At 56.7% G+C, this 57,671-nt stretch carries 50 protein-coding genes and 1 other RNA gene (1 of these 51 only partly in view); 41 read left to right on the top strand and 10 right to left on the bottom strand.

Going from position 1 to position 57,671, the window contains the following annotated elements:
* Together bioA and BN1118_RS19845 are read left to right on the top strand one after the other, a co-directional pair.
* Positions 1-994, top strand: partial view of an adenosylmethionine--8-amino-7-oxononanoate transaminase gene (bioA, locus tag BN1118_RS19850; RefSeq protein ID WP_043140942.1) — the 3' portion only. 281 nt of this gene lie to the left of the window's left edge; the window shows 994 of its 1,275 coding nt (coding positions 282-1,275); the start codon falls outside the window, past its left edge; its stop codon occupies positions 992-994.
* A 135-nt stretch (positions 995-1,129) separates the two neighbouring features.
* Positions 1,130-1,945 carry a HAMP domain-containing protein gene (locus tag BN1118_RS19845; protein WP_043557634.1) on the top strand — a complete coding sequence of 272 codons (816 nt, stop codon included), beginning with the start codon at positions 1,130-1,132 and terminating at the stop codon, positions 1,943-1,945.
* On the opposite strand, the gene BN1118_RS19840 is transcribed toward BN1118_RS19845, so the two are convergent.
* Positions 1,942-2,286, bottom strand: a complete 345-nt coding sequence (locus BN1118_RS19840; protein WP_043557633.1) for a hypothetical protein — start codon at positions 2,284-2,286, stop codon at positions 1,942-1,944. The two genes, BN1118_RS19845 and BN1118_RS19840, sit on opposite strands and share 4 nt — an antisense overlap.
* A 188-nt stretch (positions 2,287-2,474) precedes the next feature.
* Here BN1118_RS19840 and asnS point away from each other — a divergent pair, with 188 nt between their 5' ends.
* The 3 genes from asnS (at position 2,475) to BN1118_RS19825 (ending at position 6,426) form a co-directional block, all read left to right on the top strand.
* Positions 2,475-3,875, top strand: a complete 1,401-nt coding sequence (asnS, locus tag BN1118_RS19835; RefSeq protein WP_043557632.1) for an asparagine--tRNA ligase — start codon at positions 2,475-2,477, stop codon at positions 3,873-3,875.
* 377 nt (positions 3,876-4,252) lie between these two features.
* Positions 4,253-5,596 (top strand): anaerobic C4-dicarboxylate transporter, encoded by a 1,344-nt coding sequence (locus tag BN1118_RS19830; protein ID WP_043140950.1) that lies wholly within the window; start codon positions 4,253-4,255, stop codon positions 5,594-5,596.
* A gap of 158 nt (positions 5,597-5,754) precedes the next feature.
* Positions 5,755-6,426 (top strand): Dph6-related ATP pyrophosphatase, encoded by a 672-nt coding sequence (locus BN1118_RS19825; protein WP_043557631.1) that lies wholly within the window; start codon positions 5,755-5,757, stop codon positions 6,424-6,426.
* Positions 6,427-6,541: 115 nt separating this feature from the next.
* Here BN1118_RS19825 and BN1118_RS19820 read toward each other — a convergent pair whose 3' ends face one another.
* Both BN1118_RS19820 and dcuC read right to left on the bottom strand, forming a co-directional pair.
* Positions 6,542-7,681 carry a M20 family metallopeptidase gene (locus BN1118_RS19820; RefSeq protein WP_043557630.1) on the bottom strand — a complete coding sequence of 380 codons (1,140 nt, stop codon included), beginning with the start codon at positions 7,679-7,681 and terminating at the stop codon, positions 6,542-6,544.
* A 106-nt stretch (positions 7,682-7,787) separates the two neighbouring features.
* Positions 7,788-9,164 carry a C4-dicarboxylate transporter DcuC gene (gene dcuC, locus BN1118_RS19815; RefSeq protein WP_043557629.1) on the bottom strand — a complete coding sequence of 459 codons (1,377 nt, stop codon included), beginning with the start codon at positions 9,162-9,164 and terminating at the stop codon, positions 7,788-7,790.
* Positions 9,165-9,447: 283 nt separating this feature from the next.
* On the opposite strand from dcuC, the gene BN1118_RS19810 reads away from it, so the two are divergent.
* The 9 genes from BN1118_RS19810 to BN1118_RS19775 all read left to right on the top strand — a co-directional run bounded on the left by BN1118_RS19810 (position 9,448) and on the right by BN1118_RS19775 (position 18,094).
* On the top strand, positions 9,448-9,762 hold the full coding sequence (locus BN1118_RS19810; RefSeq protein WP_043140964.1) for a hypothetical protein: 315 nt from the start codon (positions 9,448-9,450) through the stop codon (positions 9,760-9,762).
* A gap of 315 nt (positions 9,763-10,077) precedes the next feature.
* The gene (locus tag BN1118_RS19805) at positions 10,078-10,989 is read left to right on the top strand and encodes a LysR family transcriptional regulator (RefSeq protein WP_043140966.1); all 912 of its coding nucleotides are present in this window, start codon (positions 10,078-10,080) and stop codon (positions 10,987-10,989) included.
* A 214-nt stretch (positions 10,990-11,203) separates the two neighbouring features.
* On the top strand, positions 11,204-11,554 hold the full coding sequence (locus BN1118_RS19800; protein WP_043140968.1) for an ArsC family reductase: 351 nt from the start codon (positions 11,204-11,206) through the stop codon (positions 11,552-11,554).
* 22 nt (positions 11,555-11,576) lie between these two features.
* Positions 11,577-12,704: a succinyl-diaminopimelate desuccinylase gene (gene dapE, locus BN1118_RS19795; protein ID WP_043140970.1), complete on the top strand. Its 1,128-nt coding sequence runs from the start codon at positions 11,577-11,579 to the stop codon at positions 12,702-12,704.
* 61 nt (positions 12,705-12,765) lie between these two features.
* On the top strand, positions 12,766-13,455 hold the full coding sequence (locus BN1118_RS19790; protein WP_043140997.1) for a M15 family metallopeptidase: 690 nt from the start codon (positions 12,766-12,768) through the stop codon (positions 13,453-13,455).
* A gap of 100 nt (positions 13,456-13,555) precedes the next feature.
* Positions 13,556-13,702, top strand: a complete 147-nt coding sequence (locus BN1118_RS21975) for a hypothetical protein (protein WP_098984538.1) — start codon at positions 13,556-13,558, stop codon at positions 13,700-13,702.
* A 279-nt stretch (positions 13,703-13,981) separates the two neighbouring features.
* A complete protein-coding gene (locus BN1118_RS19785) occupies positions 13,982-15,709 on the top strand; it encodes a potassium/proton antiporter (protein ID WP_043140972.1) in 1,728 nt (575 codons plus the stop codon).
* Between the two features lie 42 nt (positions 15,710-15,751).
* Entirely contained in the window at positions 15,752-16,855 is a 1,104-nt protein-coding gene (locus BN1118_RS19780; RefSeq protein ID WP_043557628.1) for a beta-N-acetylglucosaminidase domain-containing protein, read from the top strand.
* 30 nt (positions 16,856-16,885) lie between these two features.
* Positions 16,886-18,094: a cation:proton antiporter gene (locus tag BN1118_RS19775; protein ID WP_043557627.1), complete on the top strand. Its 1,209-nt coding sequence runs from the start codon at positions 16,886-16,888 to the stop codon at positions 18,092-18,094.
* A gap of 271 nt (positions 18,095-18,365) precedes the next feature.
* Here BN1118_RS19775 and BN1118_RS19770 read toward each other — a convergent pair whose 3' ends face one another.
* Entirely contained in the window at positions 18,366-19,157 is a 792-nt protein-coding gene (locus BN1118_RS19770) for a DUF1460 domain-containing protein (RefSeq protein WP_043557626.1), read from the bottom strand.
* A 257-nt stretch (positions 19,158-19,414) separates the two neighbouring features.
* Complete coding sequence (locus BN1118_RS19765; protein WP_043557625.1) at positions 19,415-20,047, bottom strand: LysE family translocator; 633 nt, start codon at positions 20,045-20,047, stop codon at positions 19,415-19,417.
* 164 nt (positions 20,048-20,211) lie between these two features.
* Between BN1118_RS19765 and BN1118_RS19760 the strand changes: the two genes are divergently transcribed.
* From BN1118_RS19760 to BN1118_RS19750, 3 genes are all read left to right on the top strand, one after another.
* On the top strand, positions 20,212-21,834 hold the full coding sequence (locus BN1118_RS19760; protein ID WP_043557624.1) for a methyl-accepting chemotaxis protein: 1,623 nt from the start codon (positions 20,212-20,214) through the stop codon (positions 21,832-21,834).
* A gap of 178 nt (positions 21,835-22,012) precedes the next feature.
* The gene (locus BN1118_RS19755; RefSeq protein ID WP_043140986.1) at positions 22,013-22,543 is read left to right on the top strand and encodes a DUF1523 family protein; all 531 of its coding nucleotides are present in this window, start codon (positions 22,013-22,015) and stop codon (positions 22,541-22,543) included.
* Entirely contained in the window at positions 22,540-22,836 is a 297-nt protein-coding gene (locus BN1118_RS19750; protein ID WP_043557623.1) for a winged helix-turn-helix domain-containing protein, read from the top strand. Before BN1118_RS19755 ends, BN1118_RS19750 begins: the two co-directional genes overlap by 4 nt.
* Positions 22,837-23,005: 169 nt before the next feature.
* Here the strand turns inward: BN1118_RS19750 and BN1118_RS19745 are convergent, their stop codons facing one another.
* Entirely contained in the window at positions 23,006-23,476 is a 471-nt protein-coding gene (locus BN1118_RS19745) for a hypothetical protein (protein WP_043557622.1), read from the bottom strand.
* 33 nt (positions 23,477-23,509) lie between these two features.
* Positions 23,510-24,445, bottom strand: coding sequence for a pyrimidine-specific ribonucleoside hydrolase RihA (gene rihA / locus BN1118_RS19740; protein ID WP_043557621.1), 936 nt, complete (start codon positions 24,443-24,445; stop codon positions 23,510-23,512).
* 189 nt (positions 24,446-24,634) lie between these two features.
* Here rihA and BN1118_RS19735 point away from each other — a divergent pair, with 189 nt between their 5' ends.
* On the top strand, positions 24,635-25,363 hold the full coding sequence (locus BN1118_RS19735) for an RluA family pseudouridine synthase (protein ID WP_205619618.1): 729 nt from the start codon (positions 24,635-24,637) through the stop codon (positions 25,361-25,363).
* Between the two features lie 149 nt (positions 25,364-25,512).
* Here BN1118_RS19735 and udp read toward each other — a convergent pair whose 3' ends face one another.
* Positions 25,513-26,268, bottom strand: coding sequence for a uridine phosphorylase (gene udp / locus BN1118_RS19730; RefSeq protein ID WP_042080287.1), 756 nt, complete (start codon positions 26,266-26,268; stop codon positions 25,513-25,515).
* 392 nt (positions 26,269-26,660) lie between these two features.
* Between udp and yiaY the strand changes: the two genes are divergently transcribed.
* The 3 genes from yiaY (at position 26,661) to BN1118_RS19715 (ending at position 29,082) form a co-directional block, all read left to right on the top strand.
* Positions 26,661-27,812 carry an L-threonine dehydrogenase gene (gene yiaY, locus BN1118_RS19725; RefSeq protein ID WP_043557620.1) on the top strand — a complete coding sequence of 384 codons (1,152 nt, stop codon included), beginning with the start codon at positions 26,661-26,663 and terminating at the stop codon, positions 27,810-27,812.
* Positions 27,813-27,947: 135 nt separating this feature from the next.
* Complete coding sequence (locus BN1118_RS19720) at positions 27,948-28,286, top strand: outer membrane protein assembly factor BamE (protein ID WP_043557619.1); 339 nt, start codon at positions 27,948-27,950, stop codon at positions 28,284-28,286.
* Between the two features lie 160 nt (positions 28,287-28,446).
* The gene (locus BN1118_RS19715; protein WP_043138238.1) at positions 28,447-29,082 is read left to right on the top strand and encodes an NAD(P)H-binding protein; all 636 of its coding nucleotides are present in this window, start codon (positions 28,447-28,449) and stop codon (positions 29,080-29,082) included.
* A gap of 94 nt (positions 29,083-29,176) precedes the next feature.
* Here the strand turns inward: BN1118_RS19715 and BN1118_RS19710 are convergent, their stop codons facing one another.
* Positions 29,177-29,536, bottom strand: coding sequence for an RnfH family protein (locus BN1118_RS19710; protein ID WP_043138241.1), 360 nt, complete (start codon positions 29,534-29,536; stop codon positions 29,177-29,179).
* Positions 29,529-29,963, bottom strand: a complete 435-nt coding sequence (locus BN1118_RS19705) for an SRPBCC family protein (RefSeq protein WP_042873080.1) — start codon at positions 29,961-29,963, stop codon at positions 29,529-29,531. Before BN1118_RS19705 ends, BN1118_RS19710 begins: the two co-directional genes overlap by 8 nt.
* Before the next feature lie 157 nt (positions 29,964-30,120).
* Between BN1118_RS19705 and smpB the strand changes: the two genes are divergently transcribed.
* The 20 genes from smpB to brxL all read left to right on the top strand — a co-directional run bounded on the left by smpB (position 30,121) and on the right by brxL (position 57,267).
* Positions 30,121-30,609, top strand: coding sequence for an SsrA-binding protein SmpB (gene smpB, locus BN1118_RS19700; protein WP_042036966.1), 489 nt, complete (start codon positions 30,121-30,123; stop codon positions 30,607-30,609).
* A 122-nt stretch (positions 30,610-30,731) separates the two neighbouring features.
* Positions 30,732-31,091: a transfer-messenger RNA gene (gene ssrA, locus BN1118_RS21440) on the top strand.
* Between the two features lie 178 nt (positions 31,092-31,269).
* Positions 31,270-32,556, top strand: a complete 1,287-nt coding sequence (locus tag BN1118_RS19695) for an integrase domain-containing protein (protein ID WP_043557618.1) — start codon at positions 31,270-31,272, stop codon at positions 32,554-32,556.
* Between the two features lie 165 nt (positions 32,557-32,721).
* Entirely contained in the window at positions 32,722-33,060 is a 339-nt protein-coding gene (locus tag BN1118_RS19690) for a hypothetical protein (RefSeq protein WP_043557617.1), read from the top strand.
* Between the two features lie 216 nt (positions 33,061-33,276).
* Positions 33,277-33,453 (top strand): hypothetical protein, encoded by a 177-nt coding sequence (locus BN1118_RS21970; RefSeq protein ID WP_156995165.1) that lies wholly within the window; start codon positions 33,277-33,279, stop codon positions 33,451-33,453.
* Between the two features lie 144 nt (positions 33,454-33,597).
* Positions 33,598-34,521, top strand: coding sequence for a hypothetical protein (locus tag BN1118_RS21965; protein WP_156995163.1), 924 nt, complete (start codon positions 33,598-33,600; stop codon positions 34,519-34,521).
* Positions 34,522-34,694: 173 nt separating this feature from the next.
* Positions 34,695-34,949, top strand: a complete 255-nt coding sequence (locus BN1118_RS19685) for a helix-turn-helix transcriptional regulator (protein WP_156995161.1) — start codon at positions 34,695-34,697, stop codon at positions 34,947-34,949.
* Positions 34,950-34,957: 8 nt separating this feature from the next.
* On the top strand, positions 34,958-35,608 hold the full coding sequence (locus BN1118_RS21960) for a hypothetical protein (RefSeq protein WP_156995159.1): 651 nt from the start codon (positions 34,958-34,960) through the stop codon (positions 35,606-35,608).
* On the top strand, positions 35,608-37,866 hold the full coding sequence (locus BN1118_RS19675) for a DUF927 domain-containing protein (protein WP_052449218.1): 2,259 nt from the start codon (positions 35,608-35,610) through the stop codon (positions 37,864-37,866). Before BN1118_RS21960 ends, BN1118_RS19675 begins: the two co-directional genes overlap by 1 nt.
* Before the next feature lie 676 nt (positions 37,867-38,542).
* Complete coding sequence (locus tag BN1118_RS19670) at positions 38,543-39,700, top strand: hypothetical protein (RefSeq protein WP_043557615.1); 1,158 nt, start codon at positions 38,543-38,545, stop codon at positions 39,698-39,700.
* A gap of 910 nt (positions 39,701-40,610) precedes the next feature.
* Positions 40,611-40,829, top strand: a complete 219-nt coding sequence (locus tag BN1118_RS19665) for a helix-turn-helix domain-containing protein (RefSeq protein WP_043557614.1) — start codon at positions 40,611-40,613, stop codon at positions 40,827-40,829.
* Positions 40,822-41,433, top strand: coding sequence for a DUF1819 family protein (locus BN1118_RS19660; RefSeq protein ID WP_043557613.1), 612 nt, complete (start codon positions 40,822-40,824; stop codon positions 41,431-41,433). The genes BN1118_RS19665 and BN1118_RS19660 overlap by 8 nt, the downstream gene beginning before the upstream one ends.
* The gene (locus BN1118_RS19655; RefSeq protein ID WP_244463650.1) at positions 41,433-42,044 is read left to right on the top strand and encodes a DUF1788 domain-containing protein; all 612 of its coding nucleotides are present in this window, start codon (positions 41,433-41,435) and stop codon (positions 42,042-42,044) included. Before BN1118_RS19660 ends, BN1118_RS19655 begins: the two co-directional genes overlap by 1 nt.
* A gap of 14 nt (positions 42,045-42,058) precedes the next feature.
* Entirely contained in the window at positions 42,059-45,607 is a 3,549-nt protein-coding gene (gene brxC / locus BN1118_RS19650) for a BREX system P-loop protein BrxC (RefSeq protein ID WP_043557612.1), read from the top strand.
* Positions 45,604-46,719: an AAA family ATPase gene (locus BN1118_RS19645; protein ID WP_043557611.1), complete on the top strand. Its 1,116-nt coding sequence runs from the start codon at positions 45,604-45,606 to the stop codon at positions 46,717-46,719. The genes brxC and BN1118_RS19645 overlap by 4 nt, the downstream gene beginning before the upstream one ends.
* Positions 46,716-47,255 (top strand): hypothetical protein, encoded by a 540-nt coding sequence (locus BN1118_RS19640; RefSeq protein WP_043557610.1) that lies wholly within the window; start codon positions 46,716-46,718, stop codon positions 47,253-47,255. The genes BN1118_RS19645 and BN1118_RS19640 overlap by 4 nt, the downstream gene beginning before the upstream one ends.
* A gap of 4 nt (positions 47,256-47,259) precedes the next feature.
* Positions 47,260-50,754, top strand: a complete 3,495-nt coding sequence (gene pglX, locus BN1118_RS19635; RefSeq protein ID WP_043557643.1) for a BREX-1 system adenine-specific DNA-methyltransferase PglX — start codon at positions 47,260-47,262, stop codon at positions 50,752-50,754.
* A 2-nt stretch (positions 50,755-50,756) separates the two neighbouring features.
* Positions 50,757-52,640, top strand: a complete 1,884-nt coding sequence (locus tag BN1118_RS19630) for a DUF262 domain-containing protein (RefSeq protein ID WP_043557609.1) — start codon at positions 50,757-50,759, stop codon at positions 52,638-52,640.
* Positions 52,637-55,150, top strand: coding sequence for a BREX-1 system phosphatase PglZ type A (gene pglZ / locus BN1118_RS19625; RefSeq protein ID WP_043557608.1), 2,514 nt, complete (start codon positions 52,637-52,639; stop codon positions 55,148-55,150). The genes BN1118_RS19630 and pglZ overlap by 4 nt, the downstream gene beginning before the upstream one ends.
* 29 nt (positions 55,151-55,179) lie before the next feature.
* Complete coding sequence (gene brxL, locus BN1118_RS19620) at positions 55,180-57,267, top strand: BREX system Lon protease-like protein BrxL (RefSeq protein WP_043557607.1); 2,088 nt, start codon at positions 55,180-55,182, stop codon at positions 57,265-57,267.
* Positions 57,268-57,671: the final 404 nt, after the last annotated feature.

The raw sequence follows: 57,671 nt of genomic DNA, 5'->3' as shown, positions 1-57,671 counted from the left end.
GGAGATCACCCCGGCCGGCCTGGACAGAGTCTTCCTTGCCGATTCCGGCTCGGTGGCGGTGGAGGTGGCGCTCAAGATGGCCCAGCAGTACTGGCACGCCAGGGGCACCCCCAGAGCCAAGTTCCTCACCCTGCGCGGCGGTTATCACGGCGACACCTTCGGCGCCATGAGCGTCTGCGACCCGGATGGCGGCATGCACGAGCTCTATAAAGGCTTCCTGCCGGAGCACCATTTCGCCCCGGCACCGAGCTGCCGCTTCCACGCCGAGTGGGACGAGCAGAGCGTGGTGGAGCTGGCCACGCTCATGGCTGACCACCACCAGGAGATCGCGGCCATCATACTCGAGCCCATAGTGCAGGGGGCCGGCGGCATGCGCTTCTACCATCCCCGCTACCTGCAGTGGGTGCGCGCCCTGTGCGACGAGTTCGGCGTGCTCTTGATTGCCGACGAGATCGCCACCGGCTTTGGTCGCACCGGCCAGCTGTTTGCCTGTGACTGGGCGGGGATCAGCCCCGACATCATGTGTCTGGGCAAGGCGCTCACCGGCGGCTACCTGACGCTCTCGGCGACCCTGACTACCGAGCAGGTTGCCCGCACCATCTGCGACGGCAAGGCCGGCGTCTTTATGCACGGCCCCACCTTCATGGGCAACCCATTGGCATGTGCGGTCGCCAACGCCTCCATCGATCTGCTGCTGGCCTCCCCGTGGCAGGAACGGGTGCAGGCCATCGAACACCAGCTGCGTACCGAGCTGGTGGAACTGACCCTCAACCCGGCGGTGGCCGATGTGCGGGTGCTCGGCGCCATCGGCGTGGTGGAGATGAAGGAACGGGTGGACGTGGCGCGCATCCAGCGCAAGTTCGTATCGCTTGGGGCCTGGATCCGGCCGTTTGGCAAGCTTGTCTACCTGATGCCTCCCTTCGTCATCACCTCCGAGGAGCTGAGGGTATTGACTGGCGCCATCAATGAGGCCATCGCCAGCGGCGAATTCTGAGCCTGAATGAACAGGCCCTGCATGAGAATGCAGGGCCTTTTGACTCTTTTTCATCAGAATGTGAGCGAGGCACCAGACCCGGACCGCCGGGGCGAGTAGACTGCGCGGGTTTTACCCAACAGACGTACCTTTCCCATGCGCCTCTCCATTGCTGCCAAAATCAACTTCTTCCTGCTGTTCATCTTCTCCATGGTGCTGGTCTTCTCCGCTGCCTATCAGGCGGTGCGCGAGCGCGACCTCATCCTGACCCTGATCAAGGAGCAGAGTCGCGAGCAGACAGAGGCCTATTTCGACGGTCTCAACATGCTGATGCTGACCGGCAAGATGGATGCCCGCGACACCCTGCGCAGCAAGTTTCTCGATCACGCCCACGTGGAGGATGCCCGCATAGTGCGCGGCGAGTCGGTGAGCAAGCAGTACGGGATCGGCCACGAGAGCGAGCAGCCCAAAGACAGATTCGACGAGCTGGCGCTGGCGGGCAAAGGCAGCCTGGAGGTGGTGCACGACGGCATGCACAGCAAGCTGGTGGTAACCCGGCCGCTGCTGGCCAAGAAGGATTTTCGCGGCACCGACTGCACCAGCTGCCATCAGGTGGCGGAAAATACCGTGCTGGGGGCGGTGCGCTTTGACTACTCCCTCGATACCCTCTTTACCCGGGTCGAGCAAAACATTCTCACCTCGGCGCTGAGCCTCACCGTCATCTTCGGGCTGGGTCTGCTGCTGACCCTCTGGGTCATCCGCACCTGGATAGTGCGCCCCCTCAACCAGCTGACCCGCTCCATGGAAGAGGCCACCGATCTGCACGACTTCGGTCATCGACTGGAAGGGGATGAAGGGGACGAGATAGGTCGGGTCGCGCTGGCCTACAACCAGATGCTCGACAGCGTGGAGCGCCAGCTGGGCAAGCGCCCCGCACCTCGCCCGGAGAGGGACGAGAAAAAGCAAGATTAGCCCCTGTAGTAGAACAGCAGGCTGGCGATGAGGATCAGCAACAAGATGGCCAGATGCACCAGGCCGACATCCTCCCGACGACGGCAACGTTGCCGCTCGAACAGCAAGACCACCAGGGTCAGCACAGAGCAACCCCAAAGCCCGTGCACCAGCCAGGGAGTCAGCACGGGATCCCAGCTCTGGCGCACCTTGACCCCGCCATAGACCAGAAAACCGTAGGCCGTCTGTGGCCGCGCGAAGTGATAGAGGGAGAGCAAGGCGATGAAGCCGCCCCAGCAGAGGATCACCAAGCCCTGCAGCACCCGGGTCAGCCGGTCAGGTCCATGTCGCCGCTCTTTCATGCCCATCCCTCACCCAAGTGGCCCGGTCATGAAGTGATCCGGACACAAAACCCCTCCAGAGTCCGACATTTTTGCTTGTTTATCAAACCCGCGCGGGTAAGATTGACGGCTTAGTCTGCCATGATGGGTCTATCAATGCCCGGGCAAGACCCATAGCGCTGCAAGAACAAGCTGGAGACAATATTTCGATGACGCACGCATCCGTAGTAGATGTGCTGACCGGTAAATATGCGGTTGGCACCACCCAGACAGTCAAAGGGTGGATCCGGACTCGCCGTGATTCCAAGGCGGGGATCTCATTTTTGGCCGTATCCGATGGCTCCTGTTTCCATCCGGTACAGGCGGTTGTCCCCAATACCCTGGCCAATTATGAGAATGAAGTGCTGCGTCTGACCACAGCTTGCTCCGTGGAAGTCACCGGTGTGGTTGCCGCCTCCCAGGGCAACGGTCAGGCTTTCGAACTGCAAGCCACCGACGTCAAGGTCGTAGGCTGGGTCGAAGATCCGGACACCTACCCCATGGCCGCCAAGCGCCACAGCATAGAGTACCTGCGTGAACAGGCCCACCTGCGTCCGCGTACCAACATAGTCGGTGCCGTGACCCGGGTGCGCAACTGCCTGGCCCAGGCCATCCACCGCTTCTTCCATGAAGAGGGTTACCTGTGGATTGCGGCTCCGCTCATCACCGCCTCTGACACCGAAGGTGCCGGCGAGATGTTCCGCGTCTCCACCCTGGATCTGGAAAACCTGCCGCGCACCGACGCCGGCAAGGTCGATTACGACAAGGACTTCTTCGGCAAGGAGACCTTCCTGACCGTGTCCGGTCAGCTCAACGTCGAAACCTACGCCTGTGCCCTCTCCAAGGTCTACACCTTCGGGCCCACCTTCCGCGCCGAAAACTCCAACACCAGCCGCCATCTGGCCGAGTTCTGGATGGTTGAGCCGGAAATTGCCTTCGCCAACCTGGACGATAACGCCGCCCTGGCCGAAGCCATGCTCAAATACGTCTTCAACGCCGTGCTGAGTGAGCGCCGCGACGATCTGGAGTTCTTTGCCCAGCACGTCGACAAGGATGCCATCGGTCGTCTGGAACGCTTCGTCTCCTCCGACTTCGCCCAGATCGACTACACAGATGCCATCGAAGTGCTGAAAAACTGTGGCAAGACCTTCGAGTTCCCTGTCTCCTGGGGCATCGACTTGTCCTCCGAGCACGAGCGCTATCTGGCCGAGGAGCACTTCAAGTCTCCTGTGGTGGTGAAGAACTACCCGAAAGACATCAAGGCCTTCTACATGCGTCTCAACGATGACGGCAAAACCGTTGCCGCCATGGACGTACTGGCCCCGGGGATCGGCGAGATCATCGGCGGTGCCCAGCGTGAAGAGCGCCTCGAAGTACTCGATCAGCGCATGGCCGAGATGGGTCTGAACAAGGAAGATTACTGGTGGTATCGCGATCTGCGCCGCTTCGGCACAGTCCCGCACGCCGGTTTCGGCCTCGGTTTCGAGCGTCTGGTGGTCTATGTGACCGGTATGGGCAACGTCCGCGACGTCATCCCCTTCCCGCGTACCCCGCGTACCGCCGAGTTCTGATTACTACCACTTGCCGACAAAGCCGACCCCGGGGTCGGCTTTTTGTTATTCGGGCAGCGCCATTCCGCCCTGCAGACCACCACAATTAATCACCCACTCCACTCCCCCACAGCCCACCTGCCACTCCCCTCACCCCCTGCAGCACATAGAGCCCCGTACGGTGCCGTTTATTGGCACAACAAATAACAATGATGTTAATACGTGGTTTTTATGCAGTTAAATCAAAAAGCGATGAGTTATTGAAGTACCTCAAATTTTTACCCCTTTTAGGAGGGCACAATACCCACTAACCCTTTAGGGCTAAATAAAAAACAGACAATCCCGGTCCATGAACCCAACACAACACTGACATGGATTAAATCACGCGAGGTAATGGAATGATCTTGATGGAATTTTTTGTGGTGCTCGGCTGCTTGCTGCTGGGTACCCGGTTTGGGGGCATGGGACTGGGTCTCATCAGCGGCATAGGTCTGTTCCTGCTGACCTTCGTGTTCGGCCTGACCCCGGGTGAACCGCCGGTACAGGTGATGCTGACCATACTCGCCGTGATCGGCTGCGCCGCCACCCTGCAGACTGCGGGCGGCCTCAACCTGATGATGCAGATTGCCGAGCGCCTGCTGCGCCGCCACCCCCAATACATCACAATCCTGGCACCGCTCACTACCTGGACCCTCACCTTCCTGTGCGGCACCGGCCACGTGGTCTACACCATGTTCCCCATCATCGCCGACATAGCGCTGCAGAAGAACATCCGCCCGGAGCGCCCCATGGCGGTGGCGTCCGTTGCCTCCCAGATGGCGATCTGTGCCTCCCCGGTCTCGGTGGCCGTGGTCTCCATGGTCTCCATCCTGGCGGCCGGTCATGGCATAGGTCAGGCTTACGGCCTGCTCGACATCCTGATGATCGCCATCCCCTCCTCCCTGACCGGCGTGATCATGGCGGCCCTGTGGAGCCTGCGCCGCGGCAAGGATCTGGACCAAGACGAGGAGTTCCAGGCCAAGATCAAGGATCCGGAACAGCGCACCTTCGTCTATGGCGGTGGTGAAACCCTGCTCAACACCAAGTTCCCGAAAGAGGCCTACTGGTCGACCTGGATCTTCTTCGCCGCCATCGCCGCCGTGGTCTTGCTCGGTGCCAACGAAGGGCTGCGCCCCGTGTTCACCATCAAGGACAAGACGGGCCCGCTCTCCATGAACCTGGTGATCCAGATGATGATGCTGATCGCCGGCGCCATCATTCTGATGCGCTGCAAGGTCAAGCCGGGCGAGATCTCCAACGGCCCCGTGTTCAAGGCCGGCATGGTCGCCATCTTCTCCGTGTTCGGGGTTGCATGGATGAGTGAGACCTTCTTCCAGGCTCACATGCCGCTGCTGAAAGAAACCCTGGCTCACGTGGTACAGGCCCAGCCCTGGACCTACGCCCTGGTGCTCTTCCTTATCTCCAAGCTGGTGAACAGCCAGGCCGCCGCCCTCACCGCCATCGCCCCCATGGGTCTGGCGCTGGGGGTGGAACCGAAACTGCTGATCGCCTTCCTGCCGGCGAGCTATGGCTACTTCGTGCTGCCGACCTACCCGAGCGATCTGGCCTGTATCGGTTTCGACCGCTCCGGCACCACCCGCATCGGCAAGTTCATCATCAACCACAGCTTCATCATTCCGGGGCTGATCGGGGTCAGCAGCTCCTGCGCCCTGGGGTATGTGCTGACCACCATTCTGCTCTAATCGCAGCGGCGTTTATCACGCTCTTGCCAGGCAGGCCCCCGCACGGGGGCCTGCTCTTTTCTCCCCGGTCAATTCCTGCCACGATTTCCCGCTGCGGCTTTACCTGCGCCCCCGCCACTGGGTAGCATGCCCCCTCGTTCACCATAGGAATCTTCCCCATGTCTCGCGTCATCCTACTCTGGAGCGGTGGCAAGGATGCCATGCTGGCCCTCTGCCATGCCCGCGATGCGGGCCATCAGGTGGTGGCACTGGCCACCTTTGCACCGCCAGAGCCCCGGTTTCTGGCTCACCCCTTGCCGCTGGTGCGCAGTCAGGCGGCGGCCCTCGGGCTGCCTCATCTGCTGGTCACCATAGAAGCGCCGTTCGAGCAGAGCTACGAAACCGCGCTGAGCCGCTTGCAGCAGGAGTGGGCGCTCGATGGGGTAGTGACCGGCGATATCGACAGCGTGGGGGGCGCACCAAACTGGATCCGCGAGCGCAGCCAGCCGCTCGGGCTCGTCGTCCACACCCCGCTCTGGCAGCAATCTCGCCAAACCTTGCTGGCGGATATGCTGGCGCGCGGCATAGTCGCTCACCTCTCCTGCGTCGATACCCGGATGCTGGCTCCCGAGTGGGCCGGGCGCTCGCTCAATGCAGCCACCCTCGCCGAGTTGCAACAGCTGGCCGAGCGCCAGGGATTTGATGCCTGCGGCGAGCAGGGGGAGTACCACACAATGGTGACCGATGGCCCCGGCTTTGCCGCTCCCTTATACCTCGATGGCTGGCAGGTGGCACGGCAGGATCATCTGGCCTATCTGGCGGAAGAGGGCGCGAGCCATCTAGTCAGTTAGGCATTAGTCAGTTAGGCGCTAGCCATCTAATCAGTTAGGGCTGCGCCAGACCATCCAATTTCCATAAAAAACAGGAGGCCTGAGCCTCCCGTTTGCACTGCTTTTATTCGATATGTCAGCGTGCCAGCTTGCCCAGTACCCGCTGCAACAGGCGGATGCGCGACTCTATGCTCTCCAGCAGCAGGAATTCCGCCTCCGAGTGGAAGCCGCCACCCATGGGGCCGAAGCCATCCAGCGACGGCACCCCGGCCGCGGCGGTGAAGTTCGCATCCGAGCCGCCACCTGCCTCCAGCCAGTTGAAGGGGATCCCCTCCTCCAGGCCTGCCGCTTCCACCAGCGCCATCAGCGCTTCGGTATCGCCACTCGGGCGCATCGCCGGTTTGAAGGCCTGGCGATCCACCTCGACCCGGCAGCCAGCGAGGAAGGGATTGTTGGCCATGAAGCCGAGCCGCTCATGCACAGCCGCCGCCTCTTCGTTGCGCCAGAAGCGCAAGTCCACGATCGCCTCGGCAAAGTCCGGCACCACGTTGACGCCAGTGCCGCCCTGCACCACCCCCACGTTCATTGTGGTGCCCGTCTCAAGATTGACCTGATCGTTGATGGCCAGCACCCAATGAGCCAGCTCTGTGATGGCCGAGATCCCCTCGCTCAGCGCCGAACCGGCGTGGGAGGCCTTGCCGTGGAAGCGGATGCGGTACTTGGCATTGCCCTTGCGGGCGCTGATGAGATCCCCGTTGGGGCGAGCCGCCTCGGCCACCAGCACGCAACCGCTCTGCTTGGCCTTCTCCACCAGCCAATCTTTGGACCAGGGGGAGCCCACCTCCTCATCGCAGTTGCAGCAGACCAGCACCTTGAGTTTGGCCAGTTGCGCCGGATCCATCTCTTTCAGGGCATACCAGATAGAGAGCAGGCCGCTCTTCATGTCCGACACGCCGGGGCCAAAGGCCTGATTGCCTTCGATGGAGAGCGGACGCTTGGCCGCCGTCCCCTCGGGGAAGACGGTATCCATGTGGCCGCACAGCATCACGTCGTAGTGATCGGCGCCCGGCGCATTGGTTGCCTCGAGGCAGGGGCCGCACTCAGGAGCGAACTGGTGGCGGGTCACCTGCCAGCCGATCGCCTGATACTTTTCGGTCATGATGTCGGCCACCCGAGCCACCCCGGCCGGGGTGCGGGTGCCGCAATCGAGATTGATGAGCGGGGCCAAGTCGGCCAGATAGCTATCGAGGGAAAACGGGCTCTTTACATCTGTCATCATCTTCTCCATGCAAGCCTTGCCACTCGCGGCCAAGGCCTGTCAGCAACAGGATGAGGGCGGGCAGCCGCGCTGCCCGCCCCGTCATTACATACACAGCAGACCATCACATAAACAGCAGATAGTTGAGCCCCAGCGCCGTCACCAGGGCGCCCGCCATGGGCACGCTGGTGCGCTTGACCACCACGAAGGGCGACACCCTGGCGATCCCCGCGCAGGCGATCAGCACGGCCGCTATGGGGGATATGGTGCGACCAATGCTGGAGGCGAGCTGCATCGGCAGCAGCATGGTCACCGCGGGCACCCCGAACTTGGCCGCCACCGCCGGCGCCAGGGTCGAGAAGCTGAGGAAAGCCGCGTTACCCGAGCCCATGATGACAGCCGCCACCATGATCAGCGCCACTATCACCAGCGTCATCAGCGCGCTGCCAATGCCGGCATTGCTGGCCGAGTGCAGCAGGGTGTCGATGGCACCTATGGCCTTGAGGGATTCGGCGAACAGCTCGGCGCAGACGATCAGCGCCACGACCGGGCCGAACACCTTGCCCATGCCATCGAGGAAGCTCGACAGTCCGGCCATGGCGGTGCGCAGCGAGCGGCTGCGCAGCAGCTCGCACAGCATGCCGATAAAGACCGACAGCAGCATAGCCACCTCCACGCTGACGCTGATGGTGGTCACCAGCAACTTGGAGAAGGTCATCATCAGCACGAAGGGAATGATGGGCAGCAGGGCATACCAGATCGGCGCCTGCACGGCCTCAGTGCCCTGCTCGTCCAGCTCGGCGTGCTCGCCGCGATGCTGGGCCGGATCCCAGCCATCCTGGCGATCGCAGTGACGCTGCCAGAAGAAGTGCAACACCATGGTTACCAGCAGCATGGGGGCCACCAGCCAGATCTGGTAGTCAACGAAGTAGCTGGTCGGGTCCATGCCGGATTGACCGGCGGAGAAGATGGCATTGGTCTGGGTCGGGCCAATTTCAAACGCCTGGGAGGTGGCGATGACGCCACAGGCGGAGGCCGGGCTGATGCCGAGGTTGCGCATCACAGGATACATGGTGACCATCAACAGCAGGCCAAGGCCGGTGGCGGAGGTGACGAACAGGGAGACGAATACCGCCACCAGATAGCAGATTGAAAGCATCAGGTAGCTGGACTGGATGCCCGCCACCGGCTTGACCGCCACCCGCACCAGCGCCTGGGAGGCACCGATATGGGACATGTAGGTGGCAAAGCCCGCCACCGCCATTATGGTGAGGCCGAGCCCGGCCGCGCGGTAGGAGAAGATCCCCTTGAACACCTCGAACAGGTCGAACAGGGCGAAGCCGGTGCTCTTGTCCGCGGGCAGAATGGGGTGCAGCCCCAACCAGTAGGCCACCGCAAAAATGGCCATGCCCGCCAGCGCCAGCACCGCCTGCGGGTTGTAATCCTTGATGATGCCGTAGACCACGGCGATCAGTACGAGCAAGACAAATAAGAGTTCCAATATTCGCTCCTGATAAATTTATCGAGGAGCGGAATCTAGTGGTCGGGCCTCGCTTTCCCCTTGATCCCTGTCAATAAAGGTGGCTTCGCCTCCCTTTGGCGGAATAAAGTGCTACATACTTAACAAAAAACGGCCGTTTAAACTAAAGGCAAACCTTTAGAATCCCTTTGCCATCCGTTCTGGCGGATAACCTCAGGCTTTTTTGCTTTGGATCAACGTCAGGGGCCAGTGAACTGGCCAAGATGCGCATCAATACAGCGACCATTTCGCGCCGGAGAGAGTTATGACAAACCAAGCAACCGCGGGTATGACCACCAGCGACTACCAGCTATGGGACATCCTCGTCGAGTCTGCAAAGGAACGCACCACCATTCGTTACTCCAAACTGGCCAGGCAGGCCGGGCTGGAGAATAGCCAGGATGAGCTGCGCACCCTGCTGCAACGCATCCGCATGTACTGCACCGAGCACCAGCTGCCGATCCTCTCCACCATAGTGGTGGACGATGTGGGCAAATATACCGGCCTCTCCTCCAGCCTGCCGGACGCCCCCTGGGAGCGTGCCAGGGTGTTTGACTACCAGTGGCCGGTAGCGCCCTGAGTCATAGCCTCATCACAACAACGCGCCCGGTGGCGCGTTTTGTACTTCTTCGGGCCAGCTCACCTGAACCGCAGGCAAAAAAAACCCGCCTCGAAGGCGGGTACTAAGCAAGCAACGCTCTGGATGACCAGAGTAAAGAGTTCAGGCTGTCGAATCTTGCCACCCCCGGCACCACGCGAAAGAGGTAACAGGACAACATGGGTTTGTATAAATCGCTGATTTATTCAAGCTTCATGCTGACCATCGACGGGGAATGAGACTAAAGTGAAGGCCCTGCTTAAGGAAATGATTTATTAGTATTCCATTATGCACAGAATGAATTTACGAGGCGTAGACCTCAACCTGCTGGTGGTGCTCAAGGCGCTGCTGGAGGAACGCAACACCACCAAGGCCGCCGAGCGGCTCGCCATGAGCCAGCCGGCCGTCAGTCGTGCCCTGGCTCGCCTGCGGCTGCTCTATGACGATCCCTTGCTGATCCGCACGCCCCAGGGCATGGAACCCACCGCCAGGGCACAGGCGCTGCTGCTGCCGCTGCGGGAGATACTGCACGACATAGAACAGACCTTCAGCCAGCCGGAGCAGCTCGATCCGGGCAAGTTCGAGGGCGTCCTGCGCATCGGTGCCCACACCTATGTGGAGTACGTGATGATGCCGAGCCTGCTGGCGCGCCTGCAGCAGCAGGCGCCCAACCTGCGCATCCACATGGTGCCCCTCAATGCGGACTACGAGCGTCAGCTCGACGAGGGGGTGATCAGCATGGTGATCAGCAAGCAGGACGAGGTGCCCGGCCGTTTTCGTCGCATCCCGCTGTTTGAAGACAAACTGATCTGCACCGCCCACCGCAGCCACCCGTTCCAGGGCCAGGTGCTCTGCATCGAATCCTTCGCCAAGGCCCAGCACCTGCTGGTCGCCCCCCGTGGCAGCGAAGGGGGCATAGTCGACGACTTGCTGGCCGCCCACGGTATGACCCGGCATACCCCCTTGATAGTGCAAAGCTTTCTGGCTGCGCCCTTCATCCTGCCCTACGCGCCCCTGCTGCTGACCTCCCCCGCCAGGGTGTTGCGACCGCTGATGCCGCTGCTGGATCTGGTGGAGTACGAAACCCGCTTCGCCCTGCCGACCTTTGAAGTCAGCCTGATCCGCCATCGCCGCGACGACAACCACGCCATGCTCAACTGGTTCGAGTCCGAGCTGCACCTCTGGTGCCAATCCCAGCGCGAGCTTTGATCCCGCCGGCGCTCCAGGCGCCGGGCTCTTTTCTCCCCCGCCCCTTCCTGTTGCCCGTTCGCCTTTGGAAAATCACCCAAGGTGCGGCTCCGCCGTTGCCATGGGATAGTCACAATGCCAGAATCGGGCCTTTGCTTGATGTCGCGTTCAGATCTCAAGTTGCCGATTTCACGTTTCAGCTCCAAGGGCCCGCGCCCGCAGACAAGGACTCCCCATGGCCACCACCCTCTATGGCATCAAAAACTGCGACACCATCAAGAAAGCCCGCAAGTGGCTGGATGAGGCCGGCATCGACTACCGTTTTCACGACCATCGCGCCGATGGGCTGGATCCCGCTGCGCTGGACAGCTGGCTGGCAAAGCTTGGCTGGGAAGCCTTGCTCAACAGCCGTGGTACCACCTTCCGTGCCCTGCCGGATGAGGCCAAACAGGGGCTCGACACCGCAAAGGCCCGCGCCCTGCTGCTGGAACACCCGGCCATGATCAAGCGCCCCTTGCTCGAGCGGGACGGCGAGCTGACCCTGGGCTTTAAAGCCGATCACTACCAATCCCTCTTCTCTCGTTAAACTTTTCTGTTAAGGAACGCCGATGTCGGATGTCATCGCACTGGCCAAGGATCTGATCCGCCGCCCCTCAGTCACCCCGCTCGATGAAGGGTGCCAGACCCTGATGGCGGAGCGCCTCGCACGCCTGGGTTTCGTCATCGAACCCATGGTGTTTGAAGACACCACCAACCTCTGGGCCCGCCGTGGTAGCGAAGGCCCCCTGTTCTGCTTCGCCGGCCACACAGACGTGGTGCCCGCCGGGCCGCTGGACAAGTGGCACACGCCGCCGTTCGAGCCGACCATACAGGATGGCGTGCTCTACGGTCGCGGCGCCGCCGACATGAAGGGGTCGCTGGCATCCATGGTGGTGGCCACCGAGCGTTTCGTCGCGGCCAATCCGGACCACAAGGGGTCCATCGCCTTTCTCATCACCTCGGATGAGGAGGGACCCTTCATCAATGGCACCACCCGGGTGATAGATACCCTGGAGGCGCGCCACGAGAAGATCCGCTGGTGCATCGTCGGCGAGCCCTCCTCCACCGCCGTGGTGGGAGACGTGGTGAAGAACGGCCGACGCGGCTCCATCACCGGCGATCTGCTGGTGCGCGGGGTGCAGGGCCACGTCGCCTATCCCCATCTGGCGGACAACCCCATCCACAAGGCGGCGCCGGCGCTGACCGAGCTGGCGGCGACGGTATGGGATCAGGGCAATGCCTACTTCCCGCCCACCAGCTTCCAGATTGCCAACATTCAGGGGGGCACTGGCGCCTCCAACGTCATTCCCGGCGAGCTGCAGGTTCAGTTCAACTTCCGTTTCAGCACCCAGCTGACCGACATGGATATTCGCGAGCGGGTCGAGGCGCTGCTGGACAGACATGGGCTGGATTACCAGCTCGACTGGACCCTCTCCGGCCAGCCCTTCCTGACCGACACCGGCGATCTGCTCGATGCCGCCGTCGCGGCCATCGAACAGGTCAATGGCCAGCAACCGGCCCTGCTCACCACCGGCGGCACCTCCGACGGGCGCTTTATCGCCCCCACCGGCGCCGAGGTGATCGAGCTGGGCCCGGTCAACGCCACCATCCACAAGGTGAACGAGTGCGTGAAGGCGGACGATCTGGATCTGCTGGCGGACATGTACCAGGGCATACTGGATCGGTTGCTGGCATGACGCCTATCCAGTGCAGGCTTGCGGGTATTCCACTCAACAACACACAGGATTCGGGATGGGCATGACACAGGATCAACTGTTGGGGCGAGACGAGCACCACCTCATCCTGGTGGGGCGCGGGCCCCATCGTCTGACCGCAGCCACGGCGGCGGCCTTCAACGACATGCAGGTGGCCGCCGCCCATGAGGGGCACAACCTGCAGGCGGCCTCCAGCTGGCGCGGGTTCGACCGTCAGCTCGCCATCTGGAATGGCAAGTGGCGTGGCGAGCGGCCCCTGCTGGATGCCAACAACCAGCCGCTGGATGCCCTGCAACTGAGCGACACAGAGCGGCTGCACGCCATCCTGCGCTGGAGCGCCCTGCCCGGCACCAGTCGTCATCACTGGGGGACGGATCTGGACATCTATGATCCCGACTGCCTGCCTGCAGGCACCAAGCTGGCGCTGGAGCCCTGGGAGTATGAGGAGGGAGGCTGGTTTGCCGATCTGGGCGCCTGGCTTGAGGATCACATGAACGACTTCGGCTTCTTCCTGCCTTATGCCAAACCGGCGGGGGCCGAGAACGGGGTCGCCTACGAACCCTGGCATATCAGCTTCGCGCTGGAGTCCCGCGAACAGCGGCTGGATCCGGATGCGCTGGCGCTTTGCCTGCAACAGGCGGATATTGAAGGCAAGTCGACCATACTGGCCCAGCTTGACGAGATCCTGGCCCGTTATGTCACCCTCTGTCCCGACGCGAGGAATCACTCATGAAGACGGGGCATATTGCAGGAAAATTGACCATGCTGACCCGGCTCGACGAGCTCCTGGTCAGTTATGACGTCACCCTCTGTCTCGATGAAAGGAAAAGCTCATGAGTCTGTGGTTATGGATAGGCCTGCCGCTGTTGTTCCTGCTCGGCCTGTTTCTCAATGCCATCAAGGACATGAAACAGCTTGAGAAACAGCTGCCCAACTACAAGGACAAGATCCGGGAAGTCAAGGACGACGAGGACGACTGACCGCCCTCCCAGCCCGCCAGGGGCGCCACTGTGGCGCCCCTGCTGCTTGTGGGGAGCATGGCCGGCAGGCCGCCCTCAGGCCGTGTCGATTGTGTGAACCGATTCACATTAAGCGGCCCTTTTCTTCACTTGCCCCCCGCTGTTTTCGGCGTAAATGCTCCCGCCACCCGCGCACCGAAAATGTAAAAAACTGCAAATTAATGCACAATTAAGCCACACGGCGCCCAACAAACTGCATATAATGTGCCTGATTTGCATTTTGACAGAAGGAGTTCGCCATTGGATGCCGTCACCATCAACAGTTTCTTTTTAATCGCGGCCTTGTTGGTGGGAGCCAGTGTCCTGTTAAGCGCGCTCTCCTCTCGTCTCGGCATCCCCATTCTGGTGATCTTCCTCGCCGTCGGCATGCTGGCCGGGGAAGATGGCCCGGGCGGCATTCACTTCGCTGACTACTCGGTCGCCTATCTGGTGGGCAACCTGGCGCTCGCCATCATATTGCTCGATGGCGGCATGCGCACCCGGGTCTCCTCGTTTCGGGTGGCGCTCTGGCCGGCACTCTCGCTGGCGACCGTGGGGGTAGCCATCACCACGGGCCTGACCGGCCTCATCGCCGCCTGGCTGTTCGATCTCAGCCTGATGCAGGGCATGCTGATCGGCGCCATCGTCGGCTCCACCGACGCTGCGGCCGTCTTCTCCCTGCTCGGCGGGCGCAGCCTGAACGAGCGGGTCAGCGCCACCCTGGAGATAGAGTCGGGCAGCAACGACCCCATGGCGGTGTTTCTCACCGTGACCCTGATTGAGATCCTCGCCACCCAGCAGCAAGGGCTGGACTGGGGCTTCCTGCTGTTGCAGCTCGGCAAGCAGTTTGGCCTGGGCGCCGGCATAGGTCTTGGCGGCGGCTGGCTGCTGTGGCGCCTCATCAACAGCGCCAGGCTGGCCCCCGGCCTCTATCCGCTGCTCACCGTCAGCGGCGGCCTGCTGATTTTCGCCCTCACCACGGCGGTAGGTGGCAGCGGCATCCTCGCCATCTATCTCACCGGCCTCCTGCTCGGCAACCTCTCCCTGCGCAGCCGCAGCACCACCTTGTCGGTGCTGGATGGCCTGACCTGGCTCAGCCAGATCGGCATGTTCCTGGTGCTGGGACTGCTGGCCACCCCGAGCAACCTGCTGCCCATCGCCCTGCCGGCGCTGGCGCTGGCCATGTGGATGATACTGTTCGCCCGCCCCGTCTCGGTCTGGATTGGCCTGCTGCCGTTCAAGAACTTCGCCCCCCGCGAGCGCTGGTTCATCTCCTGGGTAGGCCTGCGCGGCGCCGTGCCCATCATACTGGCGGTCTTCCCCATGATGGCGGGGCTACCCAACGCCCAGCTCTACTTCAATGTGGCCTTCTTCGTGGTGCTGGTCTCCCTCATATTGCAGGGCAGTTCGCTGCCGCTGGCCTCAAAGCTGGCGCGGGTGGAGGTGCCGGCACCGCCGTCGCCCATCAACCGCTCCGGGCTCGAGATAGATTTGGACAGCCAGTGGGAGACCTTCGTCTATCGCCTCAGCGCCGAAAAGTGGTGCATAGGCTCGCCCCTGCGGGATCTGCGCATGCCCAAAGGGACCCGCATCTGCGCCCTGTTCCGGGATCAGGAGCTGCTGCATCCCTCGGGCAGTACCTGCCTGCAATCCGATGACATCCTCTGCGTCATCGGCCACGAACGGGATCTTCCCGCCCTCGGCCAGCTGTTCAGCCAGGCACCGGAGCAGGATCTGGGCCCCCGCTTCTTCGGCGACTTTCTGCTGGAAGCCGCCGCCAATCTGGTGGATCTGGCCCCGCTCTACGGGCTGGATGTGAGCGAGATGGCGGATCAGACACTTGGCCATTTTATTGCCAACCAGTTGGGCGATAATCTGGTGGTAGGCGACCATTTTGAATGGCAGGGCCTGATCTGGACCGTGGCCGAAATGGAAGAGGGTGAACCCCGCAAGATAGGGGTGCGCTTTCAGGAAGAAGACCCGGTCTGACGCCGCTCGTCCGACCCGTCCTCAGCGAGAAGGGAGTTATCTATGCCTTACCAAACCCTGTTGTCTGGCCTGCAACCCCCTTCGCCCCAGCTGGGATTGATAGAGGGATTCTTCGGCAAGGGCTGGAGCTGGGAAGCCCGCGCCCGCTACGCCCAGTGGCTGCCCCGCCACGGTTACGGCTTCTACATCTATGCCCCGAAAGAAGATGGCTATCTGCGCAAGCACTGGACCCAGCCCTGGCCTGCGGCCCAGCTCGAGGCCCTGCGTCAGCTGGCCCGTCAGTGCCGTGAAAACGGCCTCGCCTTCGGCATAGGCCTGAGCCCCATGGGCGCCCATCACGACTATGCCCGCAAGCGCCCGGCCCTGCTGGAGAAGGTGCGGCTCATCGACGAGGCGCTCCAGCCCGATATACTGGCGGTGCTGTTTGACGACATGAAGGGGGATACCCCGGATCTCGCCCACTGGCAGCTCACCATGGCCCACGACATAGCGGCCCACACCCGCGCCAGCCGCTTGCTGTTCTGTCCCAGCTACTACTCGACGGATCCCGTGCTGGAGAAGGTGTTCGGCGCCATGCCGCCCCACTATCTGACCGATCTGGGCCAGGGGCTGGATCGGCGCATCGACATCTTCTGGACCGGCCCCAAAGTCTGCTCCGGCGAGTACCCGGCCCCGCACCTCAGGCAAGTCACCGACTGGCTGCACCGCAAACCCTTCCTGTGGGACAACTACCCGGTCAACGACGGCAGCAAGGCCAGCAGCTTCCTGCACCTGCGCGCCTTCGAGAACCGCCCCGCCGAGCTGGCAGAACTGGTGGCGGGCCACGCGGTCAACCCCATGAAGCAGGCTGCACTCTCCGTGTTGCCACTGGCCACCCTGCCCATGAGCTACAAGCTCGGCAAGCAGTACGATCCGGACAAGGCGCTGCACGCCTCCCTCAACGCCACCTGCGGCCCGCAGATCTCCGCCATGATCCAGGCCGACCTGCCGCTGTTTCAGGACATAGGGCTGGCCCAGCTCACCCCGGAGCAGATCATCCACCTCAAGACCCGTTACCTGCCGTTCCAGGATCAGGCCTGCGTGCACGAAATCATGCGCTGGCTGGCCGGTGAATATGTGTTCGATCCAGATTGCCTGACTGACTGACGCGGCCCTCCGGGGCCTTGAGGAGATTGCATGGACGCATCCCTGATTTACCAGAACCTGGCGGTGCTCGCCGCCTTCCTGCTGATCTACAGCCTGATCGCGGGCCGATTCGAATCAAAGCTGGTCAACGGCCCGCTGCTGTTTCTGCTGATGGGCTGGCTGCTGGGATCCGGCGGACTGGGTCTGCTCTCCCTCTCCATCAACAGCGACGGCATCAAGCTGCTGGCGGAGCTGACCCTGGTCATAGTGCTGTTCAGCGATGCGGCCAACACCAACTGGCAGGTGCTGGCGGCCCACCGCGCCCTGCCCATGCGGCTGCTGCTCATCGGCCTGCCGCTGACCCTGATCGGCGGCACCCTGTTCGGCCTCTGGCTCTACCCCGACTTGCCGCTGCTGGAGATGGCCATCCTCTCCACCATACTCGCCCCCACAGATGCGGCGCTCGGCAAGGCGGTGGTCAGCAACCCGGCGGTGCCCGCCCCCATACGGGAGGGGCTCAACCAGGAGAGCGGCCTCAACGACGGCATCTGCGTGCCCGTGCTCTTGCTGCTGCTCGCCCTCATAGCCCCCACAGAACAACACGCCGGTACCGGCATGCTGGCGGTCACCTTGCTGCTGGAAGAGATAGGCATAGGTCTGCTGGTGGCCCTGGTGCTCGCCGGCCTCACCATCCGTCTGATCAAGACCTCCTATCTCAATGGCTGGCAGTTGCCACTCTGGCGTCAGCTCACCATGCCGGGGCTGGCCCTGCTCTGTTTCGCGCTGGCCCAGACTCTGGGGGGCAGCGGCTTCATCGCCGCCTTCGTGGGTGGCCTCTTGATCGGCCGCCGGCTGGGGGAGCACAAGCACGCCTACATGGACAGCTGCGAGGGGTATGGGGATCTGCTCTCAGTGGTGATCTGGATGGTGTTCGGCGCCACCCTGATGCCCATGCTGCCGGAGCTGCTGCACTGGCAATACTGGCTCTATGCCGCCGCCAGCCTCACCCTGCTGCGCATGCTGCCGGTCTGGCTAAGCCTGCTGGGCACGGACCTCAAGCCCGAGCTCAAGCTCTTTATCGGCTGGTTCGGACCAAGGGGGCTGGCCAGCATAGTGTTCGCCGTCATGGTGCTGCAGCACGAGCCCGCCCTGTTGGGACAAAAGCCCATCATAGCCACAGTGCTCTGCACCATCATCCTCAGCGTCATACTGCACGGCATCAGCGCCAACCCCTGGGTCAGGCGCTTCAAAGCCACATAACTCCCCGGGCCCGGCACCACGGCGAGACCGGCGCCATCGGGCCGAGCAGCAGTGCAGGGTGCAGGGTGCAGGGTGCAGGGTGCAGGGTGCAGGGTGCAGCAGAATACGATGGCTCGCTTGAATCGCCCGCCCCCACAACATAAAAACCCCCGGCACTGGCCGGGGGTTTTTATGTTGTTGTCACAGCAGGAAGAGAGCCGGCTCACCAAGCCCGTATGTTCACACCCGTCGTTGCCAACAGGTTAAAACGCCACCCTCATACCCGGCCCTATCACGACTGGCCATTGTCATCCGTGGCCCGGTAAACCAGGATGCCCGGCTTGCTCTTCACATATTCGAGGAAGGGCGAATCCACCACCTTCATATTCGTCGAGACAGACGAGGCATTGCGCAGGACGGGGCCATTCTCACCGCGAATGAAGATGCCGGTATGGGTCACATCCAGACCGGCAATATTGGTATAGATGCCGATATAATCGCCATCCTCCAGCAGACTCAAGGTATCTTCATCCACGCGATCACCCGGAATATAGCTGATGTCGCGGTTCTTCACTCCCAACCCGGGAATATAGTGGCCACCATCCTCTTTCTGATTCAGTATTTTGGGGGCCGTCACGACATAATTTCCCACCAGATGGGTCACGTCGCTGACCTTATTGCCACCATGTACCCAGTCAGAAAAAAAGTGCTTTCTAGTCAGATAGTTGACTTCACCATTTACGTAACGAGTGTACATGACGTTCTCAATGAAATTATGCACACTCGTTGAGTGCCGCAGTGACTCAACGTAATCCAGATAGGTGAAGCAATCCAGCTCACCAAAATCCACCACCAGTTTCTCTTGTGTATCACTCGATCCCACCAGCCGATTGGCAACATAGGGATTCTCCAGAAACAGGCGGGAGAAATCCTTTATTGACTGGCCTGGGGTGCCGCCCTGATGCTGAGCAAACATGTCAATGAGTTGCTGTTCCTCTATATTGTAAAAATCCAGGTTTTTTCCATTGTCGGCCGCTGCCACACCCGAAAAAGTGAGTAACGCGGCGCCTATTAACATCATCATCCATTACCATCCTTGACCAAAAATATAAAACTTGGATTGCCCGGATCATCATCACATGTAAAGCACATGCATCTAATGCCATTCGAGACTGATGAAATAGTCGCCGATTGAAAACAAAAAAAATGTAAGCAAATGTACCTGCTCCCCACCTGACAGGACCCTTGCCCACCAAATGACACAGCCCCGGCACTGCCGGGGCTGCTTTATTTCCGTCTGGGCGGTGTCTGCGGCTCGGTCTCTACAAGAGGGGCCTCATATCAACCCAGTGCCAGCCAGACACCGACACCAAACATCAGGGAGCCGGCGATCCGGTTCATCAGGGTGACGTTGCCGCTCTTGGCAAGGAAGTGGCGCAGGGTGCGGCCACCGCTGGCGTAGAGCAGCAGGCAGGAGAACTCTATGACCAGGATCAGCGCCACCAGGGCGCTGATCTGGGGGGCCATCGGCTTGGCCGCATTGATGAAGGGGGGCAGCAGGGAGACCATGAAGGCCCAGCCCTTGGGGTTGGCAATGGCGGTGACGAAACCCTGCATGGCCAGCCCCAGGGGGCGCGTCTCCTGCCCGGCCGAGAGATCCGCCGGTATGGCCATCTTGCCTTTGGCCTGCCACATCTGGATGCCGAGCCAGATGAGGTAGGCGCCACCCACGTATTTGAAGGCGGAGAAGAGCGCCGGATAGTTGAGCATGACGGCCGCCACCCCGATCACCGACAGCACTGAGACCAGCCCCACCCCGATGAGCTCCCCCCACATCATGTGCAAGGTGCGACGCACCCCCAGGCTCATGCCGAGGGTCATCGCCAGGGTCATGCACATGCCGGGGGTGACGGAGACAAAGAAAAACGTGGGAATAAACAGCGCCAGAATAGCGGGATCAATCCAGTCGGACACGCGACACCTCCATGGTAACAATCTTGTGATCTTGCCTATCACACTCTTTTCACACAAGAAAAACCTTTTCGTTCAGCACGATTTCAGCCATAAAAACCCTGTGACAACCTTTGTCGCGTCTGTGTAAGATGCCGCCTCACTCCTCTTTTGGGTTAGGACCTTTCATGTCATTGAATAACCTGTCTATCCGTTTTCAAGTTCTCATACCGCTTCTGCTCGCCAGCCTGTTGATGATCCTCATGGCCGGGATCAGCAAGCAGGAGATAGACGGCGCCATTGCGGACATGAACCAGACCACAGCCAGCGTGACTCGCCACAAGGACGACATCGCCACCCTGATCCACGCCACCTACCGGATGCGTACCAACGCCATCTATGGCCTCTACGATCAGCAGCGCTTCGCCCAGTTGCCGAGCGTTCTGACGGCGGCCGAGCAGGAGATAGGGGCCATACTGGCCCGACTGGCGATCGCCGGCGCCGAGCAGGACAACAGCCAGGTGACCGCCGCCCTGCAGGCCTATCTCGGCCACACCCGCAACAACATGCTGCCGCTGCTGGCCCAGAAATATCAGGGGGCTGGCGATCCCGCCGCCTACGAGCAGTCCCGGCTGCGCTTTCGCGAGCTGGGTGAACAGCTGATCAAGCAGATAGATACCATGTCGGCCCACGTCAACCAGCTGATCCAGGCCGAAATCGCCGAGGAGGAGGCGCACTACCACGCCACCCTGCTGCGTACCCTGCTGTTGATGAGCGCTACCCTGATCGCGGCCCTGCTCGGCGGCTGGTGGTTGTCCGGCCGGATAGTGCGTCCCATAGGCCAGCTGCAGGAGGTGATGCGCGCCGTCGCCCAGGGCCGTTTCAACGTTCGGGCCGCCGCCGAGGGCGACAACGAGCTGAGCCAGCTGGCCAGGGACATCAACCAGACCCTGACTCAGCTGGGCAGCACACTGCATACCCTGACCGGCATCAGCGGCAACGTGGCCTCCGCCGCCACCGAGCTGGCCGCCGTCATGACCCAGTCAGAGGCCAATGCCCAGCAGCAGCGCAGCGAAACCGAACAGGTGGCCTCCGCCGTGACCGAGCTGGCCAGCACGGCCGACAACGTCAATCACAACGCGGCCCTGGCCGACGAACTGGCGCGGGATGCCAACGACAGGGTCGAGCAGGGCTTGGCACTGTTTGCCGAGAGCATCCAGGCCAACAGCCGCATGGCGGGCAGTCTGGAGAACGCCGCCGCCGTGGTGGCACGGCTCAAGTCCCAGTCCGAGCAGATCGGCAAGGTGATCGAGGTCATTCAGAGCATCTCGGAGCAGACCAATCTGCTGGCGCTGAATGCCGCCATCGAGGCCGCTCGCGCCGGTGAAACTGGCCGTGGCTTTGCGGTGGTGGCCGACGAGGTACGCCTGCTGGCGGCCCGTACCCAGGACTCCACCAAGGAGATCCAGGCCATCATAGAGCAGTTGCAGAGCCAGTCCCTGTCAGCCAACAGCGGCATGCAGGAGACCCTCTCCATACTGGCGCACAACCAGCAGCTTTCCGGCGAGGTACAGGCGCTGCTCGGCGGCATCACGGAGGCGGTCAACCAGATCAACGGCGCCAATGCCCAGGTCGCCACCGCCGCCGAGGAGCAGTCCTGCGTCACCGCCGACATCAATCGCAACATCACCAACATCCACGAGATAGTGAACCAGAGTGCGGCCGGCATCAGCCAGAGCGCCGCCGCCAGTCACGAACTGTCACAGCTCGCCGAACAGCAGCGCAAGCAGCTGACCCAGTTCCAGTTGTAATGGCTGAGTTATCACGTCAAACGAAGGCTCCGCTCGCGGGGCCTTAGTGTTAATGGCGCTGCCGACTTGTTATTGTTTTAAACGGTCTTTTTTATGAAGTGGCTTCATTAGGGGCTGGGCTACCCCACCAAATGTGAGTATGGTAGAGGCACGTCACTCCCCCTCACATGAGATCACCATGAAGCTGAAATTCAAGAAACCGGCCTTCATCGGCCTGGGCCTCATCGCCCTCGTCTCCGCCATCTGGCTCGACTTCTATCTGCCGGAACACACCATAGCCACCATCACGGGCGTCGAGGTGAAACGCACCGACAAGGATGGCCCCATCAGCCAGAAAAACCCGGCCGACGGTCCCACCACAGACGTCTACTACATCTATACCGAGCGGCCCGGCGAGAAGATCCGCGTGTTTCGCAACGAGGACACAGAGTGGGGCTGGCCCTTCTACTTCAAGTTCAATGCCGCCGACGTGCAGGCCAAGGCCAAGTCCATGGAGTTCGAGAAGCGTCTGGCCATCATCACCTCCTACGGCTGGCGCGTGAACATGTTCTCCATGTTCCCCAACGTCACCAAGATCGAGAGCACTCAGCCTGACGCCTCCACCTGGAGCTTCTTCCGCTGGTTCTGGTTCGGCCTCTGGGCACTGGTGATGGGCAAGGCGGCGCTGGCGACCTGGCGCTACTTCGACCGGCTTGAGGACGAGATATGACAGAGCCGAGCAAGACTCGCACCAGCTTCTACCGACGACTCTACGTGGCCTGGCTGATAAGTCAGGGCACAGACACAATCCCGGCCATCATGGCCGCCACCGGCATGCCCAGGCGCACGGCCCAGGACACGCTCAGTGCCCTAGCGGAGCTGGACATCAGCTGCGGTTTCGAGCAGACCGAGGGGGCGCGTCACCTGCAGGGGCACTATCGCATCGGCGACTGGGGGCCCATCAATCCTGCCTGGATCGAGGCGCAACTGCCCGTGATCAAGCAGACCCTGGGTTATCCATAAATACTGACGGGGCACTATCGCTCGGCGACTGGGGGATGCCCGTGATCAAGCAGACGCCGGGTTATCCCGGATCCCGACGAGGGGACGATGAACAGGGGCCAGCCGATGAGGCTGGCCCCTGCTTTTTTATGTCGGAAGGACGGTCAAGACTCTGGAGATGGCGGGAGGCTTATTCCGGGAAGGGCTCTTCCGGCATCGGCTCCTGGGTCTCACCCTGGGTGCAGTCTATGATGGATCGCTTGGGGTTGTTGGGGTCGCGCAGCAGCAAGGGGGCCAGCCCCTCGTTGTGCTTCTGCTCGTCGGAGAACTCGCTGCCATAGGCGTTGTGGGTCAGCCTTCGCGCATTGGCGATGGGGGTGTCCACGAACAGGGCATGCACCTCGAAGGTGGACGAGGGGATGAGAAAGCCGCTGATGGGCAGGCCATGCAGCTCCTGGCGGGTCTTGTACCAGGCAAACCCGTCCGTCACCTTGTAGGGGGTGAAGTTTTTGAGCTGAGGGTGGGCCGGCTCGCCGGTCTCGCTGTCGAGATAGAGATCATCGAGCTCGCAGGTCGCCAGCCCCTGCCACATAGATTCAAACGGCGTGGAGCAGGCCGTCAGTTGCAACCCGGCCAGCAGTGCCAGCGACGCTTTGTACATTTCCCGTCCCTTCTCTCAATAGTGCAATGGCGGTCAGCCAAACGCCCGCAGTCGCTCGACCAGCAGGTCGATGAAACCCGAACGATCCAGTCCCAGCAGCACCAGCGCATTGGCCGCTTTGCCGGTCAAGCCATAGCGATCCACCACCGTCATGCCGGTGGTATGGGTGCCACTGGTTTCGATATCGACCCGGCACTCGACCCCGTGGAACAGCTCGGGGGCCAGCAACCAGGCAATGGTACAGGGGTCGTGCAGCGGCGCGCCAGCAAATCCCCACTTGGGATCCCTGTGGTAGATCATGAAGAAGTCGAGCAGACCGGCCACGCACTGGGCCACCGGATTGGCGATGGCGCGCACCCGCGCTATGTCCTCGTCCATCACCTGAGCCTCGTGGGTCACATCCAGCCCGCACATAGTGATGGGGATGCCGGACTTGAACACCATATCGGCCGCTTGTGGGTCCACATAAATATTGAATTCCGCCGCCGGGGTCCAGTTGCCCGCCCCCGCCGCGCCGCCCATCAGCACGATGCGGGCAATCCTGGATTTCAACTCAGGATGGGCCGCCAACAGCAGGGCGATATTGGTCAGCGGCCCGGTCGGCACCAGCGTCACCGGCTCCGGGCTCTCGCGCAGGCACTTGGCCATCAATTCGAGACCCGTCATGGCTTGCGGGGCAAAGGCAGGATCCGGCAGCTTGGGGCCATCGAGGCCCGACTCGCCGTGGACGTTGTCGGCTATAATAAGCTCGCGCATCAGCGGTTTGGGTGCCCCCGCCGCTACCGGGATGTCGTCACGCCCGAGCAGGGTCAGGATGCGCAGGGCATTGTTGAGGGTCTTGTCCGGCGTCTGGTTGCCCGCACTGGTGGTGACCGCCAGCACCTTGAGCTCGGGACTGGCCAGCGCCAGTATGAGGGCGATGGCATCATCGTGGCCGGGATCACAATCGAGAATAACGGGCAACGCCATGGACAGACTCCTTACAACATGACAGGGAGCCATACCTTAACAAGCAAGCCCCGGATGAACTCGGGAAGGGGTCACAAAACGGTGCCCTTCTCGCGTTTCAAACCATTGCGTCATCAAGCTGTTGAACGAATGACCCCCTCCCATCACACGGCGCAAGCAGCCGATTCGCCCCGCGCAGCCGGTTCGAGTATGATCGCCCCCCGTTTCCAGCCCGTGTGCCCTATGTCCGTCATCGTCGATACCTTCATCGCCCCGCCCTGCGAGGCTGTCATCGAGATCCTGTTTGAGGATGAGCACCTGTTGCTGATCAACAAGCCGAGCGGCCTGCTCAGCCTGTCGGGCAAGAACCCGCAGAACCTCGACTCGGTCCATTACCGGCTGGTGCAGGACTATCCCGGCTGCACCCTGGTGCACCGCCTCGATTTTGGCACTTCTGGCATCATGGTGGTGGCCAGAAACAAGGCCATCAACGCCCTGCTGTGCCAGCAGTTCAGCCAGCGGGCGGTAAGCAAGGCCTACAGCGCCCTGCTGTGCGGCCATCTGGTCGACGATGAGGGGGTGATCGATGCCCCCATCGCCAAGGATCCGGCTCTCTTCCCGCTGATGACCATCTGCGCCGCCAGCGGCAAGCCCGCCCGCTCCCGCTATCGGGTCATTGAGCGGCTGGCGCAGCAGATGCAAGGTCAGGCAGTGCCTTTGACCCGCGTGCGACTGGTGCCGGAAACCGGCCGTACCCATCAGCTGCGGATCCACTGCCAGCTGCTGGGCCACCCCATACTCGGCTGCGATCTCTACGGCGGTCTTGCGTTGCCAGGCACAGCGCAGGCGCCACGGCTGATGCTGCATGCCAGCGAGCTGGATTTGCTGCATCCGGTGAGCGGCGAGCCGATGGCGGTCAGATGTGCCAGCCCCTTCTAGCGAGACGTGGCATCAAGCTGTGGTGTGATAACAGGCGAAGGGAACAACAGAGGGAACAGAGGCACAACAGGGGAAAACGGGGCAAACGGCAGATAAAAGATAGGGGCCGTGCTTTCGCAACGGCCCCCACCCCCCACTCGGTGTGGCTATCAGATCAGCTTGCGGGCGGCGCCCAGCACGATCTTGATGGCATCAGATTCGGTTTTCGCCATGGTTTCGGCGTTCGGGATTTCCTGCTGGGTACGGTTGACTATGACACCGGCAACCATGCCGGCACGCAGGCCCTGGCTGGTGCACATGGTCAGCAGGGTTGCAGATTCCATCTCATAGTTCAGCACGCCCATGGCTTGCCACTCTTTCATGGAACCCTGGAAACGGCTCACTACGCGGCCGGATACTGTGTCGTAACGCTCTTGACCCGGGTAGAAAGTATCGGAAGAGGCAGTTACACCGATGTGCAGCTTGGAGCCCATCTCTTTGGCCGTGTTGACCAGCGCTGTGGTGCAGTCGAAGTCGGCTACGGCCGGGAACTCCATCGGTGCAAAGTGCAGGCTGGCACCGTCAAGGCGCACGGAACCGGTAGTGACGATCACGTCGCCCACGTTCAGGTGCGGCTGGATAGCGCCCGTGGTGCCGATGCGCAGGAAGGTGCGGATGCCCAGCTGGGCCAGCTCTTCTACCGCGATGGAGGTGGACGGGCCACCGATACCGGTAGAGCAGATGATCACGGCCTTGCCGTCCATCTCGCCGCGCCAGGTAGTGAACTCACGATGGCTGGCCAGGTGCACCGGGTTATCCAACAGCTCTGCGATACGCTTTACACGCTCGGGGTCACCGGGGACGATCGCCAAGGTGGCGCCTTGCAGATCCGCTTTCTTCAAACCCAAGTGAAATACATCAGACATAGTGGACTCCTGGTTGCCCCCTGCCAGCATGGTCAGGGCGCAAGTTAAGATGATTCTTTATGATACTTTCAAGCCTTTACCCCCCTCTCTGGGGAGGCGCCAACTATGGTCGAAAGCGCTTTCCAATTCCTTGAAGCTCCTCACACTTCCACGCATTGACAGTGACAAATCCCGTGCAAAACGTTTGCTAACTTGATGAATTTCTTGAAAAACGTTTTTCTGCCAAAGGAGTGGTATCCGGCCTTGTCAATCCCTGTCACGCCCCGGTTTATCGGTACGTGATCGAGTCCATAAAGTTGCAAACAGGATACCCTTGACCCCTTTTCATCCCCACTGACGATGCTATGTTGGCGCCCGTATACCACTTAATGGCTAATAATACGGAGTCCATCATGGCGACATTCAAGTTCTACATTCCCGCAATCAACCTGATGGGAGCTGGCTGCCTGCAAGAAGCGGCAGCCGATATCCAGGGTTATGGCTATCGCAAGGCGCTGATCGTCACCGACAAGATCCTGGGCCAGATCGGCGTGGTCGCCAGGCTCACCACCCTCTTGGCAGAACATGGCATTGAAAGCGTGGTTTTCGATGAAACCAGGCCCAACCCCACCATGACCAACGTCGAATCGGGTCTGGGGATGATCAAGGCCAACGGCTGCGACTGCGTCATCTCGCTGGGGGGCGGCTCGCCCCACGACTGCGCCAAGGGCATAGCCCTGGTGGCTGCCAACGGCGGCAACATCCAGGATTACGAAGGGGTGGATCGCTCCGCCAAGCCGCAGCTGCCGCTCATCGCCATCAACACCACAGCCGGCACCGCCTCCGAGATGACACGTTTTTGCATCATCACAGACGAGGCCCGCCAGGTGAAGATGGCCATCATAGACAAGCACGTCACCCCGCTGATGTCGGTCAACGATCCCGAGCTGATGCTGGCCAAGCCGGCCGGCCTCACCGCCGCTACCGGCATGGATGCCCTGACCCACGCCATCGAGGCCTATGTCTCCACCATCGCCACCCCGGTGACCGATGCCAGCGCCATCATGGCCATCCAGCTCATCGCCAGGCACCTGCGTACCGCGGTCAATCAGGGCGATGACCTGCACGCCCGCGAGCAGATGGCCTATGCCCAGTTCCTGGCCGGCATGGCCTTCAACAACGCAAGCCTGGGTTATGTGCACGCCATGGCGCACCAGCTGGGCGGCTTCTATGACCTGCCCCACGGGGTGTGCAACGCCGTGCTGCTGCCCCACGTACAGGCCTACAACGCCCAGGTGTGCGCCGGCCGGCTCAAGGATGTGGCCCGTCACATGGGGGTGGACGTGAGCGCCATGAATGACGAGCAAGGGGCCGCCGCCGCCATTGCCGCCATCCAGCAGCTGGCGCGCGACGTCAAGATCCCGGCCGGGCTGGAGCAACTCGGCGTCAAGGCCGACGACTTCAACCTGCTGGCCGAGAACGCCCTGAAAGACGCCTGCGGCTTCACCAACCCGAAACAGGCGAGCCACGACGAGATAGTCGCCATCTTCCGCGCCGCCATGTAAACCGCCACCAGGCAGAAAGGGTCGCACGGCGGCCCTTTTTATTGGCTGATGGATCAATGGCTTTTTACTTCCGCAGAGGGAGCCGGTATGATTTGCCGAGCTTAAAAAGACTTGAATGGATGATCTGAACTCGATATGCGGATGAAACACCTGATTGCCGCGGCCCTGACCGCCCTCACCCTGTCCGGTTGCAGCCTGGTCTATCGCATCGATATTCCCCAGGGCAACTATGTGGAACAAAAACAGGTCGACAAACTGCGCCAGGGCATGACCCGCGAACAGGTCGAGTTCGTGCTGGGTTCCGCCATGCTGCGCGATGGCTTTGACCCGAACACCTGGTATTACCTCTATGAATTCCAGCCGGGTCGCGGCGAGAAGGAGCGCAAGGAGCTCACCCTGACCTTTACCAACGACAGATTGGCCACGGTCACCGGCGACTTTCCGTTGCCAGCGGCCTTCCACACCCCGCTCTGATCGCATTCACAAAACCGGCCCCGCGCCGGTTTTGTTTTATTTGGCCACCGCCATCCCATCTTAGCGAGGAAGCCTCCATGCACCAGCCCAAGAATCCCCATACCCACGGACGACTCGCTGGCAAGATCTTGGCGGCCCTCGTTGAACTGGGGAGGCACGCATGAGCCAGATCCTGATCGCCGGGGCCAGCGGGTTGATCGGCCGGGAGCTGCTCCGTCAGCTCGACCCCGCCCACTCACTGACCCTGCTCTGTCGCAAGGCAGGTGATCCCCGGCCCCAGCATCACTGGCTGCCGGCCGACTTCGAACGCCTCGACGAGGTTTCGCTGCCCGGCCCCATCGACATCGCCTTCTGCTGCCTAGGCACCACCCGCAAGCAGGCGGGGTCCGACGAGGCGTTTCGCCGGGTCGATCACGACTATGTGCTGGCCTTCGCGGCACTCGCTCGCCGCCACGGCTGCCAACGTCTGATCGTCGTCTCGAGTCTGGGGGCCAATCCAGGCTCGCCGGCTCTCTATCCGCGCACCAAGGGGCAGATGGAGCAGGCATTGCTGGCGCAAGCCTGGCCACGGCTCGCCATAGTGCGCCCTGCCATGCTGCTCGGCAATCGCCAGCCACCGCGCCTGTCGGAGCAGTGTTTCCAGGCTGTCTATCCGCTGCTGCGCCCCCTGCTGGTTGGCAAGTTACGCCGCTGGCGCGCCATCGAGGCCGGCCAGGTGGCCCATGCCATGATAGTGCTCAGCCAGCAGGAGAGTGGCGTCGAGGTGGTGGAAAACGAGCGGCTGCACGGGATCTGACAGCGCTTTGCCGCTGAAACGAGCTGACGGCGGCTCAACAGAAAAGCAGATCAAAAAAGGCGCCAAGGCGCCTTTTTCATTCCAGAGTGTGGCATCAGGCCGGCTCTGTGTCCCCTCGCTTGCGGTTGGCATTGGGCCGGCCGCCGGTCACCACATCGGCACGCCCCTCCTCCTTGGCCTTCTCGGCCCGCTTCTTGCGCATCTCTTTCGGATCGGCGATGAGCGGACGGTAGATCTCGATGCGATCCCCGTCCTGCAGCAGTTCGGTCCCCTTGACCGGCCGGCTGTAGATGCCGAACTTGTTGACCGACAGATCGATCTCCGGGTGCTTCTGCACTATGCCGGACTGCTCGATGGCAGCCAGCACGCTGGTGGCGGGAGCAACCCGGATGCGCAGCACAGTCTGGCGCTCGGGCAGGGCATACACAACTTCGATATTGAGCAGATCAGACACCGTACACCACCTTGGCGCGGTTGGAGAAGGCGAGCACCATGGAGCCCACCAGATCGCGGAAAATCTGGCCAAACGCCAGCTCAATCAGCTTGGAGGTGAACTCGAAATCGAGGTCGAACTCGACCTTGCAGGCATCCACATCCAGCGGCGTAAAGGTCCACCAGCCTGCCAGCTTGCTGAAGGGTCCCTCCACCAGCTCCATCTTGATCTGCCGGTTGGCATCGAGCAGGTTGCGGGTGGTAAACGTCTTGGCAATCCCCGCCTTGGCCACATCGACCGAGGCAGTCATATAGTCATCGCCTGTCTCGTGGACACGGCTACCGACACAACCGGGCAGAAACTCCGGATAAGCGTGAACATCATTGACCAGCCTGAACATTTGTTCTGCGCTGAACATCACCAGGGCACTGCGAGTAATACGGGGCATGGGCTTTCCTCATCCAATCGGGCCGATTTTATCACCTTGTCAGCCAAGATCATCCCCAAAACCGCTCACAAAGCCGCCACTCGAGCAGTTGCGCGTTTTACAGCCGCCGCCACCCACGTATAATGCGCCTTCCTAATCATTGCCAAAGGCGCCCGTCATGAGCAAAAAGAACAGTAAAAACAAAGCCGGGTCCAGCACCATTGCACTCAACAGAACCGCCCGCCACGAGTACTTCATCGAAGAGCGCGTGGAAGCCGGTCTGTCCCTGCAAGGGTGGGAAGTCAAATCCCTGCGGGCGGGCAAGGCCAACATCAGCGAAGCCTATGTCATCTTCTTGCAGGGCGAGGCCTTCCTGTTCGGCTCCACCTTCCTGCCACTGAACGCCGCCTCCAGCCACGTGGTGTGTGATCCGACCCGCACCCGCAAGCTCCTGCTGAGCCGCCGTGAACTCGACAAGCTGGAGAGCCTGACCGCCCGTCAGGGTTACACCATAGTGCCGCTGGCGCTCTACTGGAAAGAGTGCTGGGTCAAGGTCGAGATCGGTCTGGTCAAAGGCAAGAAAGAGCACGACAAACGGGAAGACACCAAGGCCCGCGAATGGGATCGGGAGAAAGCCCGCATCATGAAGAACAAGCATCGCGGCTGATTGTGCGCCGCATGCAGCCGTGCGGCGTCCAATAAACCAGCAATCGACCGGCCTAGGCCGGTCGATTGCCATCAACGCCTTGCCATGACAGGATTTTTGCGTACAATCGGCTTTGACAACTTGGGGCTGATTCTGGATTCGACAAGATTCACGAAACCCAAGGTGCATGCCGAGGTGCGGTAGGCCTCGTTAACAAACCGCAAAAAAATAGTCGCAAACGACGAAAACTACGCACTCGCAGCTTAATAACCTGCGCTGAGCCCTTCTACCCTAGCTTGCCTGTGTCCTAGGGAATCGGAAGGTCATCCTTCACAGGATCGTGTGGAAGTCCTGCTCGGGGCGGAAGCATTAAAACCAATCGAGCTAGTCAATTCGTGGCGTGTCTCTCCGCAGCGGGTTGGCGAATGTAAAGAGTGACTAAGCATGTAGTACCGAGGATGTAGTAATTTTGGACGGGGGTTCAAATCCCCCCAGCTCCACCAAACAATGTTCCGGCCGGGAACGAAGAAGACCGAAAACCCGCAAGATTCAACGTCTTGCGGGTTTTTTGTTGTCCTGTGAAATCCGAGGAAGTCGATTTAATCCAGCTATAAAGGTAACATCTATGGTAACACGACTCTGGTAACACCGTTTATGGTGTTACGTTTGACAGGTAACACCATGAGCAACGACAAACTTAGTGATTCAAAGGTAAGAACTGCAAAGCCCGGAGTGCCACCGAAGGCCAAGCCGGGTGCTCCGCTGGTCAAAGAGTACAATTTGGCAGATGGGGACGGGCTTTACCTGAGAGTAAAGCTGAATGGCTCTAAACTGTGGCTATTCAACTACTACAGGCCAAGTGACAAGAAGCGTTCAAACATTAGTTTCGGTGCTTACCCTGATGTAACTCTTTCGGCGGCCCGAGAGCGGCGGCGAGAGGCCCGCGCTCTGCTGGCCCAAGGCATTGATCCCAAGCTCCACAAAGAAGAGCAGATCGCCACCGCCCAAGCCGAGCAAGAAGCCAGTGCCAACTCCTTTGAGCGCATGGCTGGCAAGTGGCTGGAGCTGAAACGGCACGACGTATCAGAAGCCTATGCCGCTGATTCGTGGCGTTCTCTTGAGCTGTATGTACTGCCCTTCATTGGCTCCATGCCAATCGACCAGATCCGCGCCCCCAAGGTGATCGAACTACTGCGCCCCCTGGAGGCGGATGGCAAGCTGGAGACAGTGCGCAGGCTGTGCCAACGAATAAACGAGATCCTCGACTACAGCGTTAATCACGGCCTGCTCGATGCCAATCCCTGCTCTGCCATTCGCAAGGTATTCAAGAAGCCAACCAAGAAGCACATGCCCACTCTCAAGCCGACTGAGTTGCCACTGCTGATGGCAGACATTGCCAACGGCAGGCTCGACCCCACCACCCGCTGCCAGATTGAATGGAGCCTTCATACATTGGTACGACCCGGCGAATCAGCGGGAACACGCTGGGACGAGATCGACTTGGAGGCCAAGGTGTGGAACATCCCCGCCGAGCGAATGAAGATGGATCGTCCCCACCGCGTCCCCCTGAGTCCGCAAGCTATTGCTCTGCTGGAGCGCATGAAGCCGATCAGTGGACACCGCCCCTTTGTCTTCCCCGGTTACCGTGATCCGCTTGGCCATATTAATGACCAAAGTGCCAATGCCGCCTTGAAGCGGTTGGGATATGGCGGGCGGTTAGTGGCTCATGGTTTGCGATCCTTGGGGAGTACCACCCTCAACGAACAAGGCAGCTTCAACCCTGACGCTATCGAGGCGGCCCTATCCCACGCCGATGACAACGAGATCCGCCGCGCCTACAACCGATCAGACTACTTCGAGCAACGGATTATCATGATGTGCTGGTGGAGTGACCATATTGAGATGGCCAGCCAGGGTAATCTGTCTCTGGCGAGCGGTTTTAAAGCACTGAAGGTGGTGGGTGAGTGACCAGAGTAAAAAATATCAAAACAACCAAAAAAAAACAGGGGACCACAAGGTGAGCTTGCTGTTATTCAGCCAGCTTTAAACCGACAGTCATTACCGAGGGCGGTAAAGTAACCGTTGGTCAGTAAGTAGCCTTTGATGCTGGTGGATTAAACAAGGAGCAGCACTATGCAAACTCTCACATTTGAATGGATGACAAAACCTGCGGTCATCACCCTGAACGTAGACTCCTGCGATCAACGCGCCGCTATTAACGTATCGCCTTTGGCATGCCAAAAGATTGTCGAATCCCTCTGTGAACATGAGGATGACGGACGTGGTGAACCGATGGGCAATGGAGCTTTTACTGCCATGGGTATTGCCAGAGCATTAACTCGCGTTGGGTTTGTAGTTGAGGGATTGGTTGCACCAGAGGCAGACCTTGTATGGACGCGAGTTGAGCCCACCGGTTGGACCGTCACTGATATTAACTTCATCGAAGTTGATGACGCTGATTTCCAAGAATAAGACACAGCCACCGATAACCAGTGGAAGGAAGAAGATCCCAAGGCCCTTGAAGCCCTGGAGGCTCTGGAAGCACTGAAAGACGAGACCAATACAACGGTGTTCCACGCCAAGATGGAGGCGGCAGTTTTGACGCTCGAAGCCCTTGCGTTGATCGAGAAACATGAACCGTATTTGCATAAGGTCAATAACCGTTTCACAGAACTGATGAACAAGTAAATGAAGACATGGGTCACAGGCGCGCAGGTCAGATTGCCCGTTCATCAGGGTAACCGCTCAGATTACTTCGAGCATCGAGTAAAAATGATGGGCTGGTGGAGCGACCATATCGAACAGGCCAGCCAGGGGAACCTCTCTCTGGCGAGAGGCTTTAAAGCATTAACGGTTGTGAGCTAGTAAAGGCCACCAGCCGGATAAATTGCTGGGTCCAGACCGATTGGGTCGCCCCTTCCATTAGCCTAGAGCGACCAGCTCGAGTGTGGGGCCCCTTGTTCATCTGATCAAGCATCAATTCAAAAAAGCGTTAAGGTGTCGCTAACTATGAATAAAAATGTTAATCGAAAATTTCCAGCTCCCGATTGTCTCCATGTAACTTGGGCTGCTAAGTATCTTGACTGTACTGTGGAAGACATTATTCGCTATGGTGCGAAAGGAGATATTGACCTACTAGTGAATTTTGATGAGTGTGACAAGCCTGTATATGGCTTAGTTACCGACTATACCGGGCAAAACCCTGACAATAATTGGTTAATTATGCTAAGTGGCGGGTTGGCTTGCTATGGTGAAGCTGAGCCAACAAATGAGCCCGATGTGGTAACAGCTCGTCTTGGAGGTGTGTGGTGTGTATATGGCTTAGATCTAAACGAAAATCGACTTGGGCATCCGAGGGCAAACCCGCGCCTTTTCGCTCGAAAAGATATCTCGGATAGGGGCAGCAGCCTTGATGGTGAAGGTAAGGTCACTGAAATGGAAAGCCCATTTCCAGATTATTGGATTACTCGCAATGATTTTTACCTTCTAGAGTCACTTTTTTATGTTGAAAATGACCTCTCTGCTGAAAAGGTCGGACCAGTTATCGAGCCTGTGAAAATACTTATTGAACAAGTCTCTTCGTTGGTCGAGAAACTACGCCATGCAACCGACCAGTCTGAAATCCTGATCAATCTACTACAGCAAGCTGAGGATGAAATTGCGACACTCAGAGTTAAAGTTTGCAAACCTGGGTATATGGACCCATTGCACCCACGCTATACCCCGAAACTCGCAGCATTGATTCATGCATGGCTAGTTTATGAACCTAACCCAAGAAAATCCCCTAAGAAGGTTTTATCCGATTGGCTACGTGATCATGCCGAAGAATTTACCAACAATGATGGTAAACCATTGTCTGGTTTTGATGATTTAGCGGCTGTAGCCAATTGGAATACTAGAGGTGGAGCACCAAAAACACTGGCTATAAAATAACCTCCTCTACGTTCTCAATAAACCTCCCCCATATTGCAACCCGCACTACACCTCGCTTCCAAGCGATGCGGGTTATGACATTCCCCAAGGCTTCGATAACCTCCCCATAGGTTTTTTGATAACGTTCCCCCTGCTTCTCGTTGTTTAAATTGGATGTAATTCCTCGGTCGATAATGACTTTCTCGAACCAGAAGGGTTATACCAATATGGAAAATCGCACTGCACCCCATCCCACTCAGCACTACCTTATTCGGGTACGTGAGGTCTGCCAACGCACTGGTCTTAGCAAATCCAGCATCTACGATCTCATGTCCCAAGGCAGCTTCCCGCATACCGTTCGCCTCGGGGGGCGCTCAGTGGCTTTCGTTGAGTCCGAGATCGACGAGTGGATTGCTGAGCGCATCGCCGCTCGCAACGTGGCGGTATAGGGGGCGATATGTCGACAAAAGTAAAGACTGCACCACCTCAAGCCCAGGCCCAAGTAATTCATGCTCAGTTCAAACAGGCATTTAATCTCACTGTTGCGCTACGTCACGCTTGTAACACCGATAGTAAGTGCCTGCCCTATTCCAACTTAGTCGAGTTGCTGTATCCGCTGGCTGAGCAACTGTCCAACTTGGATGTGATTTGCGTCCATACCCGTTGGTCGGGAATGGCTAATCGTATGAAGCGTTATTCAAATGTGCTGGTGGAGCTGCTCAGAGGCAACCAGGCAGACGTTCCTCCGAGCGACCTAACGGCATTGCTTGGCCCACTTCTGGCCGACCTAAAGTTGGTCAAACTGGCATACGCCAAGATGACATCTGCCCATAAGGCAGCCAACAGCAAGCCCAAAGACGCCAACCAGAATGATGACGAAGGTAAACTGGCCGATCTGCTGCCAGTTCAAGAGCCCCCTATCCGTGACGGGCTAGTGATCACAGCACCACAGGAAAACATCCTTGAACTGATCAAAGCCAGCCTCGCTGACAAGCCGGACGACATTTGGGCGAAGTATCAAGCATGCCTGCCCGCCAACCTGACACCGGAAGAGGTGAAGATCGCGCATGACTCGTTCATGGCGGTATTCAAGGAGTACTTCATCTGATGGCTACTGCAACCATGGGGGCTACCAGCCCCCAATTTGTCGCAGATGTTGCAGGCGCAAAGCACCCTGGTTCGGGTTTTATCAAGTTTGCTGACCTAAAACGCCATGATGTCGTCGTGATCCATATCGGCGAACAAGTCGCCCGTGGCGCCGAACATCGTAAAGTGTGGCAGCGAGCTCATAATCTAGCAATTGAGGCTGACAACCCCATTGATGCGGAGCCTGAACCGGAAGAGGCTTTGAGCGTCTATCCACGTCAGCTTGATAAACCCGTAAAGCTTTGGCCAATGGCTGATAAGGACACAACTAATAAGATAATTGTCCACCAGATGGGCCCGCTCGCACCCGAGAAGGCGAAGCGGCTAGTTATCGAACTGATGATGCAAGCCCCCAATGCTGTGATCTATCGGGGTATCCAAGGCCAAAACGCCGAGCCGTGGCAGTTGGTGGACATTGTGAAACTTGAACAGTGCATCGCTGCAGAGTTAGAAGCTGAGGTTGTCCCCTCTCAACAAGACGGTAAAGGCAAGATAGCAGAGGGGCACGTGCTCCCGGAAGGGTTTGAGATCCAGGGGAATCGTCTTTGCGCTTCCATGATGGCGGGCCGTGGTGACAATGCTCGTCATGAATTGGTGCCGATTGCCAGCCCGATCCGCGTATTAGCTGATACATCTAATGAGCAGGGGCGAGACTGGGGTCGCTTGCTGGAATGGCATGATCGCAAGGGCCGGGCCTGCCTGTGGGCTATGCCGATGGAAGCGCTTGTCTCTCGTGGTGGTGATGATGCTCTCAAGGCCCTGCTGAGGGGGGGCTTGCCGTTCATCGACTTCGGCAACAAGCGGAAGCTGATCGAATACCTGATGTTCTGCGAACCGGGCAAACAGGTGGCTTGCGTGGGACGTATCGGCTGGCATGGCCGTGCCTATGTATTGCCGAAGAGTGCTATCGGGCCGGATGCCGAGGGGGTGATCCTTCAATCTGCAGAATACGCATTAAATGACTTTACCGAGTCCGGCAGTCTGGCCGAGTGGCAACAGGGGGTGGCGGCGCTGGCGATGGGAAACTCTCGCCTCTGCTTTGCGTTTTCTCTGGCGTTTGCGGCCCCTCTACTTTCTCTGGTCGGCATGGAAGGAGGCGGCTTTCATCTCAAAGGGGAGAGTACAGACGGCAAGACTACCATCATGCTGGCGGCTGCCAGCATCTATGGAGGTAAGCGTTTCTGCCACACTTGGCGAGCTACAGGTAACGCCATTGAGGGGATTGCCAGTCGTCGTAATGATGCTTTGCTCTGTTTGGATGAAATCGGCGAGCTGGACGGAAAGGAAGCGGGCGAAGTGGCCTACATGCTGGCAAACGGCCAGGGCAAAGGCCGGGCACAACAGAGCGGCGAGTTGAGAGAGCGTAAGACTTGGCGTTTGCTGTTTCTGAGCACCGGAGAGCTGTCGCTAGAAGACCATGTGGCTAGTAGTGGAAAGCGTACCCAAGCAGGTATGGAGGTTCGCGTTATCCAAGTTCCAAGTGATACCGGTCGGCATGGCGCGTTTGAACAACTGCATGACATGGGCAACGGGCGAGTCTTTGCCGATACGCTCAAGGCCAACGCCGACCTTTTCCATGGCACTGCCATTCGCGCCTTTCTTGAGCCTCTGACCACCAATATGGAACTGTACTGCGAACACCTGACGGGCGAGATCAAGCGTCTTGCTGACAAATGGGACCCGAAGGATGCCGGCAGTCAGGTTGGGCGAGCCATCAACCGGTTTGCGTTGGTGGCAGCTGCCGGTGAGTTGGCCACAAGGCTGGGGGTGACAGGCTGGCCGGAGGGTGAAGCGATCAAAGCAACCAGTGTCTGCCTCAAGGCGTGGCTAGCCGAGCGTGGCCACCTTGGCAATCAAGAGGATGCCGCGACCCTGCGCCAGATCCGCGAGTTTTTCACCCTGAATCAAAGCCGCTTTGCCGATTGGAACACTCCCAATTTACTGCCCCCGAACATGGTCGGTTTTCGCAAGGTTGAAGGCATCGGTGAAGATTCAGCAATGTCTTTCTATGTACTCCCGGAAGGGTGGAAAGTGATCACCAAGGGCCGGGATCCCAGAAAGGCTGCCAAACTGGCAAAAGATAAGGGCTGGATCTCCAAGTTTGATAAGGACAAGACCCAAGCCACCATCAAGGTCCCAGGCTCCCGCAAGCCGATCAAGGTGTATGTCTTTGGTTATGGCGTAATCGCTGCCGAAGAGGATGACACTGAGGCCCATTAAGTGCACAGCTAGGGAGAGAACCGATAGTTCGCCCCATCATGCGGCCTTTCCTAAGTTCAAATGCATGATACATGGCTGAATTGAACACCACGCCAGCTAGAAATGATGCCCAAATATCTAGGCCTATCCACATGTGCGGGCGCAGAGAAAAACAAAGGTAACCGAGGTAACTAGGTAATCATGCTTTCTAATCCTTAAAGCGTCAGGGCTTCTTGGTTACCGCTGAAAATATAGCCAGAGGTAACCTAGGTAACCAGAGAGGTAATGTTTAGTGGCAAATTACCTCTGGATGACTGGTAACCGCTGAAATCGACACAAAGCCAATCAGAGGTAACCGTATTAAGCCCAGTGCTGACAAGAGCTATAGCGGTGCAGCTACCTAGTTACCCCGGTCACCTCTGCTTTTAGCGTTATATGAGGCGCAAATCATGTAGAGGAGGGCATTGAGATGGCACAACAAGTAACAGATGCCGGTGATCACACTGCCTGCCACTATTTACTGGGAAGTATGCCTTTGCTAGCTGGCCTATTTGTCGTTTACCAGTAAGGCGCAAACTGATTTATGACCCACGTTTCTGGGCATATGAAACACGAATGCAGGTAAACGGGATATGACCGCGACAAAACATCCAAGGCTCATAGCAACGCCACTGATACAGAAGGGAGTCATAAACGAGTGACTAGCAAGACTAAGACTGATTGGGTGTTTCACCGTGCTAATTATGCGGTCAATTATCCTAGCCTATCGGTGGCAGGGTACGCCCGACAGTTTGATTTGAACCCGAATACGGCAAAGGCTGGGTTAAGGGGCGCACTGACTGATCCTGAAAATGAGCAAATCAACCTGTCCGAGTACGATCCGAGGACCGGTGAGCGACTTGCCAACAAAGCTAAGGACAAGAACACGGATCGAACCGTGGATCAGTCTATGGATCGGTTCACACCAGATACCCCAATTCGAATCACTACCGATGAAGATCAAAAAAACAAAAATAAAGCTAAATCAAATGGATACAAGCATTGCATTCAGGGAGGAAAAGGCACAGCAGAGTCCTCGCTAGAAAAAAAAGTAAAAAACCTAAAAACGGATCGATCCAAGGTTGGTCGATCCGGTGAGAAGCTAAGGGTAGTCGAGGAGTTTACTCTCCCCGCACTGGGTGAGAGCTGGGCTAATTATAATGCTGGTGGCTATACGTCCATGTTCAACATCCCTCCAGAGATACAAATGATGGCTGTAGCGCCGTCTAGTGGTATCGGCGACTTACTGGTTCTGGCTAAAAGCCGCTATTTCCTGATGTGGAAACAGCAGGGCGATATGGTAGCGAGGATAGAAGCACTGTATTCAGTAGGCGGAACACATTACATGGCTGACAGTGAGCCTATGCCTAAAGAAATGGCTTTATCACAAGCTCTATTTGGCCCTAGCCAAAGGATGTCAGAGCTAGAGTCCGTCATTACTCGAATGGAAGTTCAAGCCGCCAGCGCACAAGCAAAGGCACAACAGATCGCTTTCCAGAAGGCGGCATTTGCATTACGAAATGAGGAAAATCTATCTGCCATTGAGACGGCTAACTTGATCGAGGCTAACGGGTTCGAGGTTCCCAAGGCACTCTTACTCGAAGTTAAGCAAGAGGTTGCCCTAATTGAGCAAGTATACGACGACAATGAGGGTGGTATCACTGATGAGGAATTGGAAGCAGAATCACGGGCCTATCAGGCAAAGCAGGAATATCAACGGGAAATCTGGCTACCAGCGCGTAAAAAGCAGATAGAGAAAATGCTTGCAGAGGAAGCGATGAAACAACAAGACGAAATGCCGATAACCGAGGAATAGTTCATAGCTCAAATGGCCGCCTTGGATGCTACATGCACTACGTCGACATAGACGGCAACCCTGGCCAGAGAGTAATGATCGGTCATCAATTTACCACATGTTCATCCTGCCGCCACGAAAGGGCGGCAGCATCGTCTCTATTGAGCCTTGGATCAATCAACTCGTAGGGGAGCCCATGAGATGATCTAGGCCAACACAGCTTTGCATACAGGCATTGTCAGACGAGCCAGTTATCAACCCAAGCTTTCAACGTGTGTTCCAAAATGCGACATGTTCATGCAACCAGTATCGTCATGAGTATACGGGCGACATATAGTGCGTGACAGCAATGCCAAAACCGATGTTCGGTTTACTTGGCGTAAAGATAGTCTCGGAAATCTGCGACCCTCCGATGGACCCACTTGCGACCAGGACTCGTTTGATGCGCCACGCTGGCAACAGCATGCCACCAGCCGTGCTTCAGGAAAAGTGATCATTTTTTCAGCTTCCATCCTACTCGTCCCAGATCGGTCTGGCTTGTCGCGCCGCTGCTTGGCTTACTACCGCAAGTGGAAGTACGTGACAGCAACACCAACAGAGGCGAGTTCATCCTATAGGCATTTTGGGGTTAATAAGTGAGATCTATGGGCGGTTGCATTGCAGACGGAGTGAATGATGTAGTGGCGCGTTGTGGTGGCGATTCAGACGCGAAAGCCTCATTTAAATCCACCAGTACAACTCAGTGACGTTGGGAACTGGTCTGGATGAAGCATCTGGTATCGATGCCTTCAGTAATAATCGGCTTTAATCGGTAAAGAGCGTTTGATACCAAGCGGCTAACTAGTGTATTTTCAAGTAATTAAATCGCGGGGGAACTTCACCTCTGGCGAGTGCATGGCTTAACCCAAATCGCCAGCGAGGAGTTTGAAAAATGGCAGATATGGAAGACCGCTGGTTATCGATAAGTGAGATCTGCAAGTACCTCGGGGTCAGCAATGACACCGTCTACAAGTGGATTGATAAACATGGAATGCCTGCCCATCGAATGGGCCGCCTCTGGAAGTTCAAGAAAGACGAGGTGGACGAGTGGGTGAAGGCTGGTGGAGCTGCTGAATATAACAAAAAAGGAGCCCTGACCAAAAATGAGTAACGACAGATACAGCATGTCATTTACAACGGGCTGCCTCTTTCACCGCGAGTCGATAGAGCTAGCTGCGATGTACCTTGATCTTGGTAATTGGAACGCTGTCCGTGACAAAGTCATCACAGAAAATTTACTTCAGACAAGGACACTGAATACACTCCAGCGAATCTGCCGCGAGGTCATCTCCCGCCTTAGGCTATTGAGCCAAAGTGAACTTGAATTTCTGGTCGAGGCAAGTCGCCAAGAGCAGGCTTATCTCCTGTGGTTCGCCGTTTGCCGTCGCTATAGATTTATCGCTGATTTTGCTGTCGAAGTGCTTCGGGAGCGCTACATCACGCTGAAAAGTGACCTGAACTACGAGGATTTTGACTCTTTCTTCAACCGAAAATCCGAGTGGCATTCAGAGCTGGATGACATCTCCTCAGCAACCCGAGGTAAATTGCGGCAGGTTCTGTTCAAGATGTTACGAGATGCCGATCTTCTAACGGCCAACAACGTGATACACGCGGCCATGCTTAGCCCGAGAATGGTGGACTTACTCAATCAAGTTAGCCCCATGGGGGTTATGTACTTACCTGTATTTGAATCAGAACTAAAGGGGAGCGTGTAGTGGCAGCTGATATAGCCATAATGCCGATGCAGGAAAGATTTCAGCATCTCTTTGCTGTGATCACGGGCCAACGTTTTCTCAACATGCAAGGTCTCGGTAACGAGGTCCCGTTCTTCATCTGCCCCTTCAAGCCGGAGGAGTCCGTCGAAATGGAGCGGCTCCAGCGTCAGTTGATTAATCGTCTCGAGCAGGCAGGAGTCCTCATTCTGGAGATCAATCTGTATGACCTTTCGGTAGAAATCCTCAAAGAACGTGAAATCTGGGACCAGATCATCGACATGGAGCAGTCTGTATCGAAAGAACAGCTTAAAGAGCTCTTGCAAGGTGTGCTGGATCCCGAAACGCATCTTGTCCCGGCTATTGCGGACCAGCTGGCAAACAGTGATTTCCAGGTTCTTTTTCTGACCGGTGTGGGCGAAGTGTTCCCCTACATTCGCTCACATAACGTCTTGAACAATTTGCAGAGCACGGCGAAAGAAAAACCGACCGTCATGTTTTTTCCTGGAGCCTACACCCATTCGATCGAGTCTGGAGCATCGCTCGATCTCTTTGGAAGGCTGCATGATGACAAGTACTACCGGGCATTCAATATCTTTCACTGCGAAGCATAAACGAGGGAAGCGTGATGACTCTTAAGACCATTTTTAACAAGCCCGTTGATCGCCCGATTGAAGGGGTCATCAAAGCTGACGATGGAGCAAGCCTTCGCCTCGAAATCGAAGAATACGTACTGACCAACGAAGTCGAGAAGCGGCTTGAGTCCTTTCTGGACGCCTACAACAACTATGAAGGTGCCAATGGCGTTTGGGTTTCCGGCTTCTTCGGGTCAGGTAAATCCCACCTGTTGAAGATGCTGGCGCTATTGCTCGAAAACCGGCAGATCGAAGGCGCCTGCGCGCTTGACCTGTTCTTGCCAAAGTGTGGCGATAACGAAATCCTGCGCGGCGATCTCAAACGAGCGGTTGCCATCCCATCGAAAAGCATTTTGTTCAACATTGACCAAAAAGCGGACGTTATTAGCAAGACACAGATTGATGCGCTCCTTGCAGTATTCGTCAAGGTATTTGACGAGATGTGCGGTTACTACGGTAAGCATGGCCACATCGCCCAGTTTGAACGTGACCTCGATAGCCGTGACCTCTATGACCAGTTTAAATCGGCCTATGAATCGACGGCGGGCAGAACATGGCAAAAGGGGCGCGAGCAGGCGTTGCTGGAGGCAAAAAACATTGCCAAAGCCTATGCCCTGGTGACCGGTAGTGATGAGACATTGGCCATGGGGATACTTGATAAATACCGTAGCCAATACCGAGTCTCCATCGAGGATTTTGCCGAACAGGTGAATGCCTATATCGAGAGTCAATCTCCCGACTTTCGTCTGAATTTCTTTGTTGATGAGGTCGGTCAGTACATCGCTGAAAACGTCAAGCTGATGACCAACCTCCAGACCATTGCCGAGAGCTTGGCTACCAAATGCCGAGGTCGCGCATGGGTCATTGTGACTGCCCAGGAGGAGATGGGAACGGTTGTCGGCGAGATGGGCAAACAGCAAGGAAACGACTTCTCGAAAATCCAGGCCCGGTTCGCCAACCGGATGAAGCTGACCAGTGCCGACGTGGCAGAGGTTATCCAAAAGCGTTTGCTGATGAAAACTGAAGACGGCGTGCGTCTTCTTTCGGACATTTATCACGCAGAAGCCAACAATTTTAAGACCCTGTTCGACTTTGCCGATGGTTCGCAAACCTACCGGAATTATCAGGACCGGGATCACTTCATTCACAGCTATCCATTTATTCCGTACCAGTTCGCATTGTTTCAGTCGGCTATTCAGAATCTGTCACAACATAACGCCTTTGAGGGTAAGCACAGCTCGGTGGGTGAACGCTCCATGCTCGGAGTGTTCCAGCAGGTGGCGATCCAGATTGGGGATCATGAAATCGGCCAGCTGGCAACCTTCGACCTGATGTTCGAAGGCATCCGCACCGCGCTCAAATCGAATATTCAGCGGGCTATTATCCAGGCGGAAAATCATCTGGATGGTCCCTTTGCGATCCGGCTGTTGAAAACACTCTTCCTAGTCAAGTACGTCAAAGAGTTCAAGCCGACGGTTCGTAACCTGTGTGTCTTGATGCTGGGCAGCTTCAATCGGGACCTACCTCAACTTCGAAAACGTGTCGAAGAAGCCCTCAGTCTCTTGGAGCAGCAGACCTATGTGCAACGCAATGGTGAGCTCTATGAATTTCTGACCGATGAAGAAAAAGACGTCGAGCAGGAAATCAAGATCACCGAGGTGGAGTCATCGGATGTTGCCGCCGAACTGGAGAAAATCATCTTTGACTACGTGATCAAACACCGGAAGATCCGTTACGACGCCTCTTCATCGAACGGTCAGGGCCAAGACTACCCTTTTTCCAGAAAGCTCGATGACAGGTTGCACGGACGCGAGTACGAGCTGGCCATCCATGTCATCAGCCCATTTCATGAGCATGCAGAAAGTGAACAGATGCTCAGAACCAGCTCGGCTTACAAAACAGATGAGCTATTTGTTCTCATGCCCGCTGATGAACGCCTCATACGCGACATCTTGATGTACAAACGGACGGAGAAATACATCCGTCATAATATCACGATCACCCAACAGGAGGCGGTGAAGCGCATCCTGACCGACAAGGGCTTCCAGAACCGGGAACGGTATGCCGAGCTGCAGCAGCGCGTTCAAAACTTGATGGGCAAGGCCAAGCTGTTCGTGGCAGGAGCCGACATCGAGATTGGTTCTGAGGATGCACAAACCCGCGTACTGCGCGGTTTTCATGAGCTGATTGCGCGAATCTATCCAAATCTGCGCATGCTGCGCGGCATTGCCTACACCGAGAACGACATCAGTCAGTGCCTTAAAGCTTCGGGTGAAGGGCTTTTTGGCAACGATGTCACGTCACTGGCCGAATCCGAGCAGGAACTATTGGCGTTCATCCAGAGCAATAATCGAGGCGGAGTGCGTACCACTCTGAAAAACCTGTTGGAGAAATTCGAGCGCAAACCCTACGGCTGGTACTACGCCGCCGTGCTTTGTACCCTGGCTAACTTGTGTGCTCGCGGCAAGGTCGAGGTGCGTGTTGATGGCAACTTGCTGGAAGAGGACGACCTGGAACGGGCGCTGCGCAACACCCATGGCCACGGCAATGTGGTGCTGGAGCCTCAAGTCGAGTTTACCCAATCTCAGGTTCGTGTCCTCAAGGAGTTCTATGAAGATTTCTTCGATGCCCCGCCCGGTGCGAGTGAAGCGAAGGCGCTCGGCAAGGAAACCAATACTGCATTGCAGGAGCTTATGCATCAGCTCACCCCACTGGCGGCCCAAGCATCTCAGTATCCGTTCCTCAATGCACTGAAACCGGTACTTGAGAAGCTCAAGGAGTTAACCGGCAAGCCCTATACCTGGTACCTGACCGAACTTGCCCGCCAGGAAGATGCGCTGCTCGAGATGAAGGAAGGTATCATCGATCCGGTCCGCAAATTTATGAGCGGCCCACAGAAAGAGATCTTCGATAACGCCCATAAGTTCGTTCAAACCCAGGAGCCCAACTTCACCTATGTGCAAGGGGGCGAGGTCACCGAGATCAGCGAGAAGTTGCACGACCCACGCTGCTTTACAGGCAACCGGATCCAACAGGTCAAAATGCTGGTGGACTCCCTGGCTGAGAAAGTCAGTCAAGTGGTGCAGCAAACGCGTGCGCACGCCAAGGACACCCTGCAAACCATGCAGACGCGCATGCAGGGGATGGGTGAGTACCAAAAGCTACCGCAAGAGCGTCAGGCAGAGTTGGATAAGCCCTATCAGGAGCTGATCTGCCATATCGAGCAGCAGCCGCTGATCGCCGTGATCAACGACCGTCTCCGCTACTTTGAAGAGCAAGGTTATCAAAAGCTCCTCTCCCGCATGGTCGATTTGGCGACCCCACGACCGGTAGTGACACCAACCGCCTCACCTGCCAAGCCGGGTGATAAAGCGCCTCCTGCACCACAACCGCCCAAGGTCGAATACGTCAATGTTCGCCAAGTAAGGGCAACCTATGACAAAGCCTGGCTGGCCGATGAAACCGACGTGGAACACTACCTGGAATCCATGCGTGAGGCACTGCTAGATGAAATTCGTAAAGGAAAAAGGGTGCAGATATGATCGAGCGTATTGCGTTAAAGAACTTTACGGCCTTTAACGATTTGAAGCTGGAGCTATCCCCCAAGCTCAACGTGATCATTGGTGAAAATGGCACTGGCAAGACTCAGATCCTGAAGGCCCTGTACTTTGCCAATAAATCTCTTGCACAGCAGGAAGTTAAAGCGGATGAGCTATTGCGCTTATTCCGCCCTTTGAGTGGTTCTCTCAAAGGGCTGGTTGGAGAAGACGGCAAGTCCAAAGCGGAACTCAAGTGTGAACTTGCTCTGGGCCAGACTATCTCAATCAATTTTTCTGCCAACTCCCAAAAGCTGGCTCAAGAGAAGTTTGTTGTCACTCCCACCGTAGGCTCGCCAAACCTGATTCCGGTGAAGGAAGTGCTCTCCCTGATGAAAGGGATCTTGGCGATAAAATCGCATCCGGAAACGCTCGCTCTGTTGTTTGACCAAAGCTATCTGGATGTCGCAAAAAGCTTGGCTACGGCGCCTGACGCGGCAGCGGGGGAAAAAATAGACCAAGACCCCAGGTTCTCAGCAATTTACCTGAAGTTGGTTGAGCTTCTAGGCGGTAGATTTGACGTTACCGAGGCTGCAAGTGAGCCGGTTGTTGCCTTTAAGGCAGGTCATTACGAGCGTGTCAAAGACATTCAGAGCGAAAATCATGGTCAGCTGACATTTCGGGTCAAGCGCAGCGACTCTGCCGATATGACCGCTGAGGGTCTGCGCAAGCTTGGAACTTTGCAGTTGCTCTTGGAGAATCACGAACTGAATCCAGGTCGCAGTGGCGTTCTAATTTGGGACGAACCCGAAGCCAACCTCAACCCCAAGTTGATGAAACTTGTGGTTGAGCTGTTACTTGAACTAACCAGAAATGGCCAACAAGTTGTAGTTGCCACCCACGACTATGTGTTGCTCAAGTGGTTTGATCTCCTTATGGAGGAAGGCAAGGGTGACCACGTGCGTTTCCATAGCTTGTACCGTGATGCCGAAACTTCCGAGATCAACGTTGCCTCCACCGATGACTATTTGGAAATCACGCCGAACCCGATTGACGAAGCCTTTGGCTTTCTGATTAACCAAGAGATAGAAAACGACATGGGAGGCCTAGGCAAGTGAGGATTGTAGAGGCTGATGGTTTCGAATTTCGATTTGAGGATGCTTTGGACGCTTTCGTCTTCGACGAGAAGGACAGCACCAAACCCACATTTCACGGGGCGCCTATGAAAGGCGTCGACATCGTCGCCGAATTCGAGGAGGCCTATGTCTACGTGGAACTGAAGGACTACGACGACCCGTCGATTTACGACATCCTTGGCACGGCGACTGACGATGAAAAGAAATTGCGGCAAGCCAGCTTTAAGTGGCTGAAAAACTACCTGAAATACAAGTTTCGGGATTCTTATCTTTACCGGCACGCCGAGCAGAAGGTGGATAAGCCAATCCACTATATCTGCCTACTCACCTTTGACAACGCGTTGAACAGCCGGATGCAGAAATCCCTGAAAAAGGAACTGCCAGTGGGGAAAGCGTCGCGTCGCTGGACTCATGCCTTGGCTACAAGTTGCCAAGTCGTCAATCTAAACAAATGGAATGAAAACTTCCCGAAGTGGCCGGTTACCCGTCTGGCCGCTGCTGTAGCCGCAGGAGCCTAAAGTGATGGAAACCACAAAACTCAAAAAATTCGCCCAGTTCGCCCGGCGCAGCCTGCTCGAACAAGTTAGCAGCAAGTTAAAGCTGGTATTGGCGAGTGAAAGCTCAGTCCGTCGAGAGCATCCGGCGGCAGTGAAAAAACTGGAAGCAGCGATTCAAGAAAGCAGCCAGGAGCACGTTATTGATCGTGTTGCTTACATCTGGTTCAACCGCTTCTGCGCCCTGCGTTTCATGGATATAAACCGCTACAACCGGGTGAATATTGTCTCACCTGCCGATGCAGGTCAGTTCCAGCCCGAGATCCTGGCCGAAGCCAAGATGGGACATATCGATGATGATATGGTACCGGAGAAAGTCAGGCAGCAGATCTTTGATCTGCTCAATGGCAAAGTGCCCAGTCGCGATCCGCAAGGTGAGGCCTATCGCCTGCTGGTGGTGGCCGCCTGCAATTTCTGGAACAGGGCGATGCCGTTTCTGTTCCAGCGTATCGATGACTACACCGAACTGTTGATGCCCGACGACCTGCTCTCGGGCAACTCTATTCTTGCCTATACCCGCGAGGCGATGACGCCGGAAACTTGTGAGGATGTCGAGGTGATCGGCTGGCTCTACCAGTTCTACATCTCCGAGAAAAAAGATGCCGTTTTTGAAGGATTGAAAAAAGGCAAGAAGATCACGTCCGAGAACATTCCCGCAGCTACCCAGCTGTTTACCCCACACTGGATCGTCCGTTATCTGGTGGAAAACTCCCTCGGCCGCCTGTGGCTGCTCAATCGTCCGGGCTCGAAATTAGTCGAGCAGATGGAGTATTACATCGAACCGGAACAGCCAGAGAGTGACTTCCTGCGCATAGCCAAGCCGGAAGAGATCAAGATCTGTGATCCGGCCTGCGGCTCCGGTCATATGCTCACCTACGCCTTCGATCTGCTCTATGCCATCTACGAAGAGGAAGGCTACGAGCCAGCCGAGATCCCTGCGCTGATCCTCATCCATAACCTGTACGGCATCGAGATTGATGAGCGGGCCGGGGAGCTGGCGGCCTTTGCGCTGACCATGAAAGCCCGTGCCAAGCAGCGTCGTTTCTTTAACAAAAGCGTCAAGCCGAATATTTGCGTGCTGGAGAACGTACGCTTCGATGAGGGTGAGCTAAACGAGTATATGGATTTTGTTGGGCGTGACCTGCTCACCGCCCCTCTGCAATCCACCCTGCGGCAGTTTGAAGAGGCCAACAACTTCGGCTCTTTGATCCGGCCAGAACTCACCGACGTGGCGAGAGTGATGCAAGTATTGGAGGCTAAGGATGTCTCCGGACAGCTGTTCCTGAAAGCCTCCCACGACAAGGTGCTACTGGCCCTGCGGCAGGCTGACTACCTCAGTCAAAAATACCATGTGGTAATCGCGAATCCGCCATACATGAATGCTGGTGGTATGAATTCTCGTCTGAAAACGTGGCTGAGAGAAGAATATCCAGAAGAAAAATCTGATTTAATGACCTGTTTCATGCGTTCTGCAAAACAGCTTTCTGTACCTTTAGGTTATTACAGTATCATCAATCTTCCATCATGGATGTTCCTAAACTCATTTGAAAAACTCCGAAAGAGATTAGTACAAAGTCAGATGTTGATGTCAATGCTTCACCTTGGGCGGGGTATTTTTGGTTCCGATTTTGGAAGTGTTGCCTTTGTAGTAAAAAACAAAAAACCAGAACCAGGATTTAGAGGTATATTTAGACGGTTATTTGAAAAGCACGTCCAAGTTCGTGCCCCTGAGGCAATTGAAAAATTATTTCTAGATAAAAATTTTGGTCGTTTTGTTGCGGCGCAAACCGATTTCAAGGAAATTCCGAGTGTACCAATCGCCTATTGGTTGACCAAGGAAATGCTAAGTAATTTCAAAAGGCTGCCTAAGCTGGGAACTATATCTGATGTTTTAGTTGGATTGCAAACAGGTGATAACAATAGATTTATCAGATCTTGGAGTGAAGTAAACCTATCTTCACTTAAAAATCAAGATAATTTAGACTGGCGCTGGGTTCCCTATTCGAAAGGCGGAGAATTTCGTAAGTGGTATGGTAATAATGACTTGGTCGTTGACTGGTTGGATGATGGGATACATATTATTCAGCACCCAAGCGCTGTTATTCGAAATAGGGATAGATATTTCAAAAATGGGATAACCTATACGAATTTGAGCTCGGGCTCTTTTTCTGCACGGATGAAAGATGATAATGGTATATTCGACCAAAAAGGGAGTATGTTTTTTCTTCAAGATGAAAGAGAAACTCCTGGTCTATTGTCTCTTTTGTTAAGCAAAGCATGTTCGAAAATATTGGAAATCATATGTCCGACAATGGACTTCAATCCTGGAAGTTTGGTGAACTTACCAGTTCCTAGTGAATATAGGCAAAGTTCTATTGTTAAAGTAGCTCAGGTAGCAATCGGACTCTCAAGGTTTGACTGGAACTCCCAAGAGTCATCGATGGGATTCATTAGAACCCCAATACTGAATCTTGACTACAGCCAGCCAACCCTAAAGGCTACCTACCAGAAGCTTCGCACCCACTGGTGGGAGATGACGCAGGAGATGCAGCGGCTAGAGGAGGAGAACAACCGCATCTTTATCGAGGCCTACGGTCTACAGGCTGAGCTGACGCCCGAGGTGCCGCTGGCTGAGATCACGCTTACTTGCAACCCGCACTACCGCTATGGCAACGGCAAGAGTGAGGAAGAACTCGAGGCGCTGCTGCTGGCCGATACGATGCGCGAGCTGGTCTCCTATGCCGTGGGTTGCATGTTTGGCCGCTATAGCCTGGATAAGCCGGGGCTGATCTTGGCCAACCAGGGCGAGACCCTTGCTGATTACCTGAAGCAGGTACCGCAGCCGAGCTTCCCGGCCGATGCCGACAATGTCATCCCCATGCTCGATGGTGACTGGTTTACCGACGATATCGCCGAGCGTTTCTGCAAGTTCCTGCGTATGGCCTTTGGCGAGGAGCACTACGAGGAGAATCTGCGCTTTGTCGAGCAGGGGCTGAACATCAAGGGCAAGCGTAACTACAGCATCCGCGACTACTTCGTTAACGAGTTCTACAGCGACCATGTGAGGCGCTATAAAAAGCGTCCCATTTACTGGCTGTTTTCGAGCGCCAAGGGTAGCTTCAATGCCCTGATCTACATGCATCGCTATCGTCCGGATACGGTCAGCGTGGTGCTCAACGACTACCTGCGCGAGTTCCGCACCAAGCTGACCGCCCACAAGAACCACCTGCAGGCGGTCAGCATCAGCGCCAATGCCTCCCAGGGTGAGAAGACCAAGGCCCTGAAGGAGATAGAAAAGATCAACAAAATGATCGCCGAGCTGGAGGAGTATGAGCGCGAGGTGCTCTACCCGCTGGCCACCGAGCAGGTGGCGATCGACCTTGACGATGGCGTCAAGGTCAATTACCCCAAACTCGGCGCAGCCTTAAAGAAGATCGTCGGCCTGGATTCGAAAGAGGACTAAGCATGGCGGGTGAATATGAAAAGGCGATTACCATTCAGGAGGCGATTGCTGCTATTAATGGCGGGGACTATCTGTTGCCTGCCATTCAGCGCAAGTTTGTGTGGAGTAGTCAGCAGATCTGTGTTCTGTTCGATTCCATCATGCGAGGCTACCCGATTAACTCCTTCATGATGTGGGAAGTAAACAGTGCAGAGATCAAAAATGACTACAAGTTTTATGAGTTTTTGAGGTCGTACTGTGAGCGATTTTGTGAGGAAAATCCTCACAAGCCAACTCATGCCAGTTACAAAAACTTTAAAGCGATTATTGATGGGCAGCAGCGGCTAACGTCTTTGTATATCGGCTTGTGTGGTACCTATGCCTACAAACAGCCTCGTGTATGGTGGCCGACAACCAAGGATGACAAGGTGCTGCCACCACGCAAGTTGTACCTTGATCTGGCTCAGCCTGTTGACTCGCAAGACAACGAGTCACTGATGCAGTACAACTTCCGGTTTCTGACCGATGCTCAGTACCAAAGCGCTTGCGCCTCTGATGATGCAAAACACCACTGGTTTTGCCTGCATGAGATCCTGAAATTCCCTCATTATGAGAGTGCCGATGATGTGCTGCTGGAGGTGGTGATACCTCAACTACAGCTGCGGGGGCTTTCAGGCAACGCGTTTGCCCGAAAAACTCTGCTCAAACTGTATGATGCCATCAGGGGACAGCGCCTTATTCATTATTTCAATGAAGGCAGCCAGGAGATTGACCATGTGCTGGATGTATTTATCCGCACCAACAGTGGCGGCACAAAACTGCATTTTTCTGATCTGCTGATGTCGATTGCTGTCGCCAATTGGGATGGTGACTTCAGGCATGACTTGGATGAATTGATTCGCCAGATCCACCAAAGCGCTGATATGGGATTTTACATGGAACGCGATTGGGTGCTGAAAACCTGTCTGGTTCTTATCGGGGCAGATGTCCGATTCAAGGTGAAAAATTTCAGTGCCGAGCAGGTTCGGCAGATCCAGTTATCCTGGTCTGACATCAAGGACTGCATTGTGCAAACACTGCGGCTTGTCCGTCGGTTTGGTATTAGCTCTCAGTCACTAACATCCAAAAATGCGGTCATACCGGTTTGTTATTACCTATATAAAAAACAAGTTGGGCATGAGCCCCTCTTCAAGAGTATCAATAACCTCGTACGTCATAAAGAGCAGAGAGACTTGATCGGCCGCTGGTTTTATATGGCTCTGTTGAAAGGGGTGTTTGGTGGGCAGGCGGACACCATCTTGAAATCTATGCGCGAGCTACTGGATCTGCATCTTGACCAAGAGCATTTCCCTTTGCAGGCAGTGATGGAGCGGTACACTGCAACCAATAAGGATCTTAGGTTTGATGACGAGTACATCGAGAGCTTGTTGAATATTGAGCACGGGGAAGGGCGCTGCCGAGCACTATTGCATTTGTTGTTCCCGGAAATGAATGCAACGGAGGTTTTCCATATTGATCATCTGCACCCTCGCAGCCATTTTGAAATGAAATACCTGAAAAAAATGGATTTTCTGGTCGATGACCATGACAAAATGGCTTTTTATGCAAATTCACGTCACTGGAACACCATCGCCAACCTGCATTTGCTGAATGATTCCCAGAACATAGGCAAGTCTGATCGCCCGCTGAAAGATTGGCTGGAGGATTCATCGGTTAACCTGACCGCAGCAAGTTTATTGGTGGAAGGGATCGATCTTGGATTTGAGGCTTTCCCAGAATTTATTGCCAAGCGTAGGGCCGCGCTTAAAGCGCGGCTCAAAAGTCGAGTTTTTATTGCTCAGGCGATCCCGGTAGAACCAGAGCCTGAGGATCAGGATGAGGAAATGGTTGAGGATGTTTTGGAATGAGTAGTCAGATTGAACGGGCCTTGATAAAACTCTTCGATCGGTACCGGATCGTTTTCTGGTATGACGCCAAGCAGGAATTGCGCGATGACTTCGAGGCGCTTGTACTACCCGGCATCGAAAAGCTGACGCTTTCCAACAACGAGTTCGGTATCAAGTACAGGTTGCTCCGTGAGCAACCTGTACAGAAATTTCTGCTCTACCGCGAATGTGCGCAGCCCGACGATCTAAATAACTGGTTGCTGGATGTCCAGTTGGCTCACGGTGAGTTTCGCACCGATCAGGCGGCTATCTGGCTGTCCGAGCTGGAACTCGGCCTGGAATTTACGGATGTAGTACAGGCCCATGGGTCATTCTTTGAGGCGATAAAGCGTAAGGATGCTCTGAAGAAGCTGTTAAAGCCTGACGACACCGCAGGACAGATCCGCCTGAAGATGCTGGCGGTATGCGCCAGTAGCGAGCCACGCATGGATGCGGTAATGGAGAACCTGTTGCATGAGCTGGCAGAGGGTCGCGACGAGAAAATCAAGCTGGTCGAACGGTGCAATCTGGGCAGTTTCTTTTGGGAGCAGATGACCCGTTGTTATGGTTACAAGTCCGATGATCCGGGTATCCGTGATTTTGCTATTGAGCTGTTCAAGTCCTGCTACGCGATGACGGTGGGCACAGGGGACACCAACGGTAAGGTGAAACTGACTGGTGATGCGCTAGTGTTTCTCAAGCGCTGGAAGGATAGCCGTCAGTTCGAAGGCTGCTTTGAGACCCTCTCGGGGGAATGTGCCGAGGTCCTTGGCATTGAGCAGGACCTGACCAAGCGGGATTTCCGTGAGTTGATCGAACTGGACTACTTCCGCCTGATCGACCAGAAGATCATCAGCGACTTGGTGCGGGCAGTCGAGGCCCGAACGGCCTCCAGCGGTGATGTGGCGATCTGGGTTCGTCAGCGGCGGCAAGGTCACTGGTATCTCGCATACCGCCATCTTTACGAGGCGCTCGATTACGCTGCTCAGTTCAGCCACGCCTTGGGTGAGGCCAAGCTTGCCATGGATAGCCTGGCCGACGGTGTGCAGCGCTACAGCCGCAATTGGTATCAGCTCGACCAGCTCTACCGCAAGTTCACCTACAATGTGCGCATGTCGGGGCAGGCGTCCTTGATGGGCAGCCTGACCGAGCAGATCGAAAACCTCTACACCAACAACTTCCTGCTGAAACTGGGTGACCGTTTCCAAACCTTTGTGGATGCGACATCGAAGTGGGAAGCCTTCCCGGTACGTCAACAGAATGCGTTTTTCGAATATTGGGTCCGACCGTTTCTACGTAAGGACAATAAGGTTTGCGTAATTATCTCCGACGCTATGCGCTACGAGGTCGGCGATGAGTTGCTGAGCCTGATCCGTAAGGAAGATCGCTACAGCGCTGAACTGGAACCCGCGCTTTCGATGCTGCCCAGCTATACCCAACTTGGTATGGCGGCGCTTCTGCCCAACAAGTCACTGGCGATTGCCGACAATGGAACTGGCACTGTGTTGGTAGATGGCCAAAGTTCCCAAGGAACTGCAAATCGTACCAAAATCTTGCAGTCTGCCTTGGATGGGCGGGGTGAGGCGATCACAGCTGAAGACTTTATGCAGCTGGACCGCGATGGCAGCCGCGAATTGCTCAAAAGTAATGACGTGCTCTACATCTACCATAACCGGATCGATCACACCGGCGACAAGATGCACTCAGAGGGGCAGGCCTTCGAAGCGGCTGAGCAGACGCTGGACGATATTATCCGATTGATCAAGAAGCTAACTGCCGCCAATGCCAATAACATTTTGGTGACGGCTGACCATGGTTTTATCTATCAACATCGCCCGCTGGATGAGAGTGATTTTGCCTCCGTTGAGTCAAGTGGTGATGTCGTTCTGTACCGCGACCGGCGTTTCGTGCTCGGTAAGGGGTTGGCTGAAGCATCCAGTTTGCACACATTCACCTCGCAGCAGCTCGGCTTAACTGGTGAAGTGGAGGTGCAAATTCCCAAGTCGATTAACCGCCTGCGTCTTAAGGGCTCCGGCAGCCGCTTTGTGCATGGCGGCGCGTCGTTGCAGGAGGTGGTCATCCCGGTGATCAAGATCAATAAAAAGCGCCAGAGCGATATCACCGCCGTTGAAGTGGACATCCTACGTGGAGCCAGCTCAGTGATTACCTCCGGACAATTGGCCGTGACCCTCTACCAAGCCGGGCCGGTGACGGAAAAGGTCCAGCCGCGTATGCTGCGGGCGGGCATCTATACCGAGGCGGGCGAGTTGATATCCGATAGCCACGATCTAACCTTCGACCTTAGTTCGACCAGCCCACGGGAGCGGGAACTACAGGTGCGCTTTGTATTGGCCCGCAAGGCTGATGAGGCTAATGGCCAAGAGGTTATTCTCCGGCTGGATGAGAAACACGCCGGGACTTCACATTACAAAGAATACAAGTCGCTGCGTTACTTGATACGGCGCTCATTTACCAGCGATTTTGATTTCTAAGCCAGCGACATTAAGGCAACGAGTGACCGATGAACGAACTTGACCAGAAAATCAACACACACTTCCCAGGGCTCGTGGTCCGCAAGGATCTCGTCAAGACGGTCAAGGGCAACGCTATTGTTCCCTCCTACGTGCTGGAGTACCTGCTGGGCCAATATTGTGCCACCAGCGATGAGCCGACCATCCAGACCGGTATCGAGACGGTCAAGGAGATCCTTGCCAAGCATTATGTTCACCGGAATGAAGCAGGGTTAGTCCGCTCAAATATCAAAGAAAAGGGGCGCTATAAGGTCATCGATAAAATCAGTGTCGATTTGAATGACAAGAAGGATGTCTACCATGCGCAGTTTTCAAACTTGGGCATCAAAGAAATCCTTGTTGATTCTGGAACGGTGAAAAAGCACCCCAAGCTACTTGTCGGCGGAGTCTGGTGTATTGCAGATCTGGAATATGAGTTTACCGAAGATAAAAGCACTAGCCCTTGGATATTGTCGACCCTCAAGCCGATCCAACTCTCCCATTTCGATTTCGACGGTTATGTTGAGGCTAGAGCGCAATTCACCACCGACGAGTGGATTGACCTACTGGTGCAAAGTATCGGCTTCAACCCGCAGATGTTTGGCAAGCGCAGCAAGCTGACCCAGTTGGTCCGACTGATCCCATTTTGCGAGCGCAACTACAACCTGATCGAACTCGGCCCCAAAGGGACCGGGAAATCTCACATTTACTCGGAGTTCTCGCCGCACGGCATCCTGATCTCCGGCGGTGAGGTTACGGTTCCCAAACTGTTTGTGAGCAACTCTTCCGGAAAGATTGGCTTGGTCGGCTACTGGGATTGTGTCGCCTTCGATGAGTTTGCCGGCAAGCAAAAGCGTGTGGACAAGGCCTTGGTTGACATAATGAAGAACTACATGGCTAACAAGTCCTTCTCGCGGGGCATTGAGACCTTGGGGGCGGAGGCCTCCATGGTGTTCGTGGGCAACACCCAGCACACAGTGCCTTACATGCTCAAGCATTCAGATTTGTTTTGCGAGCTGCCTGATAAGTTCTACGATTCTGCGTTTCTTGACCGCATCCATTTTTACATTCCCGGCTGGGAGGTAGACATCATCCGGGGTGAGATGTTCTCCAGCGGTTACGGCTTTGTGGTTGATTATTTGGCCGAGATCCTTCGCTCGCTGCGTAATCACGATTACTCCGATCGCTACAAGGAACACTTTACCCTCTCCTCCGATATCTCAACACGGGACCGCGATGGCATCAACAAAACATTCTCAGGTTTGATGAAGATCCTCTTTCCGCAGGGGGGGGCAACCAAAGAGGAAGTGGAAGAGTTGCTGCGGTTCGCGATTGAGGGCCGCAAGCGTGTAAAAGATCAATTAATGCGAATCGACTCCACCTACGGAAACGTCCGCTTTACCTATCAGGGTTCAGATGGCCAGACTAGGTTTGTCACGACGCTCGAAGAGGAGGAATACCCCGACTACTACCACAAGACCATCGCCGAGGTGGAAGACGGGGAAGTCGTAGAATCTGCGCAACCAGGCACACACAAAGATCCATACGAACCGCCCCATCCTGTCGAGCCAGTCCTCAAGGAAAAGCATCTCACATTCAAGGAGAACCAGAAGGGTCTCTCCTTCGATACGCTGCTCGGCCCTTATCTCAAGGGTGCGACAGTAATCACCATCACCGATCCGTACATCCGCCTGTTTTACCAAATGCGCAACTTCATGGAGTTTTTGGAGACCGTGGTCAGGCACAAGACTCCGGATGATGAGATATCTGTTCATCTGGTGACGGTGGAAGATGAGTTCAAAGGTGAGCAGCAGAAGGAAAACTTCGAGAAGATGAAGGAGTCCGCCTGCGCGGTGGGAGTGAACTTCACCTGGGAGTTCGACGGCACTGGCACGATCCACGCCCGCCACATCGTTACCGACCACGGCTGGAAAATCTCCCTAGATCGTGGCCTCGACATCTTTCAGCAATACGATATGCATGATGCATTCACATTCGCCAATCGACTACAGCAATACCGCCCATGCAAGGCATTCGAGGTGACGTTCATTAAACACCGAATGGAGCTGAGTTCCTCAAAGAGGAAATGCGATGAATGATCACTCTGCTTTTACAGGGAGATCCTTGCCGATGGAACACTTGTACCCTTCCATCCTGATCAAGGTGAACCTATCGATTTGAGAGAGTGATCTTTGGCTGGGCTAGTCGAGGGGGATAACGCGGGTAGATAGGGATTTGAACCCGCATCCTGTAAAAGTGACTCTACCAACCAATAGTCAAATGTTGGGCACTTATGTCGTGGTATTGGGAAGTGATCTACTGAGTAGTAACACTAAAGGTAACACCTCACGAGACACACTAATCACAAAACCATTATATATCAGTTATTTGTTCTTCCAATTCAGACTCCCCCAGCCCAAACGTTTGGAAAGGGCCACTTCGCAAGAAGTGGCCCTTTTTATTTGCGTCAGGTTTCCATCCTATGTCGAACGATTGAGCCTTT

This window comes from Aeromonas bestiarum (assembly GCF_000819745.1).
In the GTDB taxonomy this organism is placed as follows: domain Bacteria; phylum Pseudomonadota; class Gammaproteobacteria; order Enterobacterales; family Aeromonadaceae; genus Aeromonas; species Aeromonas bestiarum.
This window is presented reverse-complemented; position numbering and strand designations above follow the sequence as displayed.

Coding starts and splice junctions, on each gene's coding strand:
- BN1118_RS19845 (WP_043557634.1), top strand. CDS start 1,130: ATGCGCCTCTCCATTGCTGCCAAAATCAACTTCTTCCTGCTGTTCATC.
- BN1118_RS19840 (WP_043557633.1), bottom strand. CDS start 2,286: ATGAAAGAGCGGCGACATGGACCTGACCGGCTGACCCGGGTGCTGCAG.
- asnS (WP_043557632.1), top strand. CDS start 2,475: ATGACGCACGCATCCGTAGTAGATGTGCTGACCGGTAAATATGCGGTT.
- BN1118_RS19830 (WP_043140950.1), top strand. CDS start 4,253: ATGATCTTGATGGAATTTTTTGTGGTGCTCGGCTGCTTGCTGCTGGGT.
- BN1118_RS19825 (WP_043557631.1), top strand. CDS start 5,755: ATGTCTCGCGTCATCCTACTCTGGAGCGGTGGCAAGGATGCCATGCTG.
- BN1118_RS19820 (WP_043557630.1), bottom strand. CDS start 7,681: ATGACAGATGTAAAGAGCCCGTTTTCCCTCGATAGCTATCTGGCCGAC.
- BN1118_RS19810 (WP_043140964.1), top strand. CDS start 9,448: ATGACAAACCAAGCAACCGCGGGTATGACCACCAGCGACTACCAGCTA.
- BN1118_RS19805 (WP_043140966.1), top strand. CDS start 10,078: ATGAATTTACGAGGCGTAGACCTCAACCTGCTGGTGGTGCTCAAGGCG.
- BN1118_RS19800 (WP_043140968.1), top strand. CDS start 11,204: ATGGCCACCACCCTCTATGGCATCAAAAACTGCGACACCATCAAGAAA.
- dapE (WP_043140970.1), top strand. CDS start 11,577: ATGTCGGATGTCATCGCACTGGCCAAGGATCTGATCCGCCGCCCCTCA.
- BN1118_RS19790 (WP_043140997.1), top strand. CDS start 12,766: ATGACACAGGATCAACTGTTGGGGCGAGACGAGCACCACCTCATCCTG.
- BN1118_RS21975 (WP_098984538.1), top strand. CDS start 13,556: ATGAGTCTGTGGTTATGGATAGGCCTGCCGCTGTTGTTCCTGCTCGGC.
- BN1118_RS19780 (WP_043557628.1), top strand. CDS start 15,752: ATGCCTTACCAAACCCTGTTGTCTGGCCTGCAACCCCCTTCGCCCCAG.
- BN1118_RS19775 (WP_043557627.1), top strand. CDS start 16,886: ATGGACGCATCCCTGATTTACCAGAACCTGGCGGTGCTCGCCGCCTTC.
- BN1118_RS19770 (WP_043557626.1), bottom strand. CDS start 19,157: ATGATGATGTTAATAGGCGCCGCGTTACTCACTTTTTCGGGTGTGGCA.
- BN1118_RS19760 (WP_043557624.1), top strand. CDS start 20,212: ATGTCATTGAATAACCTGTCTATCCGTTTTCAAGTTCTCATACCGCTT.
- BN1118_RS19755 (WP_043140986.1), top strand. CDS start 22,013: ATGAAGCTGAAATTCAAGAAACCGGCCTTCATCGGCCTGGGCCTCATC.
- BN1118_RS19750 (WP_043557623.1), top strand. CDS start 22,540: ATGACAGAGCCGAGCAAGACTCGCACCAGCTTCTACCGACGACTCTAC.
- BN1118_RS19745 (WP_043557622.1), bottom strand. CDS start 23,476: ATGTACAAAGCGTCGCTGGCACTGCTGGCCGGGTTGCAACTGACGGCC.
- rihA (WP_043557621.1), bottom strand. CDS start 24,445: ATGGCGTTGCCCGTTATTCTCGATTGTGATCCCGGCCACGATGATGCC.
- BN1118_RS19735 (WP_205619618.1), top strand. CDS start 24,635: ATGATCGCCCCCCGTTTCCAGCCCGTGTGCCCTATGTCCGTCATCGTC.
- udp (WP_042080287.1), bottom strand. CDS start 26,268: ATGTCTGATGTATTTCACTTGGGTTTGAAGAAAGCGGATCTGCAAGGC.
- yiaY (WP_043557620.1), top strand. CDS start 26,661: ATGGCGACATTCAAGTTCTACATTCCCGCAATCAACCTGATGGGAGCT.
- BN1118_RS19720 (WP_043557619.1), top strand. CDS start 27,948: ATGCGGATGAAACACCTGATTGCCGCGGCCCTGACCGCCCTCACCCTG.
- BN1118_RS19715 (WP_043138238.1), top strand. CDS start 28,447: ATGAGCCAGATCCTGATCGCCGGGGCCAGCGGGTTGATCGGCCGGGAG.
- BN1118_RS19705 (WP_042873080.1), bottom strand. CDS start 29,963: ATGCCCCGTATTACTCGCAGTGCCCTGGTGATGTTCAGCGCAGAACAA.
- smpB (WP_042036966.1), top strand. CDS start 30,121: ATGAGCAAAAAGAACAGTAAAAACAAAGCCGGGTCCAGCACCATTGCA.
- BN1118_RS19695 (WP_043557618.1), top strand. CDS start 31,270: ATGAGCAACGACAAACTTAGTGATTCAAAGGTAAGAACTGCAAAGCCC.
- BN1118_RS19690 (WP_043557617.1), top strand. CDS start 32,722: ATGCAAACTCTCACATTTGAATGGATGACAAAACCTGCGGTCATCACC.
- BN1118_RS21970 (WP_156995165.1), top strand. CDS start 33,277: ATGAAGACATGGGTCACAGGCGCGCAGGTCAGATTGCCCGTTCATCAG.
- BN1118_RS21965 (WP_156995163.1), top strand. CDS start 33,598: ATGAATAAAAATGTTAATCGAAAATTTCCAGCTCCCGATTGTCTCCAT.
- BN1118_RS19685 (WP_156995161.1), top strand. CDS start 34,695: ATGACTTTCTCGAACCAGAAGGGTTATACCAATATGGAAAATCGCACT.
- BN1118_RS21960 (WP_156995159.1), top strand. CDS start 34,958: ATGTCGACAAAAGTAAAGACTGCACCACCTCAAGCCCAGGCCCAAGTA.
- BN1118_RS19675 (WP_052449218.1), top strand. CDS start 35,608: ATGGCTACTGCAACCATGGGGGCTACCAGCCCCCAATTTGTCGCAGAT.
- BN1118_RS19665 (WP_043557614.1), top strand. CDS start 40,611: ATGGCAGATATGGAAGACCGCTGGTTATCGATAAGTGAGATCTGCAAG.
- BN1118_RS19660 (WP_043557613.1), top strand. CDS start 40,822: ATGAGTAACGACAGATACAGCATGTCATTTACAACGGGCTGCCTCTTT.
- brxC (WP_043557612.1), top strand. CDS start 42,059: ATGACTCTTAAGACCATTTTTAACAAGCCCGTTGATCGCCCGATTGAA.
- BN1118_RS19645 (WP_043557611.1), top strand. CDS start 45,604: ATGATCGAGCGTATTGCGTTAAAGAACTTTACGGCCTTTAACGATTTG.
- pglX (WP_043557643.1), top strand. CDS start 47,260: ATGGAAACCACAAAACTCAAAAAATTCGCCCAGTTCGCCCGGCGCAGC.
- BN1118_RS19630 (WP_043557609.1), top strand. CDS start 50,757: ATGGCGGGTGAATATGAAAAGGCGATTACCATTCAGGAGGCGATTGCT.
- pglZ (WP_043557608.1), top strand. CDS start 52,637: ATGAGTAGTCAGATTGAACGGGCCTTGATAAAACTCTTCGATCGGTAC.
- brxL (WP_043557607.1), top strand. CDS start 55,180: ATGAACGAACTTGACCAGAAAATCAACACACACTTCCCAGGGCTCGTG.